Source organism: Paenibacillus sp. JT22N7 (assembly GCF_059383875.1).
In genome coordinates, this window is record NZ_JBXENY010000005.1 from 170,344 (window position 1) to 228,014 (window position 57,671).

Annotated in this window: 40 protein-coding genes and 1 riboswitch (1 of these 41 running past the window's edge); of the genes, 7 read left to right on the plus strand and 33 right to left on the minus strand. The window is 48.2% G+C overall.

Annotated elements, in window-relative coordinates; translation table 11 throughout:
• Positions 1 to 263: 263 nt before the first annotated feature.
• Together AC50Y5_RS15340 and AC50Y5_RS15345 are read left to right on the plus strand one after the other, a co-directional pair.
• Positions 264 to 1,154 (plus strand): tyrosine-type recombinase/integrase, encoded by an 891-nt coding sequence (locus AC50Y5_RS15340; RefSeq protein WP_494862311.1) that lies wholly within the window; start codon positions 264 to 266, stop codon positions 1,152 to 1,154.
• A gap of 73 nt (positions 1,155 to 1,227) precedes the next feature.
• A complete protein-coding gene (locus AC50Y5_RS15345) occupies positions 1,228 to 3,729 on the plus strand; it encodes a tetratricopeptide repeat protein (RefSeq protein ID WP_494861828.1) in 2,502 nt (833 codons plus the stop codon).
• 5 nt (positions 3,730 to 3,734) lie between these two features.
• On the opposite strand, the gene AC50Y5_RS15350 is transcribed toward AC50Y5_RS15345, so the two are convergent.
• From AC50Y5_RS15350 to AC50Y5_RS15420, 15 genes are all read right to left on the minus strand, one after another.
• Positions 3,735 to 4,733, minus strand: coding sequence for an ATP-binding protein (locus tag AC50Y5_RS15350; RefSeq protein ID WP_056041718.1), 999 nt, complete (start codon positions 4,731 to 4,733; stop codon positions 3,735 to 3,737).
• 382 nt (positions 4,734 to 5,115) lie between these two features.
• The gene (locus AC50Y5_RS15355; protein ID WP_494861830.1) at positions 5,116 to 7,890 is read right to left on the minus strand and encodes an alpha-mannosidase; all 2,775 of its coding nucleotides are present in this window, start codon (positions 7,888 to 7,890) and stop codon (positions 5,116 to 5,118) included.
• Positions 7,890 to 11,186: a beta-galactosidase gene (locus tag AC50Y5_RS15360; RefSeq protein ID WP_494861832.1), complete on the minus strand. Its 3,297-nt coding sequence runs from the start codon at positions 11,184 to 11,186 to the stop codon at positions 7,890 to 7,892. The genes AC50Y5_RS15355 and AC50Y5_RS15360 overlap by 1 nt, the downstream gene beginning before the upstream one ends.
• Positions 11,183 to 12,502, minus strand: a complete 1,320-nt coding sequence (locus tag AC50Y5_RS15365; RefSeq protein ID WP_494861836.1) for a glycoside hydrolase family 125 protein — start codon at positions 12,500 to 12,502, stop codon at positions 11,183 to 11,185. The genes AC50Y5_RS15360 and AC50Y5_RS15365 overlap by 4 nt, the downstream gene beginning before the upstream one ends.
• 27 nt (positions 12,503 to 12,529) lie before the next feature.
• A complete protein-coding gene (locus AC50Y5_RS15370; protein WP_056041728.1) occupies positions 12,530 to 13,447 on the minus strand; it encodes a carbohydrate ABC transporter permease in 918 nt (305 codons plus the stop codon).
• A gap of 71 nt (positions 13,448 to 13,518) precedes the next feature.
• Positions 13,519 to 14,427, minus strand: a complete 909-nt coding sequence (locus AC50Y5_RS15375; protein WP_056042068.1) for an ABC transporter permease — start codon at positions 14,425 to 14,427, stop codon at positions 13,519 to 13,521.
• A 108-nt stretch (positions 14,428 to 14,535) separates the two neighbouring features.
• Complete coding sequence (locus AC50Y5_RS15380; protein WP_056041730.1) at positions 14,536 to 16,011, minus strand: ABC transporter substrate-binding protein; 1,476 nt, start codon at positions 16,009 to 16,011, stop codon at positions 14,536 to 14,538.
• Between the two features lie 127 nt (positions 16,012 to 16,138).
• Positions 16,139 to 17,665 (minus strand): response regulator, encoded by a 1,527-nt coding sequence (locus AC50Y5_RS15385; protein ID WP_494861839.1) that lies wholly within the window; start codon positions 17,663 to 17,665, stop codon positions 16,139 to 16,141.
• A complete protein-coding gene (locus tag AC50Y5_RS15390) occupies positions 17,658 to 19,478 on the minus strand; it encodes a sensor histidine kinase (RefSeq protein ID WP_056041734.1) in 1,821 nt (606 codons plus the stop codon). The genes AC50Y5_RS15385 and AC50Y5_RS15390 overlap by 8 nt, the downstream gene beginning before the upstream one ends.
• A gap of 319 nt (positions 19,479 to 19,797) precedes the next feature.
• Positions 19,798 to 20,499, minus strand: a complete 702-nt coding sequence (locus AC50Y5_RS15395; RefSeq protein WP_056041735.1) for a class I SAM-dependent methyltransferase — start codon at positions 20,497 to 20,499, stop codon at positions 19,798 to 19,800.
• 72 nt (positions 20,500 to 20,571) lie between these two features.
• Positions 20,572 to 21,342: an ATP-binding cassette domain-containing protein gene (locus AC50Y5_RS15400; protein ID WP_494861842.1), complete on the minus strand. Its 771-nt coding sequence runs from the start codon at positions 21,340 to 21,342 to the stop codon at positions 20,572 to 20,574.
• Positions 21,335 to 22,402, minus strand: a complete 1,068-nt coding sequence (locus tag AC50Y5_RS15405) for an ABC transporter ATP-binding protein (protein ID WP_494861844.1) — start codon at positions 22,400 to 22,402, stop codon at positions 21,335 to 21,337. The genes AC50Y5_RS15400 and AC50Y5_RS15405 overlap by 8 nt, the downstream gene beginning before the upstream one ends.
• Positions 22,403 to 22,407: 5 nt before the next feature.
• Positions 22,408 to 23,226: an ABC transporter permease gene (locus AC50Y5_RS15410; RefSeq protein ID WP_494861846.1), complete on the minus strand. Its 819-nt coding sequence runs from the start codon at positions 23,224 to 23,226 to the stop codon at positions 22,408 to 22,410.
• Entirely contained in the window at positions 23,223 to 24,164 is a 942-nt protein-coding gene (nikB, locus tag AC50Y5_RS15415; RefSeq protein ID WP_056041740.1) for a nickel ABC transporter permease, read from the minus strand. Before nikB ends, AC50Y5_RS15410 begins: the two co-directional genes overlap by 4 nt.
• A 1-nt stretch (position 24,165) precedes the next feature.
• Positions 24,166 to 25,794 (minus strand): ABC transporter substrate-binding protein, encoded by a 1,629-nt coding sequence (locus tag AC50Y5_RS15420; protein WP_494861848.1) that lies wholly within the window; start codon positions 25,792 to 25,794, stop codon positions 24,166 to 24,168.
• A 167-nt stretch (positions 25,795 to 25,961) separates the two neighbouring features.
• Positions 25,962 to 26,159, minus strand: a riboswitch (cobalamin riboswitch).
• Positions 26,160 to 26,288: 129 nt separating this feature from the next.
• Between AC50Y5_RS15420 and AC50Y5_RS15425 the strand changes: the two genes are divergently transcribed.
• From AC50Y5_RS15425 to AC50Y5_RS15435, 3 genes are all read left to right on the plus strand, one after another.
• Complete coding sequence (locus AC50Y5_RS15425; protein ID WP_056041742.1) at positions 26,289 to 27,407, plus strand: NADH-dependent flavin oxidoreductase; 1,119 nt, start codon at positions 26,289 to 26,291, stop codon at positions 27,405 to 27,407.
• 181 nt (positions 27,408 to 27,588) lie between these two features.
• On the plus strand, positions 27,589 to 27,900 hold the full coding sequence (locus AC50Y5_RS15430; protein ID WP_056041743.1) for an ArsR/SmtB family transcription factor: 312 nt from the start codon (positions 27,589 to 27,591) through the stop codon (positions 27,898 to 27,900).
• An 86-nt stretch (positions 27,901 to 27,986) separates the two neighbouring features.
• Entirely contained in the window at positions 27,987 to 29,090 is a 1,104-nt protein-coding gene (locus tag AC50Y5_RS15435) for an NADH:flavin oxidoreductase (protein ID WP_056041745.1), read from the plus strand.
• A 4-nt stretch (positions 29,091 to 29,094) separates the two neighbouring features.
• Here the strand turns inward: AC50Y5_RS15435 and AC50Y5_RS15440 are convergent, their stop codons facing one another.
• From AC50Y5_RS15440 to AC50Y5_RS15470, 7 genes are all read right to left on the minus strand, one after another.
• Positions 29,095 to 29,274, minus strand: a complete 180-nt coding sequence (locus AC50Y5_RS15440; RefSeq protein ID WP_494861851.1) for a hypothetical protein — start codon at positions 29,272 to 29,274, stop codon at positions 29,095 to 29,097.
• Positions 29,275 to 29,378: 104 nt separating this feature from the next.
• Positions 29,379 to 30,119 (minus strand): nucleotidyltransferase family protein, encoded by a 741-nt coding sequence (locus AC50Y5_RS15445; protein WP_494861852.1) that lies wholly within the window; start codon positions 30,117 to 30,119, stop codon positions 29,379 to 29,381.
• Positions 30,120 to 30,146: 27 nt separating this feature from the next.
• Complete coding sequence (locus AC50Y5_RS15450) at positions 30,147 to 31,331, minus strand: GHMP family kinase ATP-binding protein (protein WP_494861854.1); 1,185 nt, start codon at positions 31,329 to 31,331, stop codon at positions 30,147 to 30,149.
• A gap of 52 nt (positions 31,332 to 31,383) precedes the next feature.
• Complete coding sequence (locus AC50Y5_RS15455; protein ID WP_494861856.1) at positions 31,384 to 32,250, minus strand: hypothetical protein; 867 nt, start codon at positions 32,248 to 32,250, stop codon at positions 31,384 to 31,386.
• Entirely contained in the window at positions 32,240 to 37,813 is a 5,574-nt protein-coding gene (locus AC50Y5_RS15460; protein WP_494861858.1) for a non-ribosomal peptide synthetase/MFS transporter, read from the minus strand. Before AC50Y5_RS15460 ends, AC50Y5_RS15455 begins: the two co-directional genes overlap by 11 nt.
• On the minus strand, positions 37,806 to 39,137 hold the full coding sequence (locus tag AC50Y5_RS15465) for a glycosyltransferase family 4 protein (protein ID WP_494861860.1): 1,332 nt from the start codon (positions 39,135 to 39,137) through the stop codon (positions 37,806 to 37,808). The genes AC50Y5_RS15460 and AC50Y5_RS15465 overlap by 8 nt, the downstream gene beginning before the upstream one ends.
• 7 nt (positions 39,138 to 39,144) lie before the next feature.
• Positions 39,145 to 41,310, minus strand: a complete 2,166-nt coding sequence (locus tag AC50Y5_RS15470) for an HAD-IIIC family phosphatase (RefSeq protein WP_494862313.1) — start codon at positions 41,308 to 41,310, stop codon at positions 39,145 to 39,147.
• A gap of 297 nt (positions 41,311 to 41,607) precedes the next feature.
• On the opposite strand from AC50Y5_RS15470, the gene AC50Y5_RS15475 reads away from it, so the two are divergent.
• Entirely contained in the window at positions 41,608 to 41,997 is a 390-nt protein-coding gene (locus AC50Y5_RS15475) for a VOC family protein (RefSeq protein WP_494861862.1), read from the plus strand.
• A 2-nt stretch (positions 41,998 to 41,999) separates the two neighbouring features.
• On the opposite strand, the gene AC50Y5_RS15480 is transcribed toward AC50Y5_RS15475, so the two are convergent.
• The 11 genes from AC50Y5_RS15480 to AC50Y5_RS15530 all read right to left on the minus strand — a co-directional run bounded on the left by AC50Y5_RS15480 (position 42,000) and on the right by AC50Y5_RS15530 (position 57,328).
• On the minus strand, positions 42,000 to 43,631 hold the full coding sequence (locus AC50Y5_RS15480) for a hypothetical protein (RefSeq protein WP_494861866.1): 1,632 nt from the start codon (positions 43,629 to 43,631) through the stop codon (positions 42,000 to 42,002).
• A gap of 249 nt (positions 43,632 to 43,880) precedes the next feature.
• Positions 43,881 to 44,801 (minus strand): nucleoside hydrolase, encoded by a 921-nt coding sequence (locus AC50Y5_RS15485; RefSeq protein ID WP_046229273.1) that lies wholly within the window; start codon positions 44,799 to 44,801, stop codon positions 43,881 to 43,883.
• Between the two features lie 27 nt (positions 44,802 to 44,828).
• Positions 44,829 to 46,346, minus strand: coding sequence for an ABC transporter substrate-binding protein (locus AC50Y5_RS15490; protein WP_494861872.1), 1,518 nt, complete (start codon positions 46,344 to 46,346; stop codon positions 44,829 to 44,831).
• A 79-nt stretch (positions 46,347 to 46,425) separates the two neighbouring features.
• Complete coding sequence (locus AC50Y5_RS15495; RefSeq protein WP_155973508.1) at positions 46,426 to 47,310, minus strand: carbohydrate ABC transporter permease; 885 nt, start codon at positions 47,308 to 47,310, stop codon at positions 46,426 to 46,428.
• A gap of 36 nt (positions 47,311 to 47,346) precedes the next feature.
• Positions 47,347 to 48,216 (minus strand): ABC transporter permease, encoded by an 870-nt coding sequence (locus AC50Y5_RS15500; RefSeq protein WP_494862314.1) that lies wholly within the window; start codon positions 48,214 to 48,216, stop codon positions 47,347 to 47,349.
• 194 nt (positions 48,217 to 48,410) lie between these two features.
• Positions 48,411 to 50,045, minus strand: a complete 1,635-nt coding sequence (locus AC50Y5_RS15505) for a response regulator transcription factor (protein ID WP_056041767.1) — start codon at positions 50,043 to 50,045, stop codon at positions 48,411 to 48,413.
• Positions 50,046 to 50,075: 30 nt separating this feature from the next.
• Positions 50,076 to 51,812, minus strand: coding sequence for a sensor histidine kinase (locus AC50Y5_RS15510; RefSeq protein ID WP_494861875.1), 1,737 nt, complete (start codon positions 51,810 to 51,812; stop codon positions 50,076 to 50,078).
• A gap of 470 nt (positions 51,813 to 52,282) precedes the next feature.
• Complete coding sequence (gene uidA, locus AC50Y5_RS15515; RefSeq protein ID WP_494861877.1) at positions 52,283 to 54,082, minus strand: beta-glucuronidase; 1,800 nt, start codon at positions 54,080 to 54,082, stop codon at positions 52,283 to 52,285.
• Between the two features lie 68 nt (positions 54,083 to 54,150).
• Entirely contained in the window at positions 54,151 to 55,503 is a 1,353-nt protein-coding gene (locus AC50Y5_RS15520) for an ABC transporter substrate-binding protein (RefSeq protein ID WP_494861879.1), read from the minus strand.
• A 27-nt stretch (positions 55,504 to 55,530) separates the two neighbouring features.
• Positions 55,531 to 56,361, minus strand: coding sequence for a carbohydrate ABC transporter permease (locus AC50Y5_RS15525; protein ID WP_494861881.1), 831 nt, complete (start codon positions 56,359 to 56,361; stop codon positions 55,531 to 55,533).
• A 13-nt stretch (positions 56,362 to 56,374) separates the two neighbouring features.
• The gene (locus tag AC50Y5_RS15530; protein WP_327204955.1) at positions 56,375 to 57,328 is read right to left on the minus strand and encodes a carbohydrate ABC transporter permease; all 954 of its coding nucleotides are present in this window, start codon (positions 57,326 to 57,328) and stop codon (positions 56,375 to 56,377) included.
• Between the two features lie 189 nt (positions 57,329 to 57,517).
• On the opposite strand from AC50Y5_RS15530, the gene AC50Y5_RS15535 reads away from it, so the two are divergent.
• On the plus strand, positions 57,518 to 57,671 hold the 5' portion of the coding sequence (locus tag AC50Y5_RS15535; RefSeq protein WP_494861883.1) for a sensor histidine kinase. 1,652 nt of this gene lie beyond the right edge of the window; only the first 154 of its 1,806 coding nucleotides appear in the window; the start codon lies at positions 57,518 to 57,520; the stop codon falls past the right edge of the window.

A 57,671-nucleotide genomic window follows, 5' to 3' on the forward strand; every position in this document is an offset into this window, starting at 1 on the left:
TTCGACTACCTTGGATCGTCAAGCTGTATAAACATTAAACGAGTATACAAAAAAGGCATTTCCCTAGTGAAAGCTTCTGGGGAGATACCTTTTTTTCAGGAGGAATTTATTTTACTTGCTCTGCTAAATTTCCGATTTGAGCGATACATTCCTATGGCTAAACGACAGAAGGCTATGCGGGGTGTTACAATAGCAAAATCGACAACTAGCGGAGGAATGCAACTTTGAACGTCACCGATCTATCTGCCTATGCACAATCTTATTTGCAGCAAATTAAGTTGGAACGCAATTTAACCGACAAAACGATAAAGGCCTATTATTATGATCTAAGCGACCTCATTAAATGGATTAGCGATTCCGCTCAAGGCGATATCGAGCCCCAGCATGTCAATTCGTATTTCCAATCGTTGCAGGCTAAGCAAATGAAAGAAACGAGCATTAAACGTAAGCATTTTACCATAAAAGCTTTTATCAAATATTTGACTACACAAGGTGTTGTCTTTGAATTACCTAGTGCCATTGGCAGATCCAGCTTCAAGCTTTCAAAGCGGATTCCCAAAACTTTAACGATAGCAGATGTGACTACCTTACTACAAACGACAGAGAAAGAAATGCTAAATCCACGCACTAATTATCGCAAAATTATGAGCAGCCGCAATTCCGCCATTATAGAGCTCCTATTTGCCACAGGAATACGCATTGGGGAGCTAGTTGGCATTCAGCTTGAGGATCTTAATCTTCAAGAGCAAACGCTGCTGATTTACGGCAAAGGCCGAAAAGAACGCCTGCTCTACATAGCAAGCCATGAGGTGATTCATAAGCTGGAGCGCTGGCTATCGCTTCGGTCACAGCTGGAACCTAAAGCAAAAGCTTTTTTCATTAACAAATACGGCAATGCTTTATCCATCTATGCGATTGAGGATATTTTTTATAAGTACAGGGATATAGCGAAAATCAATGAAAAAGCAACACCGCATTACTTGCGTCATACGTTTGCTACTCACTTGCTCAATAACGGCGCCGATTTGCGCTCCGTCCAAGAAATACTCGGCCATTCCAGCGTCAGCACCACCGAAATCTACACCGAAGTCTCCATCGAACGTAAAAAACAAGTTCTAACTAAATATAACCCAAGAAACAGCCTTGAAATCTGAGAAAAAATCTCCTAATAACTATAAATTATTTGGAGGTTTTGAGTTTTGAAAACATTGTTTAAGGGGTGTTTATTTGGATAACACAAAGTTTTTCAATTTTAAATTTGTAAATAGAAAATTAGAACAAGAAAAACTAAAATCTTTTTATAATCATGAATTATCCTCAAATGTAATGTGGCTTTCTGGACCTAGCGGAGTAGGAAAATCCTATTTGATTGAACATACTTTAAAGCAAGTATCGAATCAAAAAATAATTCGGCTTGATCTGTCTAGTGCAGACCAAAATATTAACTGTCTTAAACAATTATTAAGTTTACTCCAAGAGAGCACAAAGATGTCCTTTAAGGATTTTATCAAAAACAATTACACTTCCGCCCTTGATATTACAAAAAATGTTATTAGTATATTTTTTAAAACAAAAGGAATAGAAGTAGATATAGATGGTTTGTTGAATTTTGTTTTTGATAAAACTATTGCATTTGTTGAAAGCGAAAAACAAAAACATCAATCAGGATTTATAGTAATACAAAATTATATTAATCATATCCTCTCTGATGGAAACATGATTATATACATTGATAACTTTACGAATTGTGATAGTAAGTCATTAGAAATTATTTCAGAATTGCTTGGTTCATACATAGGTAATTCTAAAATTTGCTTCCTGCTCACCACAACAAACGAAAAATTCAATGAAAGAACTGATATTTCCAAAATACTTATTGAGAAAATTAAACTTGAACATTTAAAAATAAATCCGTTCACTAATCAAGAATATTTTAATGAGATACTGCTTCATATTTTTGATTTAAATCATACTGATGATGAAGATCTATCCGCTCTTTTTTCTGCATGTGAAGGTTCACCGGAAAAATTACGGTCAACACTACGCAACTTATATTATCATGACGGCATTACAGGGTCCGTAGAGAAAAATAATGCAAGAATTGTAGCTGAAAAATTCAAAGAAATTATATCAAAGAAAACTACATCTCTTGATGTAGATAAGCTATCAGAAGTAGAAAAGATGATCTTAAGAGGGATTCTTGGGTTTGGAAAAATAATTAATACTAACGTGTTAGAGGAAATTACACGCTTTCTGAACGAAAAACTGTTTAAAATGAGTGAAATAACACATATAGATTTTTTGATGTCTTTAGAAAAATTAAGCAACACTAAAATTATTAATATCTCAATTGAAAATAATGTGAAAAAAGTGCGAATAGAACATGATTTAATTTATCGAGCATTGATAATGCGATTAGAGAGTCCTATTTACCAACCTCTAGTAAATTTCCATTTATATAATTTCTTAGAAACGAATGTTGTATTTTTGACGGAAAATAATTTATCGAATGACGATATTAGCTATCTAATTGCATGGCATGCATTTAGGGGCGAAGTAAGCAATTGGGAGGAGATAAATCTTAATTATGGTTTAAGCAGGTTTCAAAATAACCAGTTTAACGATGCTATATTAATATTTGACAGACTAAAAGCCCATTTTAGAAACTTTACGAGTGAGAACTTACTTGAAATTGCTACTTGTTATTATGAAAATGGTAAATATGCTGATGCAAAAGATATATTTAATTTCATAGATGCAGAATCTCTAGAAATAAAACTTCGTTACAATTATTATTATTTTTATGGAAAGACTGAAAACATGCTGATGAATAAACAAGTAGCAATTAATTATTTTCAGCAAGCTTTAAATAATGCTGAAGGGGAACAAGAAAAGGAAATCATGTCACTAAACATGAAGCAACTAGCATTACTAGAGACGCCCGATGGTCGGGAAGGCGCCTTGAAAATATTTAATGACATAGCATTAAACTTAACAGAAGAGCGTATGCAGAGTAGAGCAACTGGTTATTTATTAAGAACATGTATAAACTTCTATAGCGGCAATAAAGCTATTGATTTTTTAGAGGCTGCTGAGAAGATTGCTGAACTTAATCAAGATAGCGTTGAGAAAGCATTTATACAAAACAATAAGGGTTTTGAATGGTTCAAACAAAACAAATCTAAGGAAGCTTGTGATGCTTTTAACAAGTCAATTGAGTTGCTTTCGCCAATCAAAATTCACGAAATATCATACCCGTTAAACAATCTTGCTATTTGCTCAATGGTAAAAGGAAAATATGCTGAAGCAATTAAGTATTTGAACAAAGCAAAATTCTGGAACAATTCAAGGTACGCCGAGTTGACTATAAAAACTCATTTAGCTGTTTGTTACAGCCAAGAGAAAGAATATGAAAAGGCTGGGACAGAGACCGATAAGCTCTATGAAATAATCAAATCAGGAAATGTTATAGATTCTACTATCATAAGAAAGATATGCATAAACTTGGCGATTATAAATAAACAGTTAGGCAAAATTGATCTGGCTAAGGAATGTATTGAAATGGGTTACGCATATGCGAAAAACACGTCTACAGCTTATAGAGCGAATCAACTCATTAAAGAATTGTCCCCCCACTTTGCTGGTATAAACACTACCAGTGAAACTGGGGGTACATATTGTGCAGAAGCTATTTTTGAACCTTGGTTTATTACATTTACACATGATTGAAGTTTTTAGAACCTGCTTAAAACTGATTCTATATAATATTGTAAGACATCTTTAAAGGAAATGTTTCTTTTACTGCAAATAAAACCAACTTCACTGCTTGTACTAATCCTTGGAACTGAATTAATTTCTAGGAAGTATATATCACCTGAATCTGTAACACGATAATCAATTCTACAAATATCTATAGCACCAATATGTGCAGCAATTTTTTCAGACGTTAATTGAATTTTTGTGACTTGTTCAGAAGAAAATACTTCCTCTCCAATTAAGCGTGTGGACAGCTTATTAGCTTTTTCATATATTCCAAATACTTCTCTATAATTAATAAGTCCCTGATGTGATTGAATGACAATAACTTCATTTAATTTGATATCATTTTTATTACCTATAACTAGATTAGTAACGTCATATCCGGCAATATATTCTTCTATAAGAACCTCTTCAAATTCTGCTAACAAATTTTCGATTTGCAAGTGCGCTTCTTCAATAGTATCGCAAACACTTTTTAAAGTGATGCCTAGAGAGGAACCTTCTGTATTAGGTTTTACTATAATTGGAAAATTCAAGCGCTTAAAAAGCTCAGCCTTCAATTGGGTATGTTTATTTATGAGAAAACCGGCTGGAATAAGGACATCAAGCTCATTTAATGCAAGCTTTGAGTAATGTTTATTGTTCATAAGGGCTGCTACAAAGGGAGGAGAACCACTATATTTTACTTTTAGGATCTCACACAACATGGGTACCTGAACTCGACTGTAGGATTGATTGAGTCCATCAGAAAGATTAATAAATATTTTATCTTCATAACGATTATTGTTTTGACTAGCTTTTAGTAGTTCAGGAACTCCACCGAAAATATTACAAGGGTACCCTATCTCATTAATGGCATCAAGTATTTCAAGTACACTGTCTTTTTTTGGATGATCATTAAAAACTTCTACACCATCAACGAATTTCGAAGGAAATGATTCTCTAAAATCACAAACTAGTTCGATTTGAAACACAACAAAACCTCCAAATAATTTATAGTTATTAGGAGGTAATCAGCCCGACTGCCTCCTCCTTCTCAACCTGTTAAAGTTAAAAGTAGTGAATTCGGCCTAACTACACCCCATATGTTACAACTAACGACAAAATTTACTCTTTATTCCTAGATTATAAGTCACATTTCTTCAATTGTTTGTCGTTTTATGTCGTATCATAAAAATATTCCTTATGAACGTAATCTGCTATTTCCACTCCTTCTCAACCTATCTCATTCTTCTTCGAAAAAACTCATCCAAACTAATAGTTTTCTCAAAACAGCACAAAAAGGCCCTTATGCCTCAACACTACAGGCAATAAGGGCCTTCCTTCTAATCTTTTTGAATCCTAATGTCTGATTTGTTACAGCTTAAACCCAACCGTCACAATCTCACAAGGACCAACCGCCAAGGCTGCCCCCTGCTCTGCGCTCACTTCAATCGCTTCCCCTACGCGCTCCAGCACATCGCTCTTATAAAGCTGCTTGAACGCATCAGCATTGCCGCCGCCAAAGCCCGTATCCGACAAGCTCAGCTCTGCCGCCTGCTGCTTCATATTAAACCAGCGCAGCACAGCATCGCCGGACTGCTGGCTTACTTTCAGCGAGGAGAATGCCACGCCTTCGCCTTCCCAAGCAAGCAATCCGCCAACTGGTGCAAGTACGCCTGCATGAACCGCTGTCTGGCTTACCGTCCAAGGCACTTGGAACTGGTACGCCTGCGCGTAAGCACCTGATGAAGCGCCATCGCCGTTATGCGGAATGATCGACAAACGGAAGCTTTGCTCGCCTAGGCACTGTGCTTCTGGTGTAGGGAATACGCCCCAGTCGCCAAGCTCGGATACCGAACGAAGCAGCGTAACTGCAATCGTATTGCGGCCATCGCGCAGCACTTCGTATTCGTTCAAGCCAAGGTTCGCTACAACAAGTCCGCCCTGCTCGCCGCTCACATCAACAAAAGCTTGCTGATGCTGCGTATTGCTCGGATTTTCCCATTCTGCCGAAGGCTCATTGTCACGCACAGCTACTTCAAAAATCGAGTCCACATGATGAACCGCTGTCTCTACATCAGTCGGGAACAATACGCGCACGCGATGATCCTTCGCCTGATTATTGAACGAAGCTTGTAAGTCTAGGCTTCTGGAGCTGCTGGAAAGCGCAATAACCGTCTTAATCGTCAACGGTACCATGTCCGCAACACGCTGTGCTTTGCGCTCAGGGTAATAAACAGCTTCCTGCTTCTCAATTTCAAACGTTTCATCGGCAGAAGCCGGAACCGCCCATTCATGTACAATTTCATAAGCTGTACTGTAAGCACTTTGCTCCACCAGACGAATCGCTGCTTTCACGCCTTGCGTCGTAATCGCCTGCTCGCCATCCGGCTGCTTGTACATATATTCATTGCCGATATCGCCTGTGTTCTCATAGACGCCAAGACCGCGATACACTTGACCGCTCTGCTTGTCCGTCAAATCGAACGAACCATCTTCACCGATGGCGACATGCAGCCATTCATTTTCCAGCACGGCCGAATCCGCACTCTGAGCCGCTGCAACCGCAGTCGCTTCGCTCGCTGGCGCTGCATCAGCTCCAGCGCCATTGCGCACCCATGCGTAAGACGACAGTCCAAGCGCCGGCACGTTCACCGCATCAAACGTCAGCTTAACTCGGCGGCACATATAAGGCTGGCGGAATTTGTCATCCGGCAAATCATAGCCAAATTGCAGCCCCAAATCCTGCACAGAGCAAGCAACTGCTGCGCCGTTATGGTCTACAAGAACTCTGCCTGAAATATCTACGGCATTCATCCGGCGGTTAACCTCTGGAAGCGGCAAGCCTTCACGGAAATACAGACGTTCAACATCAAGCTCAATTTCAACAACACCGCTGCGATCCCAGCCTGTCGTATTATAAACAACGAACGGCAGCGCAGCTTCGCCATAAGAAGCGAATACCGATGTATCCACCGCTTCGGCAATTGCCTGCGTACTATCCGCAACAATCGTTTCAGCAACATGGCGGCTCTTGTCAAAACGAGTGACCATCTCGCGGTGAACCTCATCCACACTGCAGCCGCAAATGCTGTCATGCGGATGGTTTTGCATTAGCGTTTTCCACGCATACGTAAACAGATGATGCGGGTATTCCTGTCCAAGCTTGTGCGCAATCGTCGCAAGCGGCTCCGCTACCTTTTCGAGCATAGCCTGGCCGAGCTGATTCATTTGCTTCAAATAAACACGAGCCGAAGCCGTGTTCACAAGCGTGGACCAGCCATCCGTACGTTGGCTGCGCAGCTCGCCCTTCACGACCGAAAGCTCGCGGTCAAGTCCGCTGTTTACCGCTGCCAAATAATCTTCAAAGTTGGAGTGGATAAAATCCGTATCCGGGTACAGCTTTCTTGCTGTCGCCAGCGCCGCAGACAGATCCTGCTGAATAGGCTGATGATCACAGCCGTTCATGAACAGCAGCTCGCCAGTAGCCGCATACTTCTCGGCTTCCTCCAGCTTTTTGTCCCAATAGATTTTCGCCTCTTTCTCGTCTACCGGAACCTCCATGCCGTTGCAATACCAGTTGGCAAAAAGAATGCCCAACACGCGCGAGCCGTCAGGACCTTCCCATTGCAGCTCGGAGAACGAGGACTCATAGCCCGTATCCGCTACTGTATTGTTAAAGCCTGTCGGCTTCACGCCTCTGCCAAATACCGCATTATCAATGCCTGCTTGACGCAAAATTTGCGGAGCCTGGCCGATGTTGCCGAAGGTATCCGGGAAATAGCCGACCTTCGCAATGATGCCGTAACGGCTCGCATCCTGATGGCCGAGCTGCAAATTGCGCAAATTCGCTTCGCTGCTCGTCAGGAAGGCATCCTGCAAAATGTACCAAGGGCCGATTGGAATACGTCCTTCTTTAATATATTTTTCAAGGCGCTCCCGATTTTCCGGGCGTACCTGCAAATAATCTTCGAGAATGATCGTCTGGCCGTCCAAATAAAAGCTTTTGAAATCGGGGTCTGTATCCAGCGTATGAAGCAGCGTATCCATCAGTTTAACGAGGAGCACATGATGCTTCTCATACGGCAAATACCATTCGCGATCCCAATGTGTGTGGGAAATAATGTGGGCCTTTCTTTTAGAAGCCATTACTGCGCACCTCTTCTTTCTTCATGTTGATCGGGCAGCGAAACCGCTACCTCTACTTGATGCGGGCGATAGACGGCGAGCAGCTTACCGCTTGCATCCGTTGCGAACAGCACAGAGCGTTCCTTTTCCAGTGAAAAAGCGTACCGCCCCTCCGTCGCCGGGTCTTGCACTTCAATCCTCGCATCGAATCCGGATTCGGATACGAATACGAATAGCGCGCCGCTCTTAAATGTAAGCTTGCGCCCATAAACGCCAGGCAGCTGGCCGCCTTGCAGCCAATTCAGCTCCTGCTCGCAGCCTGCCGAGTCAAGCGCATAGCGATACAGCTCCTTAATCGGCTCCGTTCGCTCGTTCAGCTCCAGCGGCAGCGGACTCCATAACAGGCGTCCCTTGCCTACGGTCAGCTCAACCAGTTGGTCGCCATCATTCGCTGCTCGATGAACAGCAGAAGCATCACCGGCAGCCGCTTCACTCGAAGCAGCACTGCTAATCGGAACCTCTTTCCATACTTCAGCTATCCGGCGATTGCCATATGAAACAGGGAAAGTGGCTTCGCCAATACGCAGCTGTTCCTCGCGCTGCACATTGCGCAGCTCCGTCCGTCCAAGCAGCCCAGAGTAGCGATCGCTCGCTTTCCAGTAAGCGTCCAAGCTTATTGGTCCCATCCATAATAACGTAACGCCCGCTCGCTCTACAAGTGCAATAAGGCGACCAAATGCGGCATCCTCAAAGTTATGCGCACTCGGCACAATGAGCAGCTTCGGCGGATTCGCCTCCAGCTCCTGCAGATGATATTCCGATGCGCCGCGGAATGGCGTATTCAGCTCATAAGCAAGGACCCGCGTCGCGCGCGTTGTCGCATCAAACGCCAGCTTCCGATTGGAGAAGTCGTTGGAATACGGGAACAATACCGCCGTATCCTCCAGCTGGCGATCCACGAATAAATCTCGAATTTGCTCCATAAAGCTGCCAAAATCATACGATACATCCGCTTCCGGCTTTTCCGTTCCATCCGCCCGCAGCGCGCCGATATGCGATTCATTGGCATTGTCCATATAGAAGTTCGTATTCCAAATCCACTGTACGGCCCCAGCGCCGCCTGTCGCAAAAGCATACGCATATTTGCGCTCCAGCAGGCTGTGAAGCTCAGCTTCCGAACGCTTCGCTCTGCCATCTGGCGTCTCCACATACATAATGCCGGTTTCCTGCACCACATTCGGTTTGTTCGCTGTTTTGGCAAACAAGCTGTCCCACACGAGATTGTCGTTGAGCCACCAGGAGTGAACTGTCGTATAATCAGCGGCTTCCTCGTAGAAAAATGGCGAAGGACGCTGTGCGCCAAGCGCCTCATCCTGGCCGACCGTTACCATATGGTTCGGACATTCGTCTTTGATCGCCTCATACAATTGCTTCGCCCAGCGATTGTGTGTGTCCATCGAGAACAGCACATAATCGAGCCAGCGCGTGCCATTTTTCCCTTGGTGCATGTCCTGCACATCGAAGTTGATTTCTTCCGGCTCCGGCGGCACAGCCGCTTCATAGCTAGGCAGCTGCTCCGGGGACATATTCCACTGCTCTTGGAGCCGTGCAAGCGATCCATGACGCTTTTTCAGCCAAGCGGTATAAGCCTTCTGTTCAAAAGGGTCGCGCGCTGAACGAGGTCCATTCGAGAAAATGCGCGGCGGATCAAACATCGATGGCTCATTGATCAAATCCCAGTCGACATTCATCGTCTGCTTGTGGCGGGAAACGATAGCACGCACGAAGCGCTTCTGCGCCTCGACGCTGCGCGGATCGAGATAAGGGTTTAACCCTTCCCACGTTTCCGGCGTAAAGGAGAAGAAGGTAAAGGTTACCTGCAAGTCATGACGCTTCGCCGTCAGCAGAAAAGCATCAATCGAACGCAGCGCCTCTTCTGACGCATGGCCATCCACCTGCATCACATTGCGGTACGCGGTCCAAATGCCCGTGCGAATCCAGTTGATGCCCGCTTTGCGCATTTGCGCCATGTCGCGGTCCCATACTGAAGCATTCGGCAGAAACAGAAATTTCCGCGCCACGTCCGACGTCATATACGTCATGCCGACTACAGGCAGCGGACGCCCATCCTTCTGAAAATAATCCCGTCCGCTCGTCACCGGGCTTCCCTGAGCGAGCAGCTTCTGGTCAAAGCCCCAGAAGCCTTGGCGCAAAATCCGCACCTCGCCCAAAGTCGATTCTGCTCGGCATACAACCCTATAGTAGCCGCTTTGCAGCTCAAGCGGCACGGGCAGCCTTAAAATCTGCTGCTGCTTGCCCGCCTTCTGCTGCAAGCGGTATGCCCATTTCTGCTGCGAGTTTTCATGCTCGACCGTTATAGCAAAATCCCACTCCGCGGCTGGGTACAAGTCATTCTGGCCAACTCTAGCCGTTCGCCGCCCTAGAGCAGCCTCATTTTCAGCTGACTGGAGCTTTGTCTCCTCATATGCCGAAACCTCACCACACTCAAGCTCGCGGCGAAGCTGCTGCACCTGCAGCGTCAGCATCGCTCGTTCGCCCGGCTCGAAAGAAGCATAGTTCGGCTTCAGCCACAGCTCCGTTACGCCAGCGGCGCAAAAAGCGGCCCAGCGTCCAAGCTCGACTGCTCCGCCTTCCAGCCAGAACGCATTCGTCAGCGGCTGGTTAATGAACAGCCAGCGTGCGCCTGCGAAAGCTCCCTTCGTGTTCTCCCACAGCACGACAGGCGCTGCTACCTCGCGCCCTGTGGCGGAAATGCCTTTCAGCAGCGGATAAATATGCGCGTCCATTGGCCCGGCAGAGCCCATTTGATGCGGCAAATCGCTGCTTTTCGTTACATGCGGCACCAGATTCCAAGTTGGCGTCACGCTAAACAGCGCTTCCTTGCCTGCGAGCAGCGGAAGATCCTCCGCTGCTGCAAGCGCAGCTATCGGAGCAGCGGCCACTGGCAGCATTTCATGAATATGAAGCTCGCGGTGATAGGCTGTCTGCTCCGACTCTACCTGCCACTCGCCTGCCTCGCTGCGGCGAACGGGGCGCTTAAACGGCGCGCCGCCCAAGCTGATCAAGCTGCCGCCGCGCCGCAAATAGCCGATAATCGCGCTCCATGCTTGTTTTGGAAAATAAGGGGCATGCATATTAATGAAGCAGCCTTCTTTCGCAGTATCAAGCGCATCCGCAAGCTCGTCTGCCCGGACAACGCGGCCTGCTCCTGCGAGCAGACCATCTAATTGGGCAGAAGGTTCCGAGGCTATCGGAAAGGTCGGATCATAAAAAATGATGGCATGGTGCTTGCTCATAGCAGTCCATCCTTCATCGCCCGATAAACGAGCTGCGAGAACAAGCTGTTCGACCAAGCGAACCATTTCCGGGTGAAGATGGCTGGATCGTCCGAATGGAAGCCTTCATGCATAAAGCCGGTATCGGCATCAGTTGCTTCCAGCATGGCGATCATGGCCAGCTTTTCCTCGTCGTTATCCGCAGTAATGCCCTGCATCGAAAGCGCCATATGCCAAATATAGCCTGGCGGCGTATGCGGGCTTCCGATGCCTTTGGCGATTTTTCCTTCATAATAAAAAGGATTTTCTTTGCTCAGCGCGAATTTGCGCGTGTTTTGGTAAATTGGATCATCAGCGGTCGTGTAGCCCAAATAAGTAATCGAGAGCAAGCCCGGCGTTCCAGCGTCATCCATCAAGCAATAGTTGCCGAAGCCGTCCGTTTCATAAGCATAAATAGGGCCAAACTCCGGGTGACGGTAAATGCCATACAGCTGAATGCCATGCTCGACATCATCTTCAAGCTGCTTGAGCTCCTTCACAAAAGCCATATCGCGGAATACCCACTCGGCCATCTCTCTCATCTGCCGCAGCGTCACAACCGCGAACATGTTCGCCGGAATGTTGTAGTGGAAGTCGCAAGCGTCGTCGCTTGGGCGGAAGCCCGACCAGATCATTCCGGTATAATTGACCGGCATGCCCATTCCGCTATTGCGCAGCGAATCGGTAGGAATGCCATTGTCCCTTACAAAACGGTAAGGGGAAAGCTCGAAGTGGCGCTGCTCGGTTTTCCAAAGCTCCACAATACGGCGCATCGCTGCCTTAAAGCCGGAGTCAAAAATATCGGTCTGCTCTGTCTCTTTCCAGTACGCATAAGCTAGGCGCATCGAGAAGCAGATCGAATCCAGCTCGAACTTGCGCTCCCATACCCAAGGCGACATGTCCGTCTCATCCGTCGTATTCCAATGCCAGTCATTGGCCGACTCATTAAAGGCATTCGCATAGGGATCAATCTGAATATTGGCCATATGGCGCTTGATCAAGCCGCTAATGATACGCTGCAGTTCAACATCATTTTTCGCCAGCGGCACATAATGAATGACCTGCTCGACCGAGTCGCGCAGCCACATCGCGGGAATATCTCCCGTAATGATGAAGGTTGTGCCATCATCCATTTTTTTCGTCGTCGTTTCCAGTGTGTTAGGAAAGCAGTTTTTGAACAGCTGAAGCAGCTTCGGGCGGTGCGCCAGCTTCTGCTCTGCTTCTTGCAATACCTGCTGAACCGCTTGCGGCAGAGCAAGATCTGGCAGCGGGATTTTTGGCAATCTGAATTGTTCCATGGTGGGTGTAGCTCCTTTGACTATTATTTATTCCTTCACAGCGCCTACCGTCAAACCTTGAATGAAATAACGTTGGAAAAACGGATAAGCGAATACGATCGGTCCGGTTGCCAGCACAACCATCGCCATCCGCGATGTATCCTGTGGCATCGATTGCAGAACGCCTACGCTTAGCGATGCGTTTTGTGAGTTTTTCATAATAAACTGCATGCTGTTCTCAATCCGCATCAGCATCGATTGCAGTGGCACCAAATTTGGCGAATCAATGTACAGGAGCGCATTAAACCAGTCATTCCAATAGCCTAGTGTACAGAACAGGCCAATGGTCGCAAGACCTGGCAGCGATAATGGCAGAACAAGGCGGAAGAAGATGCCGAACTCGCCAGCGCCGTCGATTTTGCCTGATTCAATAATCGCATCCGGCACCATCGTCGAGAAAAATGTCCGCAAAATCATAATATAAAAGGCATTGACCGCAAGCGGCAAAATGAGTGCCCACAAGGAATCCTTCAGCCCCAGCAGCTGCGTCATGACGATATAAGTAGGTACAAGGCCGCCATTAAACAGCATCGTGAAGAAGGCAAAGAAGGCGAAAAAGTTGCGATACTTAAAGTTGCGCCGTGATATCGCATAGGCAAACAATGCCGAGCATACGACACCGATAATCGTGCCTACAATTGTAATCGTAATCGTCACGCCATAGGAGCGGAGAAGTTGGTCGCCTGCCTTGAATAAATAGCGGTAAGCTTCCACACTCCATTTCTCCGGAATAATCTGATAGCCATTGCTTGCCAGCGTCGCCTCATCCGTGAAGGAAATAATCGTCACGAACAGGAAAGGAAATACGCATAACAAGGCAAAAATGCCAGCCACGGCATGAAAAATAAAATTCCACGCTGGCGAGAGCTTATGAAAATCACGGCTCTTAATCGTTCCAACAGACACAGCCGTTTCCCCCTTTTGTTTTGGACTTCTGTTCCTAGAAAATTGGTTAAGCAAGGTTGCTGACGTCCATCCTAAAACAATGCGTTGTCTTTATTAAACTTGCGTACAATGCCATTGGATGTAATAACAAGAATGAAGCCGATAATCGACTGGTACAAGCCTGCAGCCGTCGTCATGCCAATTTCTCCCGTCGACTTAAGCCCGCGGTAAACATAAGTGTCGATAACGTTCGTCACGCTGTAGAGCGTACCCGAATCGCGCGGCACTTGGAAAAAGAGGCCAAAATCGGCATAGAAAATTTTCCCGATCGCCAGCAGCGTCAGAATGGTCATAAGCGGCATCAGCATCGGAAGCGTCACATTGCGAATTTGCTGCCATTTGTTGGCGCCGTCAATCATCGCCGCTTCATAAAGCGATTTGTCGATTCCCATAATGGCTGCCAAATAGATGACGCTGTTATAGCCGACCGATTTCCATAGGAAGACGACGACAATCATAACCGGCCAATAACCCGGGCTCGAATACCAGTTTACCGGGTCCATGCCCAGCATCTCGGCGATTTGGTTGAACACCCCTCTGTCCAAGCTCAGAAAGCTGTAGACGAAGTAGCCCACGATTACCCACGATAGAAAATAAGGCAAAAACATGCCCGTTTGATAAAGCTTGGCGAGCCGCTTGTTCGTAATTTCGGCAAGCATAATCGCCATCGCTACCGCAATGACAAGGCCCAGTACAATAAACACGACATTGTACAGCACCGTATTGCGGGTAATGATATAGGCGTCATTCGTACTAAACAAAAACTTGAAGTTTTGAAAGCCTACCCATTTGCTCTCGATAATGCTGGACAGAAAGCCGTTACGGCTGTAGCGGTATTCCTTGAAGGCAATAATCATGCCCGCCATCGGCAGGTAGGAAAATAGAATAAACCAGGCTGTAGCTGGAAGCACCATTAGCAGCATAGCGGTATTTTTGTTCATATCCTTGAAAAAACGTCCTATAGCTCCCACTTTCTTCACCTCTTCGCAGTCGGATTAATGAGAGAAGGCATGAAGCGAATACGATCCATTCGCCCCACGCCTTCCGCTTTACTTGCCGTTCGCGGCTCTCCACTCATCAAGCTGGCGCTGCGCTTCCTCAATAATTTTATCCAGGCCTGCCGCTTTAAACTTCTCATTGGCACGCGGCAAATATACTTCAGGGTCAACCGTACCAGTCATTAGAGCTGCCCAGTACTCTTCTTTTACGTTTTGTACGGAAGCAATTTCGGTTGTCACCTTTGATGTATCAAAGTTGAAGCCAAGCAGCGGGGCTACTGTACCCGCATCATTAAATTTCTTGAACTCTTCCCATTTGTTCGTCGGATCTGTCGTATTCAAATACGTAATCATCAGATTGCCGAGCGAGAAGGTTGGCATATCGTAGTTTTTCGACTCGTCCAGATTGTCCATGACGGTGTCGCTCACTTTTTTGTAATGCACGCCTTCAATACCGGAATCGATCATATTGCGCAGGACAGGGTCCGTATTAAGCAGGTTTAGAAACTCCATCGCTTTTTCTGGGTAAGCCGAGTTAGCCGAAATAGCTTGCATCGAGCCCATAACCGACCAGTTGTAAATGAGAGCATCGCTCGCTGGTGTCGATACTACCGGGTAGCCGTAGCTCGCCGACCACAGATTGTCCGCGAACGGCTGCGAAGTGGCACGGTCTGCAAACCATTTGCCCGTCGTTTGCGCATCCGTCATGGAATCCATCGTTGCAGCTTCCGTCGGGATGTAGCCTGCTTTGTAATATTTGTGCATCGTGCCGAGAATTTGCTTCATCTCTGGCGTGTCGAGCACGTTTACGATTTTGTAATCTGTCGTGTCCAGGGCAACCGCCATTGGCAGCTTCTCAATAATGTAGTCGTATTTCACATACGGCATTTGGTTCTTATCTACCGCAAGCGCGTATACGTCTGGTTCATTTTCTTTAATCGTTTTCAGCAGCGGCTCCAGGCTTTCCAGCGTATACACGCCAGACATGTCCAGCTTGTACTTGTCGAGCAGCTGTTTATTGAAGCGCCATACTTCCTGTGCTGGCAATTCTTTATTGGCAGGGATGCCATAATTGTGGCCATCTACCTTTGAGCCTTCTAGGAAAGCTGGGTCCAATGCGCTAACGATGCCTTGGCCTTTTTCCTTCAGCAAATCGTCGATTTGCAGGAATGCGCCTTTTCTCGCATTTTGCACATAATCGAATGCCCATGACGCTGTGAACATAATGTCAACCGGATCGCCGGACGCTGTCATGACTTGCAGCTTCTGAGCGTAATCGCCCCAATCCACCATGTTCATTTTAATTGTAACGCCAATTTTCTCAGCCGTGTATTTGCTCACCTCGGCCATAACTTTATCTACATCTTTTTGCGGCGTACCAATGGTGTACCAGATAAGTTCAACCGGTTTTTCAGCTGTTCCCTCTTCACCGCTGCTTTCATTTTTACTTCCGCAAGCGCCAAGCACAAGCGATGCAACCATCAGCAAGGCAAGCAGCGGCATAAATCTTTTTCTCTTGTTACTCATTTTGTTTCCTCCCCAATCTATGTTCTGTACTCTATGTTTTAAATTAACGGATGCGGCTATTTTCATATAGACCACAAACTAAAGGTATGATGTACAAATTAAAGAAAAAAACTACTCCATCCAGCGATTAGAGTAGTCCTTTGTATTCCGTCGGGGAAATTCCGACGTATTTCTTAAATTGTTTGTAGAAATAGCCTGTCTCCCAATAACCAACGGTTGCTGCAATTTCCTGCACCTTGAGCTGCGTCTCCTTCAGAAGCTGCTGGGCTTTGCCAATACGGTATTTATTAATATATTCGGTGAACGTTTCATTCGTCTCCTTCTGGAACAGATGTCCGAGGTAAACCGGATGAATATTATATTGCTGGCTCAGCAGCTTAAGCGACAACGGCTGGGCGTAATGCTCATGCACCTCGCTCAGCACCAGTTGAATGACCGGGCTTTTCACATCCTTCAGCAGCGATTCCACCGTCAAAGTCGCCGCTTCCTTCACAACCGCCATCAGTCCGTCAATCGAAGGAAGCTGCATAATTTTCGTGAAGCCCGCCTCATAAAGCTCCGGCTGATCGGCTTGCTTGATTTCCTTGAGCTCCATCTTGAAGCGGATCATCAGCTCAATTGCCATGCTTTGCATAAAAGCAGGGGTAATGCCATCCCTAACGTGGCAGCGTTCGAATTCGGCCTCAATGGCCTCATGCAGCTTCTCTACATCCCTTGCCTTAATCAGCTTCGCAAAGGTTGGCCAATTGAGCGGTGCAGCGGCCTCATTCACCGTCCCTGGCGGTCCTGCCTGCACAAGCAAATCGTAATCCAATATTTCAGGGTCATCATATAGCAGAAAATATTCCTGCGCTTTCTTCGCATTCGCATAGCTGCGCGGTGCTTCTTCCCCCATCGGTTCAGCGCTGCCGATGGAGAGGCGCATGGCGCTTTGCGCCAGCTTCGGCTGCATGCCGCGCAGCTTCTCTATCGCCTCGCGCTTGCCCGCCTCTGGCTCATCGAGCATAAATACGATGACCAGATCGCCATCGATATCGACAAACGGCAGCATCGATGGGTCTTGCACAGCCAATCGCTCAGCCGCTTCATAGGCTGGCGAGCCTGTCTCCTCCGTCCGTACTACAGCGGTTACCACATAGGGCCGGTCGAGACTGAGCTGCAATAACTCCATTCTCTCCTGCAGCTCACTGGGCGCAATGCGTCCCGTCAACCAGCGGTACAATATATTATCGCGCAATATACGAATATCGTATTCGCTGAACAACCGATCCGCCTTGCTTGCATTCAGCTTGTCAATCGTGCCCGCGAGCGTTTCCTGCAGCTCGTCGAGATTAATTGGCTTGAGCAAATAGTTCTCAACGCCAAGCTTGAGACCCTCTTTTATATAATCGAATTCGTTATAACCGCTTAATATAATAACTTTAAGATCCGGGCGAAATTTACGCGCTTCCCGAATGAGAGCGAGGCCATCCATCGTAGGCATCGAAATATCTGTCAGCAAGATGTCTGCGGGCAGATCCATTAAAGCCGCCAGTGCCTCCTGGCCATTTTCCGCGCTGCCGACGATTTCCAGGCCAAAGGCCGACCAGTCAATGATGTCATATAGTCCATCAATAATGAACGGTTCATCATCCACAATGAATACTCTATACATGCTCTGCCTCCTTGTCATAGGGAAAGGACAGCGTGACCGTCGTCCCCTCTCCTTCTTTGCTGTCGATATCGAGCCCGTATTCGCTTCCGTAGAGCAATTGCAGCCGCTCATGCACGCTTCTAAGCCCGAAAGAGCCGCCTCCGGCTTCCTCTGGCAGCGCCAGCCTTTGCCTGATTTCCTCCAGGCGCTTGCTGCTGATGCCGCTGCCGTTATCGGCAATCGTCACCCAAATCCGCTCCTCCTTGCGCCGCACATCCAATTGAACTTCATTGTCCATGCTGCGCGGCCGCAGGCCATGTACGACATAATTTTCAATAAGCGGCTGGAGCGCCATCCGCATCACCTGTCTGTCGCCGAGCCCCTCCTCGCAGCTGATGGCAAAGGAAAGCCTGTCCTTATAGCGAATGCGAAACAGCTCCAAATAAAGGCGCGCCGTTTCCAGCTCATCCTTTAAGGTGTTGCTCCCCTTCGGCTGCACAAAGCTCTTGAACAGCACCGACAAGCTGTAAATCATCTCTCCTACATCCTTCGCCCCTTGCGAGACGGCCCGCATGCGAATAACCTCCAGCGTATTATATAGAAAATGCGGATTGACCCGCGCCTGCAAAGCCGCAAGCTCCGTATGCTTTTGCTTGATTTCCGCCTTGTACACCGTGTCGATATGGCGGCTCAGCTCATCGAGCATATCATTGAAGCTGCGCGAAATTTGCCCCAGCTCATCGCCCCGGTCATCCTGGATGCGCGCGGTCAGCTCGCCGCTTTCCACCTTGCGCATGAAGCGAATAATTTTATTCGTCCGTTTGGCAAAATTGACGACGGCTAGCGTCGGCACCAGCAGTACGACGGCAATGCAAAGCGCGCTGATCAGCATAATCATCTGCTTCAGCCCGTGGGCCGCTGCAGCGACCTCTGCCTTCGGCGCTACACCGACGACGATAAAGCCCGCCTGATTTTGCGTCAGCGTCGTGACATAAGACTCCTGCTCCAGCATCGCCGTTCCATAGAGCGTGTCCAGCTTATCCATATAGGGATATATTTTTCCATAGTAGGTATCCGAGGAATCAAACAGCACTTCCCCAGCCGGGTTCAGCACAACAATGTAGCCTTTAAGCTGGCCCTCATAATTTTTCAGCGCCTGCCTAATTTGATCCGATTTATAGTAGACGAGCAATTGGCCTAGCCCCTTCAGCGTCTGCTTGTCATTAATCGGGAGCCGAAAGGCATACAGCTCGGGATCACTTTGCTCAATGGCGCGCCGCACCCAAATATTTGGAACGGACACACGGGTGTCTTCCTGTGCCATCGCATCGGGAATATAGGAGCGCGAGGCGTTGGACGAAATCAGCCTCGTGACATGATTTTTCTTATACACATATAAAAACTGCCGATTGGAGCTGTACAGCAGCAAATTTTCAATATCCGGGTCGTCCTCCAGCTTATTATCAAAATAGTCGAGCCCTTTCGGCAAACTCGTACTTGTCTCATCGATATTTTGGTCGAGCCTGAATTTCATATAGTCATCGAAGGGATTTTGCAAAAAATAAGATAAATTCAGCGACAGCGGCTCATTGCGGTATACATCCACCATCATGGACTGGACAGAATCATATTTGCGGGTCATATAGCTGTTTACGCTGTCCATCGCTTTTTTCTGGTTTTCCAGCTCATTGCGGACGATCGATTGCGACATAAAATCATACATAAAATAAGCGAAGGTGACAATCGTCCCCGTCGTAATCAAAACAAACAGCAAAATCATTTTCATAAACAGATTATTTCTGACGTATTGGTCGTACAGCCGTTGCAGCTTCAATAGCAGGCTCCCTCCTTGCGCAGCACTTGAGGAGCCTGCACATGCATTATAAGTTATTACTATACTCTGAGTTGCAAGAAATCGACAAGTACCCGGGTGTAAAACGGAATAGATGCTTTCGTACAAGCGTAAACGGCTGTCGCCGTCCTCTGGCGGCAAAGCTACCGTTTCGCTGTGAAATATAAGCCCATTCCATTATAAGGGTGAAACTTATAATTTCTTATATTTTAAAAAAAGCAGCAGATGCTAGCGATATTCGCTCACATGCTACTGCTTTTTCAACTTGTACTCTATGGTATAGTATGCAATGTCTGGTGCGCTACGTATCCCAGGAAATCAGGGCAACATCATGAATCGCCCCGCTTTTGCGCTGCACAGCGAACGTGTCCATTTGATGGGCGATTTCCATTTCCTGCAAAACATCGCAAATCACCTGTGCGCGGCTGCGTTCCAGCTGCTTTCCGCCATACATAGCCCGCAGCGGATGGGCAAAAGGCAGCCCGATCGACTGCACGAGATAGACGCGCCTCCTCGCAGTAAGATTCATCTGGGCAAGGCTCTCCTTCATATCGCGTATCCGGTAAAAGGCATTGGCGCTGAACAGCACATCACAAGCCAGCCCCGACGACTCTTCCCACTTCGCATGTATCGCCTCCGGCACAGCTTGCGCCAAACCAGACTGCTCCCAGCTTCTTGCCAGTATTTCATACATCGCCGCCGAAGGCTCCACGACAGTAAGCTTGCCCACATATGGAGCAAGCAGCTGCGTAAATCCGCCCGTTCCTGGGCCTACTTCAAGGAGTTCATCCTCGCTCCGCAAGCTTGCTATAACGGTGCCCATTAGCTCCGCCGTATACGGCGCAAGCGGATTGCGTTCATCATAAACAGGCGCATGCTGCTGCCAGTAGCTTTCTTCCTCGGCATCATTGCCGACGCGGGAATCGCTTTGGGCTGCCTGCTCCCAAGCGAGCGTCCAGTAGGCTGCGGGCGTCAAGCCAGCTTCGTTGTACCATTCCTTCATCCCACACACGTTCCTTTCCTTTTGCAAAATCTATATAAGTTGAACGATTGACTAGCATGAGGGCTATGGTCGTCACTGCGAGAAAGCTTGAAAAGCATTCACCAGCTGCTGCGTATAAGGATGCTGCGGGCGCTGCATTATACACTCGCTCTCATCAAGCTCAACGATACGTCCCTCTTTCATAACCGCAATTCGATCGCACATATGCCGCACCAGCGCCAAATCATGCGAAATAAACAAATAAGTCAGCCCATATTCCTTGCGAATGCGCTGGAGCAGCTGGGTAACCTGCGCCTGCACTGAAACGTCAAGCATCGACGTCGGCTCGTCCAGCACGAGAAACTTCGGCTCCAGCATCAAGGCCCGGGCAATGACGATTCGCTGAATTTGCCCGCCGCTTACCTGATGGGGATACCGCGTCAGCACCTCTGCCCGCAGCCCGACAACCTCCATTAGTTCAAGTGCCTTCTCCCTGGCTGCTGCCTTATTCATAAGTCGATGCAGCAGTACTGGCTCAAGCAGGCTTTCCAGCAGCGTCCGCCGGGGATTAAGCGCGGAGTGCGGATGCTGAAACATGATTTGCAGCTCACGGCGCAGCGGCCTCATCTGCTTCATGGAATACCCGCTTATATCGGTTCCTCTATATATAATACGGCCGCCATCAGCCGAAATCAGCTTTAGCAGCAGCCGCGCAAGCGTTGATTTTCCGCTGCCGCTCTCCCCAACTAGCCCAAGCGACTCGCCTTCAGCGATATGAAAGGTTGTTGGCTCCACCGCCTGATGACCTTTGCCTGTTAGCCAACTGCTGCGATACCGTTTGTGCAGCTCAATGATTTCAAGCATAAAGGAAGCACCTCGCTTTGTGCTGGGAGCCTGCTTGCGGGACGGCTGTATGCAGGGCGGTTGTATGCGGGGCTGCCGCTTGCTGACCCTCAGCCATGCCGCTTACTTGGTCAACTGCCTTATTCGTTATGACGGTGTGAGCTGCCTTGTACAAGTCAGGCTGCTCGGCTTTGCAGCGCGGCATCGCAAAACTGCAGCGCTCATAAAACTTGCAGCCAACAGGCTTATCCGTCAAACTTGGCGCTGTTCCAGCTATCGGTATCATTCCTCTGCTGGGCATAGATGCGATTAATCCGCGCGTATAAGGGTGCATCGGCTGTGCAAACAGCTCCTTCGCTGGTCCCTGCTCAATGATTTGACCGGCATACATGACGCCCACTTCATCGCAAAGCACCCGCGCTGCATCCAGATCATGCGTAATGAGCAGCAGCGCCGCACCTGTGCGCCTCGCCATATTGGCCAGCATTTCCGTCACCTGAACGCGGATTAAAGCATCAAGCCCTTTCGTCGGCTCATCGGCAATAAGCAAAGACGGGCTTCCGGCAAGTCCCATTGCCGCCAGCACACGCTGCTTCATTCCACCGCTCAGCTGAAAGGGATAGCGCCGCAGCTGCTGCTCGGCATCCGTCATATTCATGGCATGCAGCAGACCAGCAGCCTGCGCGTTAAGCTGCTTGTTCCCCGCTCTACCTGCATAAGCGCGAATCGCCTCGCGCAGCTGACTGCCCAGCGTCATCACCGGATTGAGCGAGCTTGCCGGATTTTGCGGGATGAGGGCGATTTCCCTCCCCCGTATTTGCCTCATTTCTTTTGGGCTCAGCTTTAGCAAATCCATGCCTTTATACAGGATGCTCCCACTGATAGAAGCCTGTGCGGGAAGCAGCCTCACTAGCGAAAGGCCCAGCACCGATTTGCCGCTCCCGGTCTCGCCAATCAGTCCAAAAATGCGGCCACGCTTCAGCTCAAGCGAGGCCCCATCTACCGCCTGCACCAGTCCTTCCCTTGTCTGAAAGGATGCATTAAGCTGCTTGATTACGATAAGCGTTTCGCTCAACTTCATTCCTCCTACAGCAGTGAATGCTCTTTCTCCGTCCGTGTATCCAGCTTATCCCGAAGGCCGTCACCCAGCCAGTTGATACATAGCGATACAGCGGCTATACAAAGACCGGGGGCGATCATTAGATGCGGAAAGCTGCGAAAATACGGCCGGGCATCAATCACCATCACTCCCCAATCTGCCGCTGGCGGCTGTAAGCCTAGACCGAGAAAGCTAAGCGAGGCGATAGATAGAATAACTCGCCCAATCCGAATGGTGAACAGCACGATAAGCGGCCCTAACAAATTTGGCAGCATATGCCTGACGATGATATACGCATGGCCCGCTCCTAAAGCACGGATGCCTTCCACGTAGCTTTCTTCGCGAATTTTCATAACCTCGCCGCGCACAACCCGAGAGAAATCCGCCCATGAGGTGAAGAGCAGCGCGACAAACAGGCTTTTCACCCCAGGACCGAGCGTACCTGCAATGGCCAGCATAAGGGCAAGACCCGGCAGCCCTTGAAAAATGCTAACGACAATTTGAATGGCTTCATCGGTCCAACCGCCAGCATAACCGCTAATGGTGCCCAGCAGCAGGCCGACGAGCATTGTAGCGAGCGTAACAGCGACCGCGAGCAAGATCGACACCCTTCCGCCATACAAAATGCGGCTCAGCACATCCCTTCCCAGCGTGTCCGTTCCTAGCCAATGTGCGGAGGACAACGGCGCAAGCCTTTCCGCCATATTAATCTGATTCGGGTCATAAGGAGCAAGCAGCGGTGCCAGCAAGCTGGCAAGCAGTACGAAGGCAAGCACGCCCGCGGCCACCCCGTAGGACATCTTCATCGCAGCTTCCCTCCCAGCCTGATTTGCGGATGAGCGAGCCCGTAACATAAATCTGTCGCCAAATTAAACAGCACGTAGATGAGACCGGTAAATACGACATAGCCCTGAATGACCGGATAATCTCTGCGAAAAATGCCGTCCATCGCAAAGCGCCCGATGCCCGGTACCGCAAATATAACTTCCACGATGACGGAGCCGCCAACAATCGCTCCAAAATAACTGCCGATAACCGTGAGCAACGGAATACAAGCATTGCGCAGCGCATGCCGAAGCACAATAAAGCTCTCACGCAGCCCCTTCGCTCGGGCTGTCAGCATATAATCTTTATTCAGCTCCTCCAGCAGCGCCGCACGTGTCAGCCGCATCAATATGGCGCCTGTACCGGAAGCAAGCACCGCCGCTGGCATAAGCAAATGCTTCCAGGTGCCGTAGCCGCTAGTCGGGAGCAGCTGCAGCTTCTCCGACCATAAGGCAATGAGCATGATCGCCAGCCAAAATCCAGGAATGGAAACCAAAATCAGCGCAAGCGCCCTGCCGATATGATCGAACAGCCGATTGCGCCGGATCGCCATGAGCATGCCGGATGGCACTCCAAGCAGGACGGCGAACAGGACAGCTAGCAAAGATAGGCTTAATGTTGCTGGCAGGCGGCGCAGCAGCTCGCCGCTAACCGATTCCTTCGTCATATAAGACGTGCCAAGATCACCTTGCAGCGCCTTTGATAACCAATGGCCATACTGAATGAGCAGCGGATCATTCAGCCCCATCTCTTCTCTTTTCAAAGCAATTTGCTCTTCGGTCGGCTGGCTGAAGCCGTTCATGCTCAGCAGTTCGACAGCCGGATCACCCGGAGAAGCGACGCTTAAGGCAAAGGCTATAAACGTAATGCCAATCAGAACGGGAACCGCCGCCGCCAACCTCCGAATGAAATAGGCCATCTTATTGCACCCGCTCCAGCTGCGGCAGCGTTGTACCATACACAAGTGCACCGTATCCGGTAATTTCTTTGCTGTACGCAATTAAGCTCGCATCATTAAACAGCGGAATCGTCGGCAATTCCTCGGCTGCAATATCCTGCAGCTCGTTATAAATCGCAGCGCGGTCATCCATATCCAGCGTCGTCTTCACCTGCTTCAACAGCTCATCCACATGGGCATTGCTGTAACCAAGCGTATAACTGATATTGCTTGAGCCTTCGCTCGCCATATAATTGTTCAAAATCGAATAAGGATCGCCATTCGGCAGCCCCTGAATGGCCAGTGCCAGATCGAAGTTTCCTTGTGCCTGTGCTTCCTTGTATGCCGCACCATCCAATATTTGAATCGTCACGTCCAGCTGCAGCTCTTGAAGCACAGCCTGAAGCAGCTCGGCTTGCGCTTTATACGGATAACGATCGAGTCCATAGGTAGGCACAATTAGCGTAACCGCCTGCCTGCTGTCCCCAAGCACCTCATGCGCCAGGGCGATTGCCTTTTCTGAATCATGGACGACAGGAATGTCCTTATAAAACGGCGATGTCGCATTCAAAATGTTCGCCGTAGCGGTCGGATAGCCCAAATACAGCTCCTTCACCAGCTGCTCGCGGTCAATCATCAGGCTCAGCGCCTGACGCATTTTCACATCATTGAATGGCGCTTTGGCACCGTTCGGATGCAGGTAATGGGAAATCGTCGATTTTGCCGTCGATACAGCAAAGCGTTCATCCTTCAGCAGCTCCTCGGCAAGGGCAGGAGGAATAGCGCCCAAATCCATGACGCCCAAAATCTCGCCAGATTTCAAGGCAGCAAGCCTTGTATCAGGGTCCGGTATGACGCGGACGCGGATTTTTTGGGCTTTTGCTTTTTCGCCATAATAACCGTCGTAAGCCTCTAGCAGTGAAAATTGATCCTTCTCATGCTGCACAAGCTTGAAAGGGCCTGTCCCTTGCGGCAGGCCGTTAAAGTCGCCACTTTCGTCAAAATTATTCGGGCTGTACATCGGGCTTGAAAAGTTGATCATCGAATACAGCAGCGTCGGCTGCGGATTGTCGAAAACAAGCTTAATCGTGCTATCATCAACCTTCACGACTTCCTGAAGGCTTGGGTATGAATTGTTGATGTCGAGCGTATAGAATGGCGAGCTTTTCGGGCTCACTTGCTTGTAACGGGCAAAATTTGCAAGTACCGCGTCCGCGTTGAATGGCGCGCCATCATGGAAGGTGACGCCTTTGCGCAGCATGAAGGTCCATTCCTTGGCATCAGCAGACATTTCCCACGCTTCCGCCAGCTTTGGAGCAGGCTTTCCATCCTCGGAAGCGGAAATCAACGGCTCCCATACATACAGAATGGTGCTCGTGTAATAAGCATCCTGCGGTCCCGGTGCTAAATCCCGCGGCGCAGCCAGCACGATTTCTTCAGAAGCAGCTGCTGTAGAGGCGGACGGAGCAGCAGACTGCTGCGACAGCTCATTATTGCTGCCTGATTCATTGGAACCGTTAACGCCACTGCACCCCATTAGAGCCAGCAGCAAGCATAGGCTAAATAAAACACCTATTGTTTTTTTGTTTTTTGCCATTTGTGTACGTTTCATCTTCTCTATTTCCTCTCCCTCTAGCAAAATCATCTTCCTGCAAAAATCCGCAAAAAAAGACAGATCTACCTCCAGTCATAGGAAAGATAGAGCTGCCTGTTATTGTTATTTTCCATCATAGCAAATAAGCATGCGCGCTAACACTTCCCTATCCTCCGTAGGTTACAGCAGTGTTGTCAGAACAGGCAGGTCTCCTGGCTACCGGAAATTGTACTGGAAGCTGCCTTCCCAATCCCGCTAAGCGAGATCAGTGGCCTTGTAGCTTCAGCTAATCCGTAACAGTGGCGGGACCGCGTCGGTTTTGCACCGAACTTCCCTTTTAAGCTCCAGCCGCAGCTGTTGCACCTTATTCCCACAATTTTTCAGTTGTTTGCAAATCTGGTTGATTATATACCAGCCCTTTCATTTAAGCAACCTTTCCACTCCACTTTCCTTTCGTAATTATCTGATATAAAATAAAGCACATAGCATTTCGTAACTGGAGGGAACTACTGATGAAACCACAATTTCAGCCTTTATTTGAACCATTCACTTTCGCGAGCGGCATGTCTGTACATAATCGAATTGTCATGGCGCCCATGACAACCTGCTCGTCCAATCCGGACGGCACCGTGCCTGATGAAGAGCTTGCCTACTACAGCCGCCGCAGTGCTGGGCCCGGCATCGTCGTTACAGCGTGCGTCTACGTGAGCCGCAACGGCAAAGGCTTCCCCGGCGAATTTGGCGCGGATACGGACGCAATGATTCCAAGCCTCAAGCGTCTGGCCGATGCTATTAAAAGCCAAGGTGCGAAAGCGATTTTGCAAATTTTCCATGGCGGAAGATCATGCTTCCCTGGCCTAGTGCCAAATGATGATTTGGTGAGTGCCAGCAGCATTGCCCAGCAGGAGGGCGGAATTGTGCCACGCGAGCTGAACGAGGAGGAAATCAAGTCGATTATCGCCGACTTTGGCGAAGCGACACGCCGCGCGATTGAGGCTGGTTTTGACGGCGTTGAAATTCACGGTGCCAATGGCTACCTGCTGCAGCAATTTTACTCCCCGGCTTCCAATGTGCGTACCGACGACTGGGGCGGCTCTGTTCATAAACGTATGGCGTTCCCGCTCTACGTCGTTGAAGCTGTTAAGAAGGCAGCCGCTATGGCGCCGCAGCCGTTTCTTGTAGGCTATCGCTTCTCGCCGGAGGAGCCGGAAGAAGAAGGATTAACGATGGAGCATTCGTACCATCTGGTTAACGCTCTAATCGAGATGAAGCTGGATTATTTGCATGTGTCGCTTCAAGATTTCTGGTCGAAGCCGCGCAGAGGCGAGCAGGATTCGCAAAGCCGCATGGCATGGTTCGTCGAAAAATACAGCGAGCACATTCCGTTCATCGGTGTCGGCAGCATCACAACCGCAGAAGAAGCGCTTGAGGCGAAAAACTCCGGCGTGCCGTTTATCGCCCTTGGCCGCGAGCTCATTATGGACCCGGATTGGACGGAGAAAATCAAGCAAGGCAACGAGCAGGATATTGTGACTACGCTATCCAAGCAAGATCAGGAGCGCCTCGTCATCCCGAATGGCTTATGGGGAGCGATTACGCATGCGCCAGGCTGGTTCCCGATAACGGAATAAGCGCAAAATCCAACCATTCGCTCACAAATAGTCACAAGGTGAAACGGCTGTCGCCGTCCTTCGGCGGCGCGGCGCGTTTCAGTCCGAGAAATATAGAGAACGGATCGCGTTACGATACCCGTTCCTATATTTTATAAAATAACAATTTGACATTTCTATAAAAATAGATATACTAAGCCTCATGGATACTTTGTCAATACTTAAAGCTGTGTCTAACGAGAAACGGTACCATATTTTAAAATGGCTGAAAACGCCTGAGGAGCATTTTGGGCCTCAATGCCATCTAACCGATGCGTGTCAGTTTGCTGGAGGCGTATGTGTCGGTTCTTTTGCAGAAAAAACAGGACTTGCGCAATCCGTTATATCCAGCTATTTAGTGAAAATGCATAAAGCAGGCTTACTGGAGTCGAAACGGATCGGGCAGCACACCTATTACAGGCGTAATGAAGCTAACATTCAGTTTTTCAAAGAAATGATTCAGGATGAGCTATAACCTTGCTTACTCCTGCTCATTTCATGCTTTTATATCTATTTTTATAGAATTATAGATTTTTCATTCAATTAGGAGGTATTTTATTCATGAGCTCAATTCAATCGTTGTTCAAGCCTTTCTCAGCAGGTCCACTTACACTGCCTAACCGTATTGTAATGGCACCAATGACCCGCGGTTTTTCTCCAAATGGCGTTCCGGGCGAAGATGTAGTTGCCTACTATAGACGCCGCGCCGAAAACGGCGTTGGCTTAATTGTGACAGAGGGTACGCTGATTAACCATCCGGCTGCCACTGATAATCCAAACATTCCTAACTTTCATGGAGAAGCTGCTTTAAATGGCTGGGCAAAAGTCGTTGAAGCCGTTCACCAAGCTGGCGGCAAAATCGTTCCGCAAATTTGGCATGTTGGCACAACGCGCAAGGTCGGCTCCCATCCGAACCCGGAAGCACTGCCGATTGGTCCTTCAGGTGTTACCGCCGAGGGCGAGGTTGTTAATGAGCCTTTGACTGAAGCCGAAATAAAAGGCCTTGTTGCAGCTTACGCGCAAGCAGCTGCTGATGCAAAACGGATTGGCTTTGACGGCATTGAGCTGCATGGCGCACATGGCTATTTGATCGACCAATTTTTCTGGGAGAAAACGAATAAACGGACGGATCGTTATGGTGGCGATATGCTGTCCAGAACACGTTTTGCGGTTGAGATCATTGAAGCTTGCCGCCAAGCTGTAGGGCCTGATTTCCCGATTATTATCCGTCTGTCACAGTGGAAATCGTCCGAGTATACAGCGAAGCTTGCGAGCACTCCTGAGGAATTGGGACAATTTCTTGCTCCGCTTGTTGAAGCTGGCGTAGATATTTTCCACTGCTCAACCCGCCGCTTCTGGGAGCCGGAATTTGCAGGCTCGGACCTAAACTTTGCAGGCTGGACGAAAAAGCTTACCGGCAAACCAACGATTACTGTTGGCTCCGTAGGTTTGGACGGCGACTTCATGAGCCTCTTCACCGAAGGCAAAGGCGCAGAAAACGCCAATGTGGATGATTTGGCCTCACGCCTGGATGCAGGCGAATTTGATCTCGTAGCTGTCGGCCGTGCCCTGCTCGTCGATCCTGCCTGGTCAGATAAAGTCCGCGACGGACGGCAAGATGAATTAATTCCGTTTACGCCGGCTGCTTTGCAGACGCTGCATTAAGAACCTATTGCTCATAACCTAATAAATCCCCAGCTCCTCCTTTTTCACGGATTGGAGGAGCTGGGGATTTTAATGTTTCTACCTCCACAAAGATAGACTTGGCGGACTCAGGAGCCGCTAATGTGCCACCAATAGCTGTTTTGACGGGATAATGAGGGTTATAACGGATTTCCTGTCCGCTCATAGCCTGGAATCGGCTCAACAGCCAGAATAGCGGAACCTCAGTCCTCCAAATAAGGAGTAGCAGGGCGACTTAGGCTTGCATACACACCCTAGCTATTTTATCTACTAATTCTGCCTCGCGAATAACGCTCTAGCCTCTTGATAGCTCTCCAATGTCCCGATATCAAAGCGCTGCCCTTCAAACTTGTAGGCATGAACCTCTTTATGCCGAATCAGCCAAGGCACAAAATTGCCCGGTGCATCAGCGTTGTTGCCCTCTACCAAATACTGCTTGATTAAAGGCAGTGTTGACTGCCCGTAAATATAAAACGGCGGACATGCCAAATTGGATTTGGGCTGTTCAGGCTTTTCCTCAAAAGCAATGACTTTTCCATTGCCATCGATTTGTATGACACCTGTGCGCCTCAGAAAATCGATGTCATCCATCTCATGGGCTGCAATCGTATCTGTCCCCGAGCTTTGATAGAAATGAACCATTTCGGTTAGTTCAAAGTCGAACAAATTGTCGCCAGCCATGACTAGAACATCATCGTCCAGCTTTTCCTGTTCCAGAACAAACTGCAAGTCGGCAATAGCCCCTAAGCGGTCCTCATTGCTTGTCGTCAGATCGTCGATGACTTTAATCGGCTTAGAATAGTCTGATTGGCTCGCCCAATTAACAAAATGCCCATAAAAACGATGGTTAGTCACAATAAAAATCTCGTCAATTAAGCTAACCCTTTCAATCTTCTCCATAATATGATCCATGATTGCTTTCCCTCCAACCTCCAGAAGAGGCTTTGGAAAGTCCTTGGTCAAAGGATAAAGGCGAGTTGCGTAACCCGCTGCTAAAATAATGGCCTTCATTCGTATTTCCCTCGCTTCTAACCCCAGTTATATAATTCGCGCGCCATCATCGGTTTTGCTGAAGCTAACCTGATACAAATCCTTATACGCTGGATGCTGCTTTGGATATTGTGCATCAATGGCGGCTTTGATCTGCTCCTTATAAGCGGGATCTACGAGCCCAATACAGCAGCCTCTATAGCCCGCTCCGCTGAATCTGGCTCCATATACGCCTTCTGTATGCTTAAGGATACGGAAAATGCTGATCAGCTCTGGACAGCCGCAATCATAATTATGAATGGAGCTTTCCCCCGATTCAAGCATCAGGCTGCCGAATTTTTGCAGGTCCCCCTGTTTCCACGCCTCGGCGCCTTGCCTCACACGTTCATTCTCGGTGAAAAAATGCTCTGCCCGCTTTTGAAATCTGCCTTGCAAGCCTGACTTATGCTCCTGGTAAACCTCATGCTCAATATCTCGGAGCTGGGTTCCTTTCAGGTTTTTCATCGGCAAGCCGGCCATCTCGTGCAGGAGCCATGCGGCCACTTTGCATTCATCTACACGGTTGTTATAGTCGGTCCCGATTAAGGCCTTGCTCACACCGGAATAAACAATAACAACTTCAAATTCCGGCATCGCTTGCGGCCTTTCGATTAACTCATAGCTTTTGGTTTTGGTATCCATCACGGTCAAATAGCCTTCACGGCTTAAAATATTGATCGACTGGTCCAGTATGCCATTGTTCAGCCCAATAAAATGATTCTCCACCCAGTGGCTGTAGTTAATGAGCTCAAGCGAAGGAATTTTGATCCCGTTCACGTCGCAAAGGGCCAGCAAATAGGCGGTAGTTACCGCTGCTGACGAGCTCAAGCCGCCAATCGGATGCTTGCCTCTAACTAATGCGCAAATGCCGTACTTTAAAATATTTTGCTTTCTTAAAGCCAGGACGGCCCCCCTTAAATAATTGCCCCAAAATCCCGGCACCATCGCCGGAACCTGATCCAGATGAAAATATTCCTCGTCGGGGAAATCCAAGCTTTGCACTCTTATATATTCTTCTTCATTCTGAACATAAACCATATCCACCGAAATATCCAGCGTCATCCCGGCTACCAGCCCGGCTTGATGATCGACATGAGCCCCGAAGGGACAAAAGCGAAGCGGCGATTTAATCGTTTTTACCTGATTTTTAAGATGAGGATATTTGAGCTTTAACCGTTGTTCCAAATGGTCCATTTCCTACACTCCCTCTTTTTGTGAAGGCAACGTATATCGTAAATATAGGCAATCAGCCCTTCTTCAACCGTTTTAGCAGCAGCGCTCTTTTCTCTGGCGAAATATTGTCCAAAGCAGAGGCGCGCTCCTTCCCGGCACCTTGCTCGGGCGCCGCCTCCGCAGCCGTCTCCCGAAACATCGCTTCGAACGCTTCCCCAACAGCAGCTATAGGAATTTTCGTCAAATACTTTTCCTTATACGCTTTCAAATGGGACTGGCTAACTCTCTGCTCGACCGTCCGCAGCCCTCTTGTCGACTTCATATGGGCAATGGTTACATCCGCCGTCAATTCAGTACCGGTGTAGGATACCAAATCTTCCTTGATTGCATAGACCTGATAGCCGCCCTTATTGATCAAGCGCGACAATGCTGGGCTTTCCTTATGGTTTTCCGTCCCGTAATACATTTCCTCCCGCCATTCCCGTATGAACGCAGGAGCCTTGGCGATGGAATTGATCACAAAGAAGGAGGCGATATATTCACAAAAGGCTTCCTGCTCTTCGCGGCGGCAGGCGACAAAATCAACGTCTTCCGGTATTAAGTGGGTGAAATCGGCAAGGAACAGGCAATCGGAATCGATCATGACGGTTGGCAGCGAATCCTTTTCAATGACCTGCAGCAGAAAAGCGGTTTTGGAGTATACATTTTTGCGCCAGTCCTCATCGTGAAGCAGCACATGCTTCGTGTTCAGCTCGGTTGATACAATTTCCATCTGCGGAAAAACAGACAAATATTTTTTATCGTCCTCGGATAGTCCCGTATCGTAAACGTACAGCTTATGAATCCGGCTTAAATCGACATTGTCATAAAAGGAATTAACAAACAGCTTTCCAAAGTCAAAATAATCACTGTTCAATACGGTCATTACATTAAATATCATAGCTCTTCCCCCTGCTAAAAACTTTCTTACTCGCCAGCTGTTTATTTATCCGCTCCAGTTCCCGATCTTCCTCCTGCTGTATGCGATCCTTATCCCTTATAAACAGCGGCCCCGGAATGGCATCGGGTAAAATATCGTCCATATACCGGAGCGGATTATACCTTAGTCCGAGGAAGCTCCATGCCGCCATAAACAAGCCGATTAAAATAAACAGCAGGCCGATTCCCCGTGTCGGTCCCGTGCCTACGAGCCAGCCCAGGCTTTTCACAAGCTCCGGATGATCGACAAACAGCGGCTTGAAAATGTTGTCCGACAGCAGGCCGCCAATATAGTAGCCCAGCGGAATGGTAGGCAAAGCGAATAGCTGATTGATCGAAAAAACCCTCGCCAGCAGCTCGGCCCGCACCTTGGATTGGATCAGCGTCTGCCAGTGGGCATTTGTCATCGACAGCGAAACACCGTAAGCGAATACGCCTGCCATAACCAGCCCAACGATCGGCGTTAGCCCCATCACGATATAGGAAAGGCCGATTAGCAAGCTAAAACCAATCATGCCCTCCGCCCTTCTGCGGGTACCGCCCCATAAACCCATAGCGATTCCGCCTGCCAGTCCCCCTATGCCGATGGCCGAGGTCACCATTCCGAGTACAACAGTTGATCCAAAGGTTAAAACGAGCGGAGTTATGAGGACGTTGGCCATGCCCAGCATCAAATTGGAAACCATAAAAAACAAAATCAACGCCACGAAGCTTTTGCGCTTCCTTATAAAATTCCAGCCTCCGGCCATTTGGGCCCAAAAGGGCTCTTCAATTTTGCGGAATAAGGAATTCGGAAATCGAATAAAGAGCAATGTCGATATAGCAAACAGAAAGGATAGGAAGTCGATGAAAAGAATGCCCGGCAGCTCAAACGTCAATACGAGAACGCCCCCGAGCAGCGGCGCCAGCACTTCACTTGAAGAGGTAGCCAGCTGCACAATTCCATTGGCTTGGCCGAGATAGCGCTTTGGCGCAATTTGGGCAACTGCCGCCAAGTAGGCCGGACGCTGAAAGGCATTGGCGATCGATATAGCCGCCACCGCGACATAAATATGCCAGGTCTGCAGCGAGTTGCTGTAAAAGAACAAGGCAATCATAATCGTGACCAGCGCGGAGCAAACATTGCTCCAAATGAGAATAAGCCTGCGATCCTGCTTGTCCGCTAAAGTGCCGGCGAAAGGAAGCATTAATATACCCGGCAGGCGATGGAACACCAGCGTTGCGGCAAAATCCATAATCGCGCCTGAATGGCTGTAAACCCATAAGCCCATTGCAAATCCCGTCAAGCTGGAGCCCATCATCGAAATAAACTGACCAAATACAAAAATGAAAAGCGTTCGCAAATTCGGCAGCACTTCCGGCGATGATGCCGTTTCCCGGGTATTTGGGTTCTGGTTGTCCTCGTACCCCTCGTTTTCCTGTTTCTCCTTCTGCTGCTGCCACGCTTTCAGGCCGGCTCCAATGCTATCCGCTACGGCATGGGACTGGTGCTTAAAGAAATAATGTCCCGCATTCGGAATCAGGTCGATATCCACATGGCTGCTGAAAAACTCCCAGTCCTTATACTGCTCCTCGTAAAACTCGGTCGTCCTGTCCCGCTCGCCGACAATGCAAAGCAGTGGCGCCTTTAATTTCGCAGGCTCAGCAGCGGCGTACCGATCCGAGTAATACCGCTCGCTTTCACGACGGTCATGCCTGAGGCTGCGGATAATAAAATCCCGTTCCTCCCCTGAGAGCGTCTCGCTGAAGCCGCCCAAAGAACGGAGCATATCCATATAGGCACGGTTTGAAATACGGCGGTCCCGTGGCAATAGCTTGTTCCACAGCTTGAACAGCTTGCCCGGCAGCTGCGATACAGGAAAATTCCCTCCCATCACGACACCAGCAAGGCTCATATTCTCTTGCTCCAGCAGTCTAGCTATTTCAATTGCTAGAGCGCCTCCAAGACAATGCCCGTAGACGACGATGGATGGGGCGGATACTTTGTCCTTTATTTCCTGCACACAGCGCCTTGCAACTTCTTCCAAGGGCTCAAGAGCTTCATCTTTTTTGCTGAAGTCATGCCCAGGAACTTGAACCGCATACAGGGCGTAATGATCCGCCAGCGCATCCGCTAGCGGCTGATAGGAAATCGCGCTCCCCCCGGCAAAAGGAACACATACGATGGCCACCTCCTCGGAGGCGTCCTTTTCTCTCGAAAGACGGTGGAGAACATCCCCGCTGTCCGTACTGCCTTGAGAAACGATAGCAGACAGTTCCCCAATCGTCGGATATTTGAACAGGTCGATAATGCTCAGCGCATGATCGATTCCCCGAACGACCTGGACCGCCTTGAAGGAATCCCCTCCCAAACTAAAGAAATCATCGTTAATTCCTATTTTCTCGATGTTCAAAACCACGGACCATACAGCAGCCATCCTCACTTCCAATTCGTCCCGCGGCGCTTCATAGTCGCTTTCCGAAGCTGCTTCTACGGCATTCGGAGCAGGCAGAGCGCTGCGTTCCACCTTGCCATTAGCGTTCAAGGGCATTTTATCCAGTTCCATAAATACGGCAGGAATCATGTAGCCTGGAAGCTTTTCCTTCAGAGCGTTCCGCAGTGCGGATAGGTTAACCGGCTGTGAGCCGTCCTGCACATAATAGGCAACGATCTTTTTTTCGCCGCTGGCCTCTTCACGGACGTTCACAAAAGCATCCTTGATGCCGGGGTATTCGAGCAGCGAGGATTGAATTTCTCCCAGCTCAATTCGGAATCCCCTGATTTTCACCTGCTCGTCAGCCCTGCTCAAAAACTCAATATGGCCGTTTTCCAAATAACGGACAATATCTCCGGTCCGGTAAAGGCGTCCGCCCTTCTGCGCGTCAAATCGATTCGGAATAAACTTTTCTGCGGTTAACTCTGGCCTGCCTAAATATGCTCTGGCAACACCAGGTCCGCCAATGAATAACTCCCCGGGAACTCCTATAGGCGCGAGCTGCAAATGTTCATCCAGCACATAGATGGATACATTCGGCAGCGGACGGCCCAGCGGCAATACCGATGTATGCTGCACAGGCCTTTTGTCGGTTACGGTATAGGTCAGCATAGACACCGTCGTTTCAGTCGGCCCGTAATGGATCTGGATCTGCGTCTCAGGCTTCGCTGCCTTGATGTCATCAATCATGTCCCAATAGGAGGGCTCGCCAGCAAGGATAAGCCGTTTATTAGGAATGATATCGTGGAGGTTCGCCCGTTCCCGCAGCGCCTTGAAATGGCTTGGCACCATTTTGATGACATCGATTCCGTGTTCCCTGAAATATTTGGCATATTGCTGCGAGTCGACGGACTGGTCATAGGTCAAAATATGAAGCTGCCCGCCCGTATTTAAAGCAGCCCAAACGTTAATGGTGGCGAGGTCAGCCGCAAAGGTGGAAGCAATCGCGTATTTAAGCCCCGGCTCGACATCCAGCCGCTGCATCACGCCAAAATAGTAATTCAGAAAATTTCCATGCTCGACCGCAACCCCTTTTGGCTTGCCTGTAGAGCCCGATGTATAGATGATGTAAATAAGATTGGCAGGCTGCAGCGGCACTGCCATATTGTCACCGCTTTGCTCTGCGATTGCAGGCCAATCGGCATCCAGATAAACCCATTCGGCAGCTGCCGCATCGCCTAAAGAAACTGTTAAATGCTTCTCTGCAACGACAATATCAATTGAGGCATCGTCCAGTATGTACTTGATGCGGTCAACGGGAAACAGCGGGTCGAGTGGAACGTAAGCTCCGCCTGCTTTCAAAATGCCCAGAATGCCTACTACGGTTTCCAGTGAACGCTCCGCAAACAAGGCTACACGTTTTTCAGGGCCAACTCCTTTCGCGGATAAATAGCGGGCAAGCTTGTTGGCTCTTTGATTGAGCTCCTCGTAGGTGTAGGATCTGCCCTGGCAAGCAACCGCTATCGCATCTGGGCTTATCAGCACCTGCTCCTCAAAGAGCTTGTGAACATACGGAACATCAGGATGATTTTTGTATTCGGAAAAGCTCCATTCTGAGAGCAGCGTTTGTTTTTCTAGTGGGGTAAGCGTCTCAAGTTCATGAGCCTTTAAGCTTAAGCTGTCAGCCATGGAGGAAACGATCTCCATGTAATGGCCGGCCATGCGCTGTATCGTTTCAGGAAGGAATAGATCGGTGTTGTAGGTTAAGAAGCAGGTCATTTCGCCTTCAATGTATTTGACGGCAAGATTCAAATCAAACTTGGTCGTATTGTTGCTGCGCAAAAAAGGACGGACTTCCAGCTCACTCAGCTGAAGAACGGTTTTCTCCATGCTTTGATAATTAAACATCGCCTGAAAAACCGGGGAATAGCTTAAATCACGCTCAATCTGCAATTCCTCCACCAGCTTTTCAAACGGAAGCTCCTGGTTTGCGACTGCGCCCATAACCGTTTTTTTGACGGTTTGCAGCAGCTCCCTCATTCGGGGATTGCCAGACAATTGAATTCTAATCGCAAGGGTATTGATGAACAAGCCCATTAGGTCTTCCACTTCTTTATGGGTACGCCCCGCAATCGGCGAGCCGATAACGATATCATCAGCCTGCGTATAGCGATTAAGCAGGATAGCAAAAGCCGTTAATGAAAAAACAAAGGGGGTTATCGCTTCCGCACTTGCAAGCGTATGGATTTTGTCCGCTATTCCCTCTGGAATAATAAATTTATGAACTTTCCCATTATAGGTTTGAACATCTGGACGGGGAAAATCCGTCGTCAATTGCAGACACGGAGGCGCTCCTGCGAGTGTCTCCTTCCAGTATTGGACCTGTCTTTCTGTTACTTTTCCCTCTAATAGATTCCTTTGCCATACGGCATAATCCATATACTGTACGGGAAGCTCTGGAAGCTCCGGCTGCTGCCCAGCAGCATAGGCATTGTACAGCACTTCAATTTCCTTGTTCATGACACGGAGGGACCACATATCCGACACGATGTGGTGAACGACGATAATCAGGTAATGCTCCTTTTTTGAGACAGACAGCAAAGTCACCCGTATAGGCAAATCGTTGGCCAAGTCAAAAGGGTTATGGACCTCATCGTGGACAAAGTCCTCGATTTCCCCCTCCAGCTTCGTTCTGGTGAAGGCCTTCACGGATTTCTCAGCAATCGTCATAACCGGCTTCGGGTGACGGCAGCAATAAACCTCATCCTCACGATTTTGGTAAACCATTTGCAAAATCTCATGCCTGTTCATAATCGCATCGAAGGTTTGCTGGAGCGCGTTCACGTCCACCCTGCCCCTCAGCTTGGAAACGAGATGGGTATTATAGGCGGCCTTGTTCGTATGCCACTGGTCAAGAAACCAGAAGCGCTTTTGCGCATAGGAGGCGATAAAACGGTCTTCGCCGTTCCTCTCCAGCCGGGTTATCTTCAAGCTTGGCGCCGGCTGCTCTATACTTTGTTTTTTCATCCTCAGAGCCAGCAATGCCTTCTGTTTGTCCGAAAGGCCACTCCATTTATCAGCAAGCGCTTCGTTCTCCAATCCTTTACTCATGGTCATTACCCCGGCTTTGATTTTTTTTATTTAACCTTAAGGCGAGCAGCGCCTTCTGCGCAGGAGTAAGCTTGTCGGTCATTTGGGCAACGGCATTCTCTTTAAAGGCAGGGACAAGCTCTGGCTGCTGCGTATTTTCCGCTCCGACTTGCAAATTCAGCAAATACGCTTCAACCTGCCTGCTGCCTCCCCTATTTTCGATGTAATCCAGCGCAGCCTCTCTGGAGCGCCGTGATATATCCTCATAGTGCTCCCTCTCACGCAATAAACGCTCCAATGCCTCTTGCCAAGGCTTTATATGCTGCTTCGGAATGTCCGATACGGGCAGGCTGCGCTCATCAACGGCTTGCTTGTAGCCCTTAATCGGATTTACCGGAAGCACATACTCCACTCCCAGCTTAGCTTCAGGATTTCCTCCGACGTCACTTGCCAACACCGGGATGCCTCGCAGCATAGCTTCTACGATCGTTCTTGATTTGGCCTCAGCCCACAGCGACGGTACGAGCATAACGCGGGTTTGGCAGAAAAGCTTATTCATATCGTCTACTGGATCAAAAATACGAACATTTTTGAGCTCCATTAGCGCTTTCATATCATCGGAGGTTGTACCCCATGTCGGTATGGCTGCAAATGCGTGGTTAGGAAACGCGCGCGCCAGCTCTAGAAAAATGGAAATCCCCTTGTAGGCACATGGATTAACCATGGCAATATAGCCTTTATCGAAATTTCCAAAGTCGGGAAAAGGACCATCGCCAAACAAAGAAATGGGCAGCACCTCTGCTTTGAGCTTGGCCCACTGCCACATATAGTCCTTCAAATAATCGCCAACGACAACAATGGCAGCCGCTTTCCGCAGCAGCTCTGTTTTATCAGGCGCCTCCAAAAAACAATCCGGCCCAAAGGGCAAATAGAGGGTTGTCCTGGCAAGGTACACGACTCTGGAAGCCGCATGGTTCACGGCAGCCTCCAGCAGTAAATGCCCGACGTCCTCCGTCGAAATTAAAATTCTGTCGGGCGCAAATTCATTCATTTGCCTGATCAAATAATTCTTCAACCTTGCGCTGTCCATCGCTGCTCGTACTTTCACAGCATGAATAGCCACACCTTTAAGGTTGAAAACGGAAACTTCGGGGCTTGAGGATATAACCTCAAGCTCACCAACACCCCGCTGGTCTTGTTCTGAGGCGCTATTGACCAATGCTGTAGAAACGACGCGGCAATCGTGCCCTAAGCGGCTTAACGCTTCCATAAGCGTTCGGTTGGACTTATTGGCTCCACCCAGTGCAGGATAATAGGATGCATTTTGAGCTAGTAAAAGCTTCATATTTGCCTCACTCGCTCTCTTCCCGAAGCAGCAGCTCGATTTCTTCTTCCGTCAGGTTTTCCAAGGCCGCTAATTGTTCAGCAATTGCGTCCTCATCAAAGCTGCTGAGCAAGCTCGTTTCCACCGCCTCGGCAAGTCCGGCAATCGTAAGCGAACCTTCGAACAGCACCGTCATCGGCAAATCCACTTCAAATTCCTCCCGAATTCGGGACAAAATCTGAATCGCTTTGATCGATTCGCCGCCAACCTCAAACAAATTATCCATTACTCCGATTTGCTCAATGACTAAAACATCTTCCCAAATGGTTAATATTCTTTGCTCAAATTCATTTCTTGGAGCTACGTATTCTGCCCGTTCGCCAGTCTTGCCCTGCGAGGCCGCCTCTACTTTGGCGTGGATGCTTCTAGAAGTATTCAAGTGCCGCCCAATATCATCCAGCACATCTAAAATAGCCGTATCCGCCCCGCTCGCCGTTTGTTCCGCAGCTGCATGTACCTCCTCGCGGTAGTGGTCGGCTTTTTCCAGGTAGGAGGCAAAGTTTATGGTTCTGGCAAAGGCCGCCGTGAACGCATATACTTTGTGATCAGTCGAAGCCGTGACGTCCTGTTCTCCGATTAAGCTTAAAAACTGACCAGCTGGCTGGTTTTTGGAGGTTGGAACAAAAACGACCTCTACTTCACCCAGACCATTGTCCGCCGCCCATTCGCCAAGTCTAGCAAGCATCGTATATTCTATACCTTTGCCTAGAGCTCTGCAGCTAAGAAGGAAGCTGTCCACCCTAAGCTTTGAACCCTGCTCGCGGCAAACGGCCAAGCCGACCATTCCATAGTCTCCAAATCTATCACTTGCCGTTACCGTGAAGCAGCTTACATTGTCTTCGCTGCATCGTTTTCTGAGCTCGGCTTCCGAATGCCTGACCGTAGTAAAATTAAATTGATTCACCCTTTGAGTCAATTGAGCGGCTCTTGCCAGCTCCTCATCAACCAAAGGAGCAATACTTACGTTCAGCTCCAACCCGCTTATAAAAGCTTCGTAGGACAGCATTTCCTGCTGGAACTTATTCCGCTCCGTATTTTGTTTAACCTGTTCCGTACGGCTTTGGTCTGCCGCAGTCGTGTTTATACGGTCAAATGCCCAAATGTTGCTTAAGTAAAGCGGAATGTCCTCGTCCTTTTCAGGCAAGCATAATGTCAGAACTTGGGGACAACGTGCTTTAACCTCCATACATTCGACAGGGTTATCGTCGATAAAGATGAAGCTGTCGAGACCCAAATTCAGCTCTTTAGCCAATGCTTCCAAATTATCCGATTTGCGCTCCCAGTTGATTCTCGAAGCCGCGATGTGTTCGGGCTTGATCAGCATATCAGGCCGGTTCAACGCCTCTATGACATCGCTTTCATTATTTTTGCTGCAAAGACATAGAAGCATCCCTAAGCGCTGCTGCTCCAGCATAAATGCCTGCAGCTGCTTCCGATACGGGTCCACCGCTATTCCTTCAACGCCGTCTTCACCGCAAATGCCCTTCCACAGCGTCTGGTCGCAATCCAGCACGATCACTTTATATGGCAGGCTCACAGCCGAATAGATTTTTCTGGCAATGACCGTACCTAACGCATCAAAGAAAATTTGTTTGTATGGAATATGTCCCATTTTATCCGAATGAAAATCATAATAATCCGCTACGGGATAGAGATCCAAAATGTCAGAAGAAGCCACTGGTAAAATGCCGTTCAGTCCTTGAAGCCCTTGATATAGTCGGTCCTCTATTTCCTTATAATCGCAAGCCGTCTCGGAGCTCCATTCCATCAATGGCGAAGGAGGGCAAATACACACAATATGAATGGCTGATGTGCTCTCTACTGATGTTTTCAATGCATTCAACAGATCAACGATGTTACGGTCAAGCTTGGATTGTATTAAAGCATCCTTCCTGATCTCCGTTTCCAAGCCGTCCTCCACCCTGAACCAATCATCAAAACGAATGAGAATGACGTTGATCCCGTTGTTTTGGCGCATAGCGCTATAAGGATCGAGCAGCTGCTTGAAAACCTGATTCTCATATTGAATTGCAGCGTTTATTCCGAGCTTGTCCAACCAAAAAACGAGTGACCTTCTGACTGGTTCTGCGGTAAACGTTGCCGAAAATACGAGATTTAAATCACGACTGATCATATTCACGAAACTTCTCCCCTTGCTTAGATTTAGGATAGCATTTTTACAGCCTTCTCTAGCTTTAAGCCGCTACATCTGGGAGTTTATAAATTTTTACAACAAAGTCAATTTTATCGTAGTCTATCGTCGAATCATTGTCAACGAATTCCCTTTTTTTGTCGAGGATGTCAATTATCTTGTTTATTTGACAGCAGAGGATTATATTATATTTGTGAAGTGGGCGATGAGCTTATAAGCCGTTGCATGTGATTAAATGTGTGGAATAGAGCAGCTAAACTTTAATAGGAGTTGAGTTATATGAAAGTACATCATATAGGGTATGTCGTAGAGGATTTAGATAAAGCTTTACAGGAGTTTATCGCGCTAGGGTACGAGGTGGACGGCGAAAAATGCCATGACGATCAACGGAATATTTTAATTCAATTTATTAAAAATGGCACCTATTTGGTAGAGCTGGTCTGTCCGCTGAATGACAATTCTCCGGTTAAAAATATTTTGAAAAAGGTTGGCAGCACACCCTACCATTTCTGTTATGAAACGGCGAACCTCTTGGAGAAGACCGAGCAACTGAAGAAGCTGGGCTATCTCGTCATAGCCGAGGCTTTGGCAGCTCCGGCTATCGGCAATAAGAGAGTCGTATTCCTGTTCAAAAATAATATAGGCATTATAGAATTGGTCGAGGAATAGGCTCAGATCGTTTCCTTGTACAGCTGAGGGGACTTCCACGTTTTTACGGAGCCATCGTCAGCTTCCATATTGGCATGAAAAAATCCTTTACCGTCTATGAATGCTGGGACACCGTGCTGCTTTCCCTCAATTGCAGCCTGCAGCGCTAGAAGGGCGAGCGGTTCGGCTGTATCAAAATTCGCATACTTGCTGTGTCTGGCAGGGACAAAATAGCCGAAATGAAATTGTTTCTCTATGATATTGTCTCCTATTTTTCTAGCCATCTCCAAGTATTGCGAATGTCCGAATGTTGAATAAACATCAAGCATCGCATAAAGAGCTCTTGGATCGTCGCACTCTGTCGAAAAATCCAGAGCGGCATCCACTTCAGGTTCACTGCCCATATCTCCAAGTCCATTCCCTTTGGCGATGCTTCTTGCCGCTTCCCATAGGCTTTCGTCGCCCGTTTGGATAAATGTCCTCACGCAGGAAAGCAAAAATTTGCTAGTAGCGGGAAACTGGCCGATGATGGCGCCTTTATCTCCATAATAGCCGTCCCGTTTAAGGGCATATCCCGATAAATCCGTACCGTCGGTGAGCATCGGCTTAAACGCATTCTTTTCAGGAACGTAGCCGTATTTCAAAAAAGCGCCGAGCCCTTGCCTTGACCATTGTGCCAGCTCCTTCACTACTTCCCCCAGCCCACTTGCAAGCTGAAGCTGCATCATTGTATTTTCATAATAGACGGTAGAGGCTTGCGCTTCCAAAAGCATTTTGCCTTCCAGCGCTGCGTCTCCAAACTCGGGACCGAATTGCCGCCCAGCCCTGTCCCCGAAACGGGAATGTGTATTGCTGTCGTCATTCGTATGATACACTTTTCTCGCTTGGTTGAACTGATACGCACCTAAGCCTGTATCCGCATTTCTAGCCTTGTTATACTGGCGGGCAAGCCTTTTCAGCCATAACAGAGCGCCTTTCTCGCCCGCCAGCTTGTACAGCATTCCTGCCGCATATATCAGATCATTTCCCGCGTTCAGAAAGGACAGCCCGCTAACCTCTGAGAACGGCTCCGCATCCCGGAATTCGTGTGCCCACAGCCTGCTGCTTTTCAAGCCGAAGCTGCCGTGTCTGCTAATCTCAAGGGTGCTCCAGTTGAAAACATGTGCATTCCATATCGCTCTAATGTATTTGACGGTAGCTGCAGGGTCAACCTCGTACATGAGTTCATAATACGGAAAATGGTTTTTCAGCTCATGCACCATACCGTTTTTTTCCTCTGCCCCGGCAACCTGCAGCGTCTTCAGATCAATCAGCCGATGCCCGCCCCATTGCAGCAGGCCACACTCACTTTGAAGATGGTCAAAGTGAAATTTGATTGCTAATTTAGCGGCATTTTCATACTGCTCATCGCCTGTAAGCCTCGAAAGCCCCACAAAGGTACGAAACAGGTTTTGCTGGCTCGCCAAATTGGACATGACCACCTCGCGCCCTCCGGGAAATCGCCATGTGACGGGCTCCTTTGTCCTAACATCGATTCCGTCAGCGAACAACGGGCTAGCCTCCCATCCGCTGCGGCCCCTTCCCTCCTTAAGCACATTGTCTGCAAATGATATGACCGTGTTCAATCGCTGCTGATCCCTCGTACTCTTTTCCACCAATACACACCATCCTCTTGGATTTCCGGTATAAAAGCTTCGATCTCCACTATGATTCTCTCTATGGTCAAAAACAGCTTTTTTGCAGGTTCATAGCTAATATACCATAAATTTACCAGATTCTGTGATAGATTAAAACGCGGAAAAGCCGCTTCCCTCGCAGCTTCATGACAAAGAACCCCCGCGCAGCGATCCAATTGGTGCGCGGGGGCTCAAAAACAAACAAGCTACGGACCCTTAATCTAGCTTCTAGCTGCCATACGTCAATGCGAGCTTAGCGAACATATCTTCCAGAGTAAAGCGGACATCCACAAAATGATAGACACGGATCATTCTTTCCTTCTGATCATGCACATAGTACATATCCTCGGTTATTCTCGGAGCAGGCTTCATTTCATACCCGTATTCGTGCTCATCCAGAAGCAGGCTTATGGCAGGTGAGTCGCCGAGCGACCACATTTCACCTTTGGGCCACGGGGAGTCCTTGAACGCTTCTGCTGCCCAATTGTTGAAGTCGATCAGCTGCTGGAACAAATATTGCCCGATTTCACCGTACGGCTTAACCTTGTACATCAGCTCCGCAATACTTACCCTCATCGTCGTATAAACGGTGTGCGGCACCTGCCACAGCTCCACTGATGATTGGAACACCACATTAGCGGCAGCAATATCGTTAAACAAGTTATACTCCCAGCCACCGAGCGGCCAGTGCCCGCCGCCAATCCAGACAACTGTCAGCCTATCCGAGATGCGCGGTTCCATAAGCAATGCTGACGCCATATCTGTAAGCGGTCCAAGGAATACGACATACAGCGGAGAGGAATCCTCCTTCATGGCTTCATGCACAATCGCAGCAGCCCCCTCGGAAGGGACGGGCGTTTCTTCGTTCTCCAATGCGCTGACCGCCCCCTTATAGTAAGGGACCTCCTCTTGCAATCCCATAATCGAGAGCACCTTCTCGATCTCGTCATAGCTTTGCTGCATCGTGTCCTTCCGGTTCATCATCGAAGCCGTTTTTTCAAATTGGGCAGCTATAATACCTTTTATCCTGAAACGAGGAGTCAGCAAGGCATGGACAATGGCAAATTGATCATCAGCTTCATTTTTCGCGTCGGTATTAATGATTAGCCTGATTTTCTTGGACTCCGGTACATCAAACGGCAATTTCATACTCCGCCACCTCCGTTTTTCAACTTTTTATTTGCCGTTAGCAGCCGCCCATTCATCAAGCTGCTTTTGTTTCTCAGCAATAATCTTATCCAGCCCAGCCGCCTTCAGCTTCTCGTTATACTCCTCAATGAGTGCAGGATCCAGCGAGCCGGATTCCAGCCCGACCTTGTATTGATTGACCACGTTAGTCGCCGCGGCCACCTCCGTTTTTACCGGCGTCGCATCGAAGGAGAAACCGAGTGCCGGAGATACCTTCGCGGACTCGTTGAATTTTTTCGTCTGCTCCCAAATATCCTTATCCGTACCTTCCCACACATATGTTAAAAAATTGTTGCCCACTTCCCATTGGTTGAACTGATATGTCGTTTCCTTCACGCCTTCTGGAAGCTTGATCGTTCCGTCCTCATTCTTCACATAGTGCTTGCCTTCAATGCCGTTCGCCAGCAAGTTCATCACTTCGGCATCCGAATAAAGCAGGTTAAGAAGCTGCATAGCGCGTTCCGGGTTTTCGCTGTTGCGGGGAACCGACATCATAAAGCCGCTTGCTCCATTCGATTGGATCACAGGCTCAGACAGATGGACACTGGTCATTTCATAACCGGTAGTCTTGGATTCCTGTGCCTCAAAGCCTGGCTTCATATTATTAAAATAACCAAGCGCTTTGCCTGCTTTTACGAGACTTGAGCCCTGCTCCTGCGTCGTTGCTACGTCCTGCATAATATAGCCGGCTTCATACCACTTGCGTGCAAGAGTGACCTTATTTTTGAAAATGTCTGTTTCCAGCAGATTTACGACTTTCAGATCATTACTGTCCAGCAAAATCACGCCAAGGCTGTCTCCAAGCGGATCGATCTGCGGTGTATACATTTGATAAGCAACCGTGCCTGTTTGCGTGCTTTGAACGAGAGGCACAATGCCCGGTTCCTTATCCTTAATCGTCTGGAATACTGTACCAAGATCCTCAAAAGTCTTGACTCCCGAAAGATCAATGCCGTGCTTGTCAATCAAATCCTTACGCATGACCATGCCATAATCTGCGCCCACGTCGCGTATGCTCGACACGCCATAAATACTTCCGCCGATTTTCGTACCATTGTAAATTTCCGAAGGCATCGTATTTTTAATTTCCGGCGCATACTTCTCAAGAAGCTCGTCAAGCGGCAGCAGCTGTCCTTTGGCAACCTGAGAGCTGTAATTAAAAAAAGAGGAAGTAACAAGCAGGTCCAGAGGCTCGTTGCCTGCCAGAAGAAGATTGACCTGCTGGTTCCATGCTGCAATATCAATTGGCATCAGCTTCACAGTCGCATTAATTTTGGACTTGGTAATTTTGTTTATCTCCTCCTGCACCGCCGCAACATCCGACATCGTGCCGAGATTAATAAAGGCCATCGTCAGTTCCACGGCTTCGCTATCGCCGGCTCCAGCTTCACTTCCAGATCCGCCAGGCGAAGCGTTGCCTCCATTTTCCGAACTGCCGCAGGCTGCAAGAAGCAGGCTTAGTACAAGCATAATCGATAAAAGCAGTGTCGTTGTTTTCTTCTTCATCTTCGATTTCCCCCTGTGTGCTGATGATCATAAATCTATACCAATCGGACCTGCGAGATCCGAGCTTGGCTGCCTCTAACTAACCTTTAACAGCTCCAATGGTAAGGCCTTTAACGAAATACTTTTGGAAAAAAGGATACACACACAAAATGGGCAATATTCCTGCAACTGCCATCGCCATCCGCACGGAATTCATAGGAAGTCCCGCCGCAGCCGTGCTGTTGTTGCCCCCAATGTTGGTTTGCTGTAGAAATTGGATATTACTCAGCATCCGGTTCAATAAATTTTGGATACTGTATAATTCAGGCTCCGTCACATAGATCAAGCCGTTGAACCAGTCGTTCCAATAGCCAATCGTCAGCATGAGACCGATAGTGGCCAAAATCGGTAAAGAAAGCGGTATCACGATCTGGTAAAAAATTTTAAACTCCGTTGCCCCGTCAATATAGGCCGATTCGATAATGGGAACCGGGATTGAGGTGCTGAAAAACGAGCGGATCAGCAGAATGAAGAAGCCGTTTGTAAGCAGGCCAGGTATGATCAGCGCAAGCAGTGTATTTTTCATGTCGAATACCTCGGTAAACACGAGATATGTCGGCACCAGCCCCCCGTTGAACAGCAGCGTGAAAAATACGATAAAGGACAGCGTCCCCCTCAGCGGCATATCTCCCCGCGACAGCGGATACGCCAGCAGCGCTGAAATGAGCAGCCCCACGGTTGTCCCGATAATTGTAATCGTTACCGTTATGCCGTAAGCCTTAACCAGCGACGTGGATTTATTCCACAAATACTCGTAAGCCTCGATGCTCCATGCCTTAGGCAGCAGGCTGTATCCATCCCTCACAATCGCCTGCTCCTGTGTCAGTGATGATGTGATTAACAGCAGAAACGGAAATACACAAGCAGCTGTCAGCAAAATAAGGATGGCATGTACAGCATATTGATTCATATGGTTCGTCTTCATGTAGTTACCTCTCCTAACAAGAACCTTTTTCTTATTCTAAAACAGCGCCTGATCTCTGTTCTTGCGGCTCACAGCGTAATTAGCGGCCAATACGAGCACAAAACCGACAAGCGATTGGTACAAGCCCGCAGCCGACGACATTCCGATATCTCCCAAAGTCATGAGTCCTCGGTATACGTATGTGTCTATAACATCTGTCGTTGGCTGAAGAGGACCTGAATTAAGCGGAACCTGATAGAACAGCCCGAAGTCAGAGTAAAAAATACGTCCGATCGCAAGCAGTGTCATAATGGTAATGGTAGGCATGATGAGCGGAACGGTAATGCTGCGGATTTGATGCCATTTGTTTGCGCCGTCAATCGTCGCTGCTTCATAATATTCGTGATCAATGCCAATAATAGAAGCTAAATAAATGATGCATAAATACCCTACATTTTTCCAAATATTAACAATTGCGAGAATATACGGCCAATATTTAGCCTCTGTATACCAAGCTATCGGATCCATACCGAGCAGCGGCAGCAGTTGTTTATTGATGAAACCGCTCTCTACATTGAGCAGCGACAATCCGAGATAGCCGACAACGACCATTGAGATTAAATACGGCAGCAAAATGGCACTTTGATAGAAGCGCGACGCAAGCTTCTTCTTTACTTCATTTAATAAAATCGCTACCGCGATAGCCAACACCGTATTAATGATGATAAATGCGCCATTGTACAAAATCGTGTTGCGCGTAATAATCCAGGCGTCCTTCGTTTCAAACAAATATTCAAAGTTCTTAAACCCGATCCAATCGCTCCCAAGAATTCCTTTGGCATAATTAATGTCCTTAAACGCTATGACAACTCCAAACATGGGCAGATAGTTATTGATAATCAAATAAATCATGCCCGGAATGATCATCAGGAACAGTGCGCGGTAACGCTTTAATTTTCTCAAAATAAAATTCAGCCGCCCGCTTTCTTTCCGCTCTCCTGCACGAACAGCCTGTGCGATTTGCGGTGTTTCCATCGCCTTCCCTCATTTCGTTGTTGTATTCTATCTTGTAGCTCTATTGTAGGGTGTACGGAACATAGGCAATAACCACTATCCGGACTTTACAGTTTCGAAATCTCGACCTCTTTCGACTGGGCTTGCTTGCGGTAATCGCCTGGATTCATACCTGTCATTTTTTTAAACAGAGTGGAAAAATAAGATAGATTGGAATAGCCTGACTGCAGGGCAATATCACTAACGGTGTAATCTGGCAATGCTAACAGTGCTTTTGCATAAGCAATGCGTTGTAATTGTACATAATCCGAAATGGACATGCCCGTTTCCTTCTTGAATACCCGATTCAAATAATCAGGGTTCAAATATACGCAGCCCGCTACCTCTTCCCGGGTCAGATTTTGCTCGCCTATATGCTCTTGAATATAGGCCTTCACGCGGTCGACCACTGAAAGGCTTTTTTGAGTGGCGTGAATTTGGCTCATCGACACGTCAATGAGATAAAGGATCCATTCCTTGAGTGACGACACGGAGCGGAGCACCTCTTGCGGCTTGTCTGTAAGCAGACTTTTCGCGAACACATCATTGGCCTGTAATCCCTTCACTTGCAGCACAAAAAACATCATCTGCAGAAAATTTTGATAAAACAGCTGCAAGGCCTGAGCGTCGACGCCGTACTTCCTGTCCCTCAAATCATCCAAATAACAAGCGACAGCCTCCGTCAACTTATCCTTGGCTCCCATTTTCATCCACTCTTCCCACGAACTCATGGAAGGCGGCTGCAGGGTTCCCACTTTAGACTTCTTGTAATGGCGAAACAAAAAGGTTTGATTGGCATGCGTCACATTGTCACGGTCCATTTGAATAAGATTGTAATAGCTTGTCACCATTTCAGTAGCATACACAGGCTGACCGATGTAACAGTTTAAATCACAGCTAAAGTATTGGCTGCAGCCGCGCACATAGCTGATGCAATCGTCCAGCATCGCTGTATCCATCCTATCTGTTGATGCTTCAAGCAGCACAAGCAGCCCACCATTAGGAACGGATATGACGGCGGACCCGGCTTCATTTTTCAAAATTTGCTCATTCGCTGCATTTCGCAGCGCATACTCCATAATCTGCTCATCCCGCTGACTGAGCGGTTTATACCATTTTTGGACGCGAATTAAGATCGGCAAATATTTAGACCTCACCAGATTAGGCAGCTTGCTGCTCGCAGCATATTCGGAGATTCTTTCCGGGGAAGAGCCTATGCTTTGCTTGATGAGCTCCTGCCAAAAACGCTCTTTCATCAACGGCTTTTGTGATTCCCAAAGCTGAGCATAATGCTTGTAATCGCTTTCATACATTAGAAGCTCCTGTGTTTTTTCGATTTTAGCTAACGCTTTACGGATTACTTGCTCCAGTTCTTCATAATCAACCGGTTTAAGCAAATACTCGAAGCTGCCCAGCTTGATCGCTTTCTGCGCATAAGAGAAATCGGAATGCGATGTCAAAAAAATCGTCTCTACCTTTGGATCATGCTCCCTTACCCATTCCAGCAATTCGATGCCTGTCCCTTTAGGCATTTCGATATCGCACACCATTAAATGAATCGGCTCATTCAAATAAATTTGCTGAGCCTGCTTCAGGCTTAGCGCGGTATGCACATGTTGAACCTTCAAGGATTTCCAGCGGACGCCTACCTCCAGCCCTCGGATCGCATGAACCTCATCATCTACAATTAATACGGTAAACATATAAGCCCCCACCTTCTGGATGTAGTATGATCATGAATGTCCAGCAGCGGGCATTGGCAGCGACATCGTTACGATAGCCCCGCCGCCGCTCTGATTGTTCTCGAAGGTTATCGCTGCGTCCGATTGATAGAGCAGCCTCAGCCTGCGCTTAATATTCCAAATCCCTACATGCTCGCCCTCTTCGCTTATTTTTTCCTCATCGGCATGCAGACTACTCAGCACTTCTTCGGGAAAACCGGAGCCGTTGTCTTTTATCGTGATTACAATACGGTTCCCGTTATCCGACTCCAGCAGCGCTGCAACAACCTCAATTGTAATTGGCTGATCGATATCAACCGCATGTTTAATGGTATTTTCAACGATTGTCTGAATGACAAGAGGCGGAATTTCAACCTCCTTCACTTCGTCCTTCATTTCGATGCTGCTGCTCAGCGAGTCAGGAAACCGAAGCTGCTGGATACGCAAATAATTGGCAGTATGCAGCAGCTCTTCTTTTAACGGTACGACATATCGGTTCGTTCGAAACATGTAACGGAAGTAGACGACCAGACACTTCGACATTTCCTGAATCAGCTTGTAATCCTTGACCGTTGCCAAATTGTAAACAATGTTTAACGAGTTCAAAAAAAAGTGCGGATTAATTTGCAATTGAAGCAATTGAAGCTCCGACTTCTGATGGTTTAATTTTTCTTCATATACATCGATCTTCAGTTCGCGAATTTCCGCAATCATACGATTGAAAGTTTCATTAACGATTTCAAATTCGGTGGACGTACTGCTCTGATGCAGTCTTGTACCCCAATGACCGTCTCTCGTCTTCCTCATCGCCACGACCAACTGCTTCATCGGCTTAAGAAACACATAGCGTATAAAAAATAAAAATACGACAAAAAAAACGACAGCACCCGCCGTTATGAATGAGGATACCCTCTGTAGAAAAGGAAGCTTTTGCTGAATAACATCATCCGGCACAAGCGCCATAAGTTTAAAATCGCCTTTGTCCGACGATTCATCCATCATTAAAAATGATCTCTCCTTGCCCGTTATCGTATACGCTTCTGAGGAGCTTGCCAGTTCAATGCCTTCCCTCTCGATCATCTCGCTTTGGCTCATTGGCTTGAGTTCGCCCGTCGTCAGCAGTGCGGCTCCCGCTTCGCCGAGATCGATCAGATTTAAAGGCACCATCAGCTTATTGCTGTTAACCCACGCCCCGACATACACCCCCCCGCTGCGTATAAGACGCAGCAGCGCATAATTATGGTTACGTCCTTCCCACACATGCCAGTCAGGACCGCTGTAGGCCCCCGGCTCCCCCTGCAGCATCTGCATAATTTCCTGTTTGGTTGCGTCCCGTTCTTCAAACGATGAGCCGAACTGCTGGGTCATAATAAGCTCACCGTTTGTTATCGAATAAACAAAAAAGAGATCGATTGAACGATGTACGCTAATATCTGTCATAATCGTATTGAACAGTCGCAATTTGCTCATCATATAGGTCGTTTCGTTATTTTGTCTCGGCAATTGAAATCCGATCAGATCGGTATCATTTTCCGTAAAATCGAACAAATACTCATCCACTTCATTCAAATTGCGGTCGATTTCATTCATATACAGACTGAGCAGATTTTTGTTCGATTGGGCGACCTGATTACGGACAACCCCCACTGAATAAATGCTATTCACAATAATGACGATTACAAGCGGAACGATCATAAAGAGGATACTGGCAAACATTTTAAACCGCAGCGAATTTAGATATGCACGCATCAGGCATCTGTCCCTTCAAGCTGATTAACTCGTAGTTTTCGTAGCGAAATATTCAGTCTCTTTCAAAGCTGCAGCAGTCGCCTATCCTAATTGTACCCCCAAATCCTTCATAACGCTTTTGTTATGACGACCTAAACATTATGAAAATCGGACTAGAACCGGACTTCCTACCGGAATAGAATGAAACGAATGATGCAAGCAGCTATGTGAAAAAGAGAAAGCGCCCCTATCTTTGAGAAATGGTGTTTGGCTAAAACAACATCGCTCAGAGAGAGGAGCAACTTTAAGGTGAAGTCTATCACAAAAATCTCAAATTTGAACACGGAATTTCCTGTCATAAATGCATAACAAGAAAAGCAATCAGGCCAGCCCGGTCTTGGTTGCTGATGCCAAAACCGGGCTGGCCTGATTGCTTCAGGTGTAGGGTTCATTAATGACACTACTCATCGTCGTCGTCGTACATAAGCAATTTAGCTCTTATAATAATAGTCTGGAATCGCTTCCCACCGTTTCTTCAGCTCGTGCGCCGCTAATTTCGGCTTGCGGTCACGCGTAAAAACCCCTTTCTTGTTCCCTTGAACGCGGAAGATGCCCTGACTGGTGCTGAAATCGGCAAAGTTCCATACATGCTCGCCGACAAAATTGCTGCACTCGTCGAAAATCTCATGATTTGCCCGTAAAAATTCGGTCTGAAATTCCTCGGTAAACATGACGGGATCAACATCATGGAAGCCTGCGATCGTATCCGCGCCATATTCCGTCATGATGATTGGCTTCTCTGGGCAGCGCTTCCTCCAGCCTTGGAGCTCCTGGCGGAGTCTCGATTTAGCAATCTCCCATTCCCCGCCTTCAACGTACCAGCCGTAATACCGATTCAAGCAGAGAACATCTACCAGATCCGATACCTTGCAATGCTCCGGGCTCCCTTCTTGAAGCGTCACCACTGTGACGGGACGTCCTTGCGGGTCGCATTCCTTCGCATATCGGAGCAGCGGCTCGAAATACTCGCGCGCCCCTTCCTCGGAAGTCGCAGGCTCATTGGCGATGGACCACATCACAACGCATGCATGGTTCTTGTCTCTCGCTATCAGCTCGCGAATGGCTTCCCGATGCGCTTCATAGGTTCTCAGCTCTTTCCACGTGTCCCGTCGCTTCCCACCCGTCAGCGTTGGAATGAAATTCAAATGCAGACCGACGGCAGCCACCTCGTCGATAACGACGAATCCTTCCCTGTCAGCCAGTCTCATGATTTCTTCCGAATATGGATAATGGGATGTACGGAACGAATTGGCACCCATCCACTTCATCAATCGAAAATCCATGACATTGGCCGCCTCGTTAATGCCACGTCCATGAATCGGCGAATCCTCGTGTTTGCCGAAGCCCTTGAAGTAGAACGGTTTGCCATTGATTAGGAATTTGCCGCCCGCCACTTCCACAGTCCGGATGCCAAAGGGTTGATCATACTCATCGATGATTTCTCCTCCTTGAACTAGCTCCACCTTTAACGTGTACAAATAAGCATTCATAGGCTCCCAAAGCTTAGCATCCGCCAGCAAGAAGCTCCCTTGCTCCCCTTCTCCTTGGGCAACGATGCTTCCCGCTTCATCTAGGATATAGATACGCACGTCGGACTCTCCGGTGCTGTCAATCTTGCAGCTCACTTCCGCGGAACCGTCATCCTTGACGCTTGATATAATCTGTACATCTTGTATATAGCTTTGAGGTGTCGTGTAAATTTTCACAGGACGATGCAGCCCCGCATAGTTAAAGAAATCGAAATTGGGATTATTCCGAGCGACTTTGCCCACTCCTTCAATATCGCGCTCCACGAAATGTCCCACGGGCAGCGTCGATTCGTCCAAAATATTATTGACGGCAACTGTCAGCCTATTTTTATGCGGCAGCAGATGACCGTTCAGTTCCACTTCGAACGGTGTAAAGCCGCCCGTATGCTCTACGGCCAGCGTTCCATTGACATACACCTTCGCTTCATGGGTGGCCGAGCTGAACCGAAGAACGATTCGCTGCGAGGCCAGCGTCTTCGGAATAATGATTTCCCGTTCGTACCAAACCCATCCTACATGATTTCGTATTTCGGCATTAACGCCGATATCGTTATAGGAAGACGGAACAGCCATCGCAATCGTGTCGCTTAGCGACTGCATCTGCCATCCTTCCAGTAAACCGATTCCGGGATCTGTTTTGAAATTCCAAATGCCGGACAAATCGATAACGCTGCGAGAAGACGTATTAATAGGGTATAGCATCCTTATCACTCCTCATAATGGATAATAGATGTGCAGCGCGAATACCCATCCGCGCTGCACAGAACTTTTTACTGCTTGGAATCAATAATTTTCTGAACCTTTTCTTGTGTATTGCGAATCGTCGTATCAATGTCGACGCCGGATAACATCATTTTGTCGAATTCCTCCAGGAACACCTTTTCTAACTCCGCATGGTAAGGAACAGCGACAGCTGGGGTGGCCTGCTTCGTGTTTTCGAGAACGTACATCAAGGATTCCTTATCGATTTTTTCAGGCGTTTTCGTGCCAGCAATAATGTTATCTACAACCTTGTTCAGATCGGCCTTTTTCCACGATGGGAAGTTCTTGCCCTGCAGGACGATTCCTTCCGTTGTGAACCAGCGGATAAAGGTGTAAGCAGCTTCTTTATGCTTGGACTTGCTGTATACGCCAAATACGTCGCCGCTGACGTTGCCTGTGAGCGGATCCCCTGCGTTCATCGTTGGAAGTGGTGCGAACACGGTTTTGAACGTTGCAGGTACTTGCTCCGTTCCCCCTGCTTCCGGCACCAAGAAAGATGCCATCGTAATCATGCTCGTGTCCTGGTTGAAGTATTGTGGACGGTAATTTAGCTTCTGGCTCACAATTTCTGAGTAAGGCGTCGCCGAGCCTTCTCGTTCCCCTTGCAGGCGAACTTCCAACGATTTCCTTATTGCAGGAGTATCGATGTTTGCTTTCAAGCCATCGTCCGTCGTGAGATTAGCTCCGGTAGTCGATTGCCCCATATTCTGAATGAAATAACCGAATTGAATCCAGCTGTGGAAATAGGTGCCGTATTGCGTTTTGCCGTTTTCCGTCGTCGTCATCGCCTTGGCATACTCCATATACTGGTCCCAGGTCCATTCCTTCGGAAGCTCCAGTCCCGCTTTCTGGAGTCGGCTCTCATTGATGAAAACCATAGGTGTAGAAAGCTTGCCTGGCAAGCCATAGGTTACATCTTTGATTCGTGTGTCCGTGGAGTACTCGTCCGCCAGAGAGAAACCTTCCTTCTCTATATACGTATCAACTGGCTCCAACAAGCCGAGCTCGGCGCGCTGGCTGAGAAATGCCATGTTACTAAACATAATAACATCCAGATCGTCGCCAGAAGCCGCAGCTAAATCCAGCTTTTTATAATATTCATTCGAGTTGTTGTCTTCTGCGGAGTTGAACTCCACCTTGATCCCAGGATGTTTCTTCTCGAACTCCTCGATTACGATATCCCAATTATCAGCTTTCTTCGGATACCAAGTATGCAATTTAATTGTGACTGCCCCGTCTGAAGAGCCCTTGCTTCCCGTCTCCTCCGCCGTACTATTGCCGCCTGCCCCCGAGCATGCTGATGTTGCAAGCGCAACCAAAACCGATACGACAGTCGCCTGAATCCATTGTTTCTTTAACATCGAAATTCCCCCTTGAATAATAGTTTTCTATCCTTTGACACTTCCCGAGGCCACGCCTTCAATCACTTGTTTCTGGCCTACAATGAAGATGATCAACAGTGGCAAGATCGCAGAAACGGCTCCCGCCATCATAAGCGAATAAAACTCTCCATTAAAATCGGCAAACTTCCGAATCCCCAGCTGAAGCGTGAACAAGGGTTCAGAGCGCAGGAAAATAAGTGGATTCTGATAATCGTTCCATGTCCAAATGAAACGCAGAATCATATAAGTCGCAAGCGCCGGCTTGACTAACGGCAGCCCGATCCGGAAGAAAATAATCCAATGATTCGCGCCGTCGATTCGCGCAGATTCGATAATCTCATTATGGACGCTCATGAAGAACTGGCGCAGCAAGAACGTGCCTAATACTCCCGATGCTGCAAGCAATACAAGACCGAAATGGCTATCGAATAGACCAAGCCAGCGAAACATCATAAATTGCGGAACAAGAATGGCCTGAGAAGGAATCATGTAAGTAGCCAGCACTAAGATAAACATAGCTTCCCGGCCTTTGAAGATCACCTTGGAAAATCCATAAGCGGCCATAGCCGAAATGATTAACGACAATGCGGTAGCCATCAGTGTCACTTTAATGCTATTCAAGTAATAAAGCGTGAATGGAACAGCACCTGACCAGACTTGTGTGTAATTTTCTATCATGTACCATGTTTTCGGAATCCATTGTATGGGGTATGTCATAACCTCCAATTCAGGCTTGAACGAGGCCGATAACATCCAAATGAATGGCAGGATAAAAAATATCCCGACGATTCCCATTAGAGCCGTGACGATCAGACGGCTCGCGCTGACGGATTGCATATGTGTATTCCCCCTAGTAATTTACCCATTTCTTCTGACCCACCCATTGGATAAGTGTCACGAATAAGATCAGCAGCAGCAGCACGATCCCCATCGCAGACGCATAGCCGGATTGCAGGTTAACAAACGCCGCTTCGTAAAGGTAATAAACGATGACCGATGTAGAGCCGGCAGGGCCGCCGCTGGTCAACACCATAATGAGATCGAAAACCTTAAACGAGCCAACCACACCTGTAATAAGCAAAAAGAAGGTTGTCGGAGAAAGCATGGGCAAGGTAATAGTGAAAAACTGCCTCAGAGGAGAAGCTCCATCTACATCGGCCGCCTCATAAATATCCTTTGGAATTCCCTGCAAGCCTGCCAAATAAATGACCATATTAAAACCAAGCGAAGTCCAAACCATAATAATCATGACTGCAATCAGTGCGAATTGCGGGTCCGCCAGCCAAAGCGGCGGATTCTCAATGCCTATCCCCCGCAAAAATCCGTTAATTGGTCCGCTGTTGGGATGGAACAAGACTCGCCATAATAAAGCGATTGCCACGAAACTTGAAATGAAAGGCATAAAGTAGATGACTTTGAAGAAATCTTTAAAGTAGGTTGCTTGGTTAATCAAAGCCGCGAGCACCAGCGCGAAAAGCATCGATACGGGAACAACCGCGATCATGATGACATTGTTCCGAAGCGCTCGATGGAACCCTTCATCATGCAGCAAATTATTATAATTCTCAAATCCGATAAAATTTAGCCCATCAAGCCCTGCAATGAAGTTCCACTCGGTAAAACTTATCAACCCTGACAAAATGATCGGGATAACGACCAGCGTCATAGTCAACAACAGCATTGGCAAAATAAATAGATAACCATTAATCATGTCGTAAAACCCTTGCTTGCGGATTCGGAGAGCCTTGCCTGTTTTCGCCCCCTGATCCAAACCATTTCTCGTTGTCTGCTCCAAATTTGCCACCTCACTGTCCTCTATGTCTTCCTCATTATAGGTGCCGCGTTCCATGCAAACATGCAACGATTTTTTCTATAGCAAAAAAGTTTTGCGATATTTTTTCCCTCATTGCAAAAAATGTTGAATGAATCGTTCATCAGCATGCTGTAGTATGGCTTTATAAAGAAGAATGGCAACGAGGGGTGGCACAACATCATGCGTGTTATATTTAAGCTAAAACATTTATCCTTGCGGCAAAAGCTGATTCTGACATCTATTGCCTGTCTGGTATTGCCTACGGTAGCTATGCTGTATATTAGCAGCTACTACTCCAAGTTAATTATTCGAGAGCACACGCTTGAGAAAGCAA

Coding starts and splice junctions, on each gene's coding strand:
- AC50Y5_RS15355 (WP_494861830.1), bottom strand. CDS start 7,890: ATGGCTTCTAAAAGAAAGGCCCACATTATTTCCCACACACATTGGGAT.
- AC50Y5_RS15360 (WP_494861832.1), bottom strand. CDS start 11,186: ATGAGCAAGCACCATGCCATCATTTTTTATGATCCGACCTTTCCGATA.
- AC50Y5_RS15365 (WP_494861836.1), bottom strand. CDS start 12,502: ATGGAACAATTCAGATTGCCAAAAATCCCGCTGCCAGATCTTGCTCTG.
- AC50Y5_RS15375 (WP_056042068.1), bottom strand. CDS start 14,427: ATGAACAAAAATACCGCTATGCTGCTAATGGTGCTTCCAGCTACAGCC.
- AC50Y5_RS15380 (WP_056041730.1), bottom strand. CDS start 16,011: ATGAGTAACAAGAGAAAAAGATTTATGCCGCTGCTTGCCTTGCTGATG.
- AC50Y5_RS15385 (WP_494861839.1), bottom strand. CDS start 17,665: ATGTATAGAGTATTCATTGTGGATGATGAACCGTTCATTATTGATGGA.
- AC50Y5_RS15395 (WP_056041735.1), bottom strand. CDS start 20,499: ATGAAGGAATGGTACAACGAAGCTGGCTTGACGCCCGCAGCCTACTGG.
- AC50Y5_RS15400 (WP_494861842.1), bottom strand. CDS start 21,342: ATGCTTGAAATCATTGAGCTGCACAAACGGTATCGCAGCAGTTGGCTA.
- AC50Y5_RS15405 (WP_494861844.1), bottom strand. CDS start 22,402: ATGAAGTTGAGCGAAACGCTTATCGTAATCAAGCAGCTTAATGCATCC.
- AC50Y5_RS15410 (WP_494861846.1), bottom strand. CDS start 23,226: ATGAAGATGTCCTACGGGGTGGCCGCGGGCGTGCTTGCCTTCGTACTG.
- nikB (WP_056041740.1), bottom strand. CDS start 24,164: ATGGCCTATTTCATTCGGAGGTTGGCGGCGGCGGTTCCCGTTCTGATT.
- AC50Y5_RS15420 (WP_494861848.1), bottom strand. CDS start 25,794: ATGAAACGTACACAAATGGCAAAAAACAAAAAAACAATAGGTGTTTTA.
- AC50Y5_RS15425 (WP_056041742.1), top strand. CDS start 26,289: ATGAAACCACAATTTCAGCCTTTATTTGAACCATTCACTTTCGCGAGC.
- AC50Y5_RS15430 (WP_056041743.1), top strand. CDS start 27,589: ATGGATACTTTGTCAATACTTAAAGCTGTGTCTAACGAGAAACGGTAC.
- AC50Y5_RS15435 (WP_056041745.1), top strand. CDS start 27,987: ATGAGCTCAATTCAATCGTTGTTCAAGCCTTTCTCAGCAGGTCCACTT.
- AC50Y5_RS15440 (WP_494861851.1), bottom strand. CDS start 29,274: ATGAGCGGACAGGAAATCCGTTATAACCCTCATTATCCCGTCAAAACA.
- AC50Y5_RS15445 (WP_494861852.1), bottom strand. CDS start 30,119: ATGAAGGCCATTATTTTAGCAGCGGGTTACGCAACTCGCCTTTATCCT.
- AC50Y5_RS15450 (WP_494861854.1), bottom strand. CDS start 31,331: ATGGACCATTTGGAACAACGGTTAAAGCTCAAATATCCTCATCTTAAA.
- AC50Y5_RS15455 (WP_494861856.1), bottom strand. CDS start 32,250: ATGATATTTAATGTAATGACCGTATTGAACAGTGATTATTTTGACTTT.
- AC50Y5_RS15460 (WP_494861858.1), bottom strand. CDS start 37,813: ATGAGTAAAGGATTGGAGAACGAAGCGCTTGCTGATAAATGGAGTGGC.
- AC50Y5_RS15465 (WP_494861860.1), bottom strand. CDS start 39,137: ATGAAGCTTTTACTAGCTCAAAATGCATCCTATTATCCTGCACTGGGT.
- AC50Y5_RS15470 (WP_494862313.1), bottom strand. CDS start 41,310: ATGATCAGTCGTGATTTAAATCTCGTATTTTCGGCAACGTTTACCGCA.
- AC50Y5_RS15475 (WP_494861862.1), top strand. CDS start 41,608: ATGAAAGTACATCATATAGGGTATGTCGTAGAGGATTTAGATAAAGCT.
- AC50Y5_RS15485 (WP_046229273.1), bottom strand. CDS start 44,801: ATGAAATTGCCGTTTGATGTACCGGAGTCCAAGAAAATCAGGCTAATC.
- AC50Y5_RS15490 (WP_494861872.1), bottom strand. CDS start 46,346: ATGAAGAAGAAAACAACGACACTGCTTTTATCGATTATGCTTGTACTA.
- AC50Y5_RS15495 (WP_155973508.1), bottom strand. CDS start 47,310: ATGAAGACGAACCATATGAATCAATATGCTGTACATGCCATCCTTATT.
- AC50Y5_RS15500 (WP_494862314.1), bottom strand. CDS start 48,216: ATGATCATTCCGGGCATGATTTATTTGATTATCAATAACTATCTGCCC.
- AC50Y5_RS15505 (WP_056041767.1), bottom strand. CDS start 50,045: ATGTTTACCGTATTAATTGTAGATGATGAGGTTCATGCGATCCGAGGG.
- AC50Y5_RS15510 (WP_494861875.1), bottom strand. CDS start 51,812: ATGCGTGCATATCTAAATTCGCTGCGGTTTAAAATGTTTGCCAGTATC.
- uidA (WP_494861877.1), bottom strand. CDS start 54,082: ATGCTATACCCTATTAATACGTCTTCTCGCAGCGTTATCGATTTGTCC.
- AC50Y5_RS15520 (WP_494861879.1), bottom strand. CDS start 55,503: ATGTTAAAGAAACAATGGATTCAGGCGACTGTCGTATCGGTTTTGGTT.
- AC50Y5_RS15525 (WP_494861881.1), bottom strand. CDS start 56,361: ATGCAATCCGTCAGCGCGAGCCGTCTGATCGTCACGGCTCTAATGGGA.